This is a genomic window from Rhodococcus sp. MH15, from assembly GCF_019266045.1.
Taxonomy (GTDB): domain Bacteria; phylum Actinomycetota; class Actinomycetes; order Mycobacteriales; family Mycobacteriaceae; genus Rhodococcus_F; species Rhodococcus_F qingshengii.
The window spans coordinates 1-57,671 of the sequence record NZ_LPNP01000085.1 but is presented as its reverse complement, the minus strand read 5'-3'; the positions used below and the strand labels follow the sequence as shown (position 1 = coordinate 57,671).

General features: G+C 62.5%; 50 protein-coding genes and 2 tRNA genes. 21 read left to right on the top strand and 31 right to left on the bottom strand.

Going from position 1 to position 57,671, the window contains the following annotated elements:
• Positions 1-196: 196 nt before the first annotated feature.
• The 13 genes from ATN37_RS31880 to dnaA all read right to left on the bottom strand — a co-directional run bounded on the left by ATN37_RS31880 (position 197) and on the right by dnaA (position 16,002).
• Positions 197-269 (bottom strand) — tRNA-Ala (locus ATN37_RS31880).
• Positions 270-445: 176 nt separating this feature from the next.
• A tRNA-Ile gene (locus tag ATN37_RS31875) sits at positions 446-519 on the bottom strand.
• 75 nt (positions 520-594) lie between these two features.
• Positions 595-1,989, bottom strand: coding sequence for a DUF3566 domain-containing protein (locus ATN37_RS31870; protein WP_218696097.1), 1,395 nt, complete (start codon positions 1,987-1,989; stop codon positions 595-597).
• Entirely contained in the window at positions 1,989-4,520 is a 2,532-nt protein-coding gene (gene gyrA, locus ATN37_RS31865) for a DNA gyrase subunit A (protein ID WP_047272672.1), read from the bottom strand. The genes ATN37_RS31870 and gyrA overlap by 1 nt, the downstream gene beginning before the upstream one ends.
• Positions 4,521-4,606: 86 nt before the next feature.
• Positions 4,607-6,643, bottom strand: coding sequence for a DNA topoisomerase (ATP-hydrolyzing) subunit B (gene gyrB, locus ATN37_RS31860; protein ID WP_218696096.1), 2,037 nt, complete (start codon positions 6,641-6,643; stop codon positions 4,607-4,609).
• Positions 6,644-6,840: 197 nt separating this feature from the next.
• Positions 6,841-7,764 (bottom strand): alpha/beta fold hydrolase, encoded by a 924-nt coding sequence (locus ATN37_RS31855; RefSeq protein ID WP_063315340.1) that lies wholly within the window; start codon positions 7,762-7,764, stop codon positions 6,841-6,843.
• Between the two features lie 28 nt (positions 7,765-7,792).
• Positions 7,793-8,914 (bottom strand): PDR/VanB family oxidoreductase, encoded by a 1,122-nt coding sequence (locus ATN37_RS31850; protein ID WP_064075711.1) that lies wholly within the window; start codon positions 8,912-8,914, stop codon positions 7,793-7,795.
• On the bottom strand, positions 8,914-9,825 hold the full coding sequence (locus tag ATN37_RS31845; RefSeq protein WP_007729174.1) for a metal-dependent hydrolase: 912 nt from the start codon (positions 9,823-9,825) through the stop codon (positions 8,914-8,916). The genes ATN37_RS31850 and ATN37_RS31845 overlap by 1 nt, the downstream gene beginning before the upstream one ends.
• A gap of 124 nt (positions 9,826-9,949) precedes the next feature.
• Positions 9,950-10,495 (bottom strand): DUF721 family protein, encoded by a 546-nt coding sequence (locus ATN37_RS31840; RefSeq protein ID WP_003942471.1) that lies wholly within the window; start codon positions 10,493-10,495, stop codon positions 9,950-9,952.
• Positions 10,488-11,717 (bottom strand): DNA replication/repair protein RecF, encoded by a 1,230-nt coding sequence (gene recF, locus ATN37_RS31835; RefSeq protein WP_054828073.1) that lies wholly within the window; start codon positions 11,715-11,717, stop codon positions 10,488-10,490. Before recF ends, ATN37_RS31840 begins: the two co-directional genes overlap by 8 nt.
• A complete protein-coding gene (gnd, locus tag ATN37_RS31830; protein ID WP_030536719.1) occupies positions 11,718-12,626 on the bottom strand; it encodes a phosphogluconate dehydrogenase (NAD(+)-dependent, decarboxylating) in 909 nt (302 codons plus the stop codon).
• Positions 12,627-12,670: 44 nt separating this feature from the next.
• Positions 12,671-13,855 (bottom strand): DNA polymerase III subunit beta, encoded by a 1,185-nt coding sequence (gene dnaN, locus ATN37_RS31825; RefSeq protein WP_218696095.1) that lies wholly within the window; start codon positions 13,853-13,855, stop codon positions 12,671-12,673.
• A gap of 584 nt (positions 13,856-14,439) precedes the next feature.
• On the bottom strand, positions 14,440-16,002 hold the full coding sequence (gene dnaA / locus ATN37_RS31820; protein ID WP_003942491.1) for a chromosomal replication initiator protein DnaA: 1,563 nt from the start codon (positions 16,000-16,002) through the stop codon (positions 14,440-14,442).
• Between the two features lie 780 nt (positions 16,003-16,782).
• Here dnaA and rpmH point away from each other — a divergent pair.
• The 7 genes from rpmH to ATN37_RS31785 all read left to right on the top strand — a co-directional run bounded on the left by rpmH (position 16,783) and on the right by ATN37_RS31785 (position 20,598).
• Complete coding sequence (gene rpmH / locus ATN37_RS31815) at positions 16,783-16,926, top strand: 50S ribosomal protein L34 (RefSeq protein WP_003942540.1); 144 nt, start codon at positions 16,783-16,785, stop codon at positions 16,924-16,926.
• A gap of 26 nt (positions 16,927-16,952) precedes the next feature.
• Positions 16,953-17,333 (top strand): ribonuclease P protein component, encoded by a 381-nt coding sequence (gene rnpA, locus ATN37_RS31810; RefSeq protein WP_003942450.1) that lies wholly within the window; start codon positions 16,953-16,955, stop codon positions 17,331-17,333.
• The gene (yidD, locus tag ATN37_RS31805) at positions 17,330-17,710 is read left to right on the top strand and encodes a membrane protein insertion efficiency factor YidD (RefSeq protein WP_007729147.1); all 381 of its coding nucleotides are present in this window, start codon (positions 17,330-17,332) and stop codon (positions 17,708-17,710) included. The genes rnpA and yidD overlap by 4 nt, the downstream gene beginning before the upstream one ends.
• Positions 17,711-17,714: 4 nt before the next feature.
• Complete coding sequence (gene yidC / locus ATN37_RS31800) at positions 17,715-18,821, top strand: membrane protein insertase YidC (protein ID WP_047272669.1); 1,107 nt, start codon at positions 17,715-17,717, stop codon at positions 18,819-18,821.
• Positions 18,822-18,841: 20 nt separating this feature from the next.
• On the top strand, positions 18,842-19,405 hold the full coding sequence (locus tag ATN37_RS31795) for a protein jag (protein ID WP_003942504.1): 564 nt from the start codon (positions 18,842-18,844) through the stop codon (positions 19,403-19,405).
• 119 nt (positions 19,406-19,524) lie between these two features.
• Positions 19,525-19,851, top strand: coding sequence for a hypothetical protein (locus tag ATN37_RS31790; RefSeq protein ID WP_054781443.1), 327 nt, complete (start codon positions 19,525-19,527; stop codon positions 19,849-19,851).
• 255 nt (positions 19,852-20,106) lie between these two features.
• Complete coding sequence (locus ATN37_RS31785; protein WP_218696094.1) at positions 20,107-20,598, top strand: DUF6301 family protein; 492 nt, start codon at positions 20,107-20,109, stop codon at positions 20,596-20,598.
• Between the two features lie 70 nt (positions 20,599-20,668).
• Here the strand turns inward: ATN37_RS31785 and ATN37_RS31780 are convergent, their stop codons facing one another.
• Positions 20,669-21,031 carry a hypothetical protein gene (locus ATN37_RS31780; protein WP_218696093.1) on the bottom strand — a complete coding sequence of 121 codons (363 nt, stop codon included), beginning with the start codon at positions 21,029-21,031 and terminating at the stop codon, positions 20,669-20,671.
• A 720-nt stretch (positions 21,032-21,751) separates the two neighbouring features.
• Between ATN37_RS31780 and rsmG the strand changes: the two genes are divergently transcribed.
• From rsmG to ATN37_RS31760, 4 genes are all read left to right on the top strand, one after another.
• A complete protein-coding gene (gene rsmG, locus ATN37_RS31775; protein ID WP_039973059.1) occupies positions 21,752-22,432 on the top strand; it encodes a 16S rRNA (guanine(527)-N(7))-methyltransferase RsmG in 681 nt (226 codons plus the stop codon).
• Between the two features lie 81 nt (positions 22,433-22,513).
• Positions 22,514-23,515: a ParA family protein gene (locus ATN37_RS31770; RefSeq protein WP_003942510.1), complete on the top strand. Its 1,002-nt coding sequence runs from the start codon at positions 22,514-22,516 to the stop codon at positions 23,513-23,515.
• 1 nt (position 23,516) lies between these two features.
• Positions 23,517-24,557, top strand: a complete 1,041-nt coding sequence (locus tag ATN37_RS31765; RefSeq protein ID WP_054188731.1) for a ParB/RepB/Spo0J family partition protein — start codon at positions 23,517-23,519, stop codon at positions 24,555-24,557.
• A 255-nt stretch (positions 24,558-24,812) separates the two neighbouring features.
• The gene (locus ATN37_RS31760; protein ID WP_003942495.1) at positions 24,813-25,496 is read left to right on the top strand and encodes a hypothetical protein; all 684 of its coding nucleotides are present in this window, start codon (positions 24,813-24,815) and stop codon (positions 25,494-25,496) included.
• 20 nt (positions 25,497-25,516) lie between these two features.
• On the opposite strand, the gene ATN37_RS31755 is transcribed toward ATN37_RS31760, so the two are convergent.
• The 4 genes from ATN37_RS31755 to nox all read right to left on the bottom strand — a co-directional run bounded on the left by ATN37_RS31755 (position 25,517) and on the right by nox (position 29,548).
• Complete coding sequence (locus ATN37_RS31755; protein WP_218696092.1) at positions 25,517-26,707, bottom strand: N-acetylmuramoyl-L-alanine amidase; 1,191 nt, start codon at positions 26,705-26,707, stop codon at positions 25,517-25,519.
• A gap of 128 nt (positions 26,708-26,835) precedes the next feature.
• A complete protein-coding gene (gene trxA, locus ATN37_RS31750; protein ID WP_003942530.1) occupies positions 26,836-27,159 on the bottom strand; it encodes a thioredoxin in 324 nt (107 codons plus the stop codon).
• Positions 27,160-27,197: 38 nt separating this feature from the next.
• The gene (gene trxB, locus ATN37_RS31745; RefSeq protein WP_003942521.1) at positions 27,198-28,205 is read right to left on the bottom strand and encodes a thioredoxin-disulfide reductase; all 1,008 of its coding nucleotides are present in this window, start codon (positions 28,203-28,205) and stop codon (positions 27,198-27,200) included.
• Positions 28,206-28,336: 131 nt separating this feature from the next.
• Positions 28,337-29,548 carry a 4,4'-dithiodibutanoate disulfide reductase gene (gene nox, locus ATN37_RS31740; RefSeq protein WP_007729131.1) on the bottom strand — a complete coding sequence of 404 codons (1,212 nt, stop codon included), beginning with the start codon at positions 29,546-29,548 and terminating at the stop codon, positions 28,337-28,339.
• 98 nt (positions 29,549-29,646) lie between these two features.
• Here nox and ATN37_RS31735 point away from each other — a divergent pair, with 98 nt between their 5' ends.
• Positions 29,647-30,213 (top strand): helix-turn-helix domain-containing protein, encoded by a 567-nt coding sequence (locus tag ATN37_RS31735; protein WP_042920755.1) that lies wholly within the window; start codon positions 29,647-29,649, stop codon positions 30,211-30,213.
• Between the two features lie 9 nt (positions 30,214-30,222).
• Here ATN37_RS31735 and ATN37_RS31730 read toward each other — a convergent pair whose 3' ends face one another.
• The 5 genes from ATN37_RS31730 to ATN37_RS31710 are packed head-to-tail and all read right to left on the bottom strand — an operon-like array spanning position 30,223 to position 38,606.
• Complete coding sequence (locus ATN37_RS31730) at positions 30,223-30,939, bottom strand: hypothetical protein (protein ID WP_064075697.1); 717 nt, start codon at positions 30,937-30,939, stop codon at positions 30,223-30,225.
• A 53-nt stretch (positions 30,940-30,992) separates the two neighbouring features.
• Positions 30,993-31,619: an RNA polymerase sigma factor SigM gene (gene sigM, locus ATN37_RS31725; RefSeq protein WP_082931277.1), complete on the bottom strand. Its 627-nt coding sequence runs from the start codon at positions 31,617-31,619 to the stop codon at positions 30,993-30,995.
• 47 nt (positions 31,620-31,666) lie between these two features.
• Positions 31,667-35,686 (bottom strand): lipid II flippase MurJ, encoded by a 4,020-nt coding sequence (locus tag ATN37_RS31720; RefSeq protein WP_218696091.1) that lies wholly within the window; start codon positions 35,684-35,686, stop codon positions 31,667-31,669.
• Positions 35,683-38,037, bottom strand: coding sequence for a DUF6049 family protein (locus ATN37_RS31715; RefSeq protein WP_058037556.1), 2,355 nt, complete (start codon positions 38,035-38,037; stop codon positions 35,683-35,685). Before ATN37_RS31715 ends, ATN37_RS31720 begins: the two co-directional genes overlap by 4 nt.
• Entirely contained in the window at positions 38,034-38,606 is a 573-nt protein-coding gene (locus ATN37_RS31710; RefSeq protein ID WP_030537486.1) for an NUDIX hydrolase, read from the bottom strand. The genes ATN37_RS31715 and ATN37_RS31710 overlap by 4 nt, the downstream gene beginning before the upstream one ends.
• Before the next feature lie 111 nt (positions 38,607-38,717).
• Between ATN37_RS31710 and ATN37_RS31705 the strand changes: the two genes are divergently transcribed.
• Positions 38,718-40,169, top strand: coding sequence for a CCA tRNA nucleotidyltransferase (locus tag ATN37_RS31705; protein WP_003942535.1), 1,452 nt, complete (start codon positions 38,718-38,720; stop codon positions 40,167-40,169).
• On the opposite strand, the gene ATN37_RS31700 is transcribed toward ATN37_RS31705, so the two are convergent.
• Genes ATN37_RS31700 through ATN37_RS31685 form a run of 4 tightly spaced genes read right to left on the bottom strand, consistent with a single transcriptional unit; the run spans position 40,153 to position 44,724 of the window.
• On the bottom strand, positions 40,153-41,460 hold the full coding sequence (locus ATN37_RS31700) for an MFS transporter (RefSeq protein WP_058037557.1): 1,308 nt from the start codon (positions 41,458-41,460) through the stop codon (positions 40,153-40,155). The genes ATN37_RS31705 and ATN37_RS31700 overlap by 17 nt on opposite strands.
• A gap of 23 nt (positions 41,461-41,483) precedes the next feature.
• Positions 41,484-43,121, bottom strand: a complete 1,638-nt coding sequence (locus ATN37_RS31695; RefSeq protein ID WP_218696090.1) for an acyl-CoA dehydrogenase family protein — start codon at positions 43,119-43,121, stop codon at positions 41,484-41,486.
• A complete protein-coding gene (locus ATN37_RS31690) occupies positions 43,105-43,728 on the bottom strand; it encodes a TetR/AcrR family transcriptional regulator (RefSeq protein ID WP_042924289.1) in 624 nt (207 codons plus the stop codon). The genes ATN37_RS31695 and ATN37_RS31690 overlap by 17 nt, the downstream gene beginning before the upstream one ends.
• Positions 43,729-43,782: 54 nt before the next feature.
• Positions 43,783-44,724 carry an NAD-dependent epimerase/dehydratase family protein gene (locus ATN37_RS31685; protein WP_218696089.1) on the bottom strand — a complete coding sequence of 314 codons (942 nt, stop codon included), beginning with the start codon at positions 44,722-44,724 and terminating at the stop codon, positions 43,783-43,785.
• A gap of 134 nt (positions 44,725-44,858) precedes the next feature.
• Here ATN37_RS31685 and ATN37_RS31680 point away from each other — a divergent pair, with 134 nt between their 5' ends.
• The 3 genes from ATN37_RS31680 to ATN37_RS31670 are packed head-to-tail and all read left to right on the top strand — an operon-like array spanning position 44,859 to position 46,487.
• A complete protein-coding gene (locus ATN37_RS31680) occupies positions 44,859-45,554 on the top strand; it encodes a TetR/AcrR family transcriptional regulator (protein ID WP_020971476.1) in 696 nt (231 codons plus the stop codon).
• A gap of 53 nt (positions 45,555-45,607) precedes the next feature.
• Entirely contained in the window at positions 45,608-46,213 is a 606-nt protein-coding gene (locus ATN37_RS31675) for a YqgE/AlgH family protein (protein ID WP_003942572.1), read from the top strand.
• 55 nt (positions 46,214-46,268) lie between these two features.
• Positions 46,269-46,487 (top strand): hypothetical protein, encoded by a 219-nt coding sequence (locus ATN37_RS31670; protein WP_007729106.1) that lies wholly within the window; start codon positions 46,269-46,271, stop codon positions 46,485-46,487.
• On the opposite strand, the gene ATN37_RS31665 is transcribed toward ATN37_RS31670, so the two are convergent.
• Together ATN37_RS31665 and ATN37_RS31660 are read right to left on the bottom strand one after the other, a co-directional pair.
• Positions 46,480-47,460: a bile acid:sodium symporter family protein gene (locus ATN37_RS31665; RefSeq protein ID WP_003942582.1), complete on the bottom strand. Its 981-nt coding sequence runs from the start codon at positions 47,458-47,460 to the stop codon at positions 46,480-46,482. The two genes, ATN37_RS31670 and ATN37_RS31665, sit on opposite strands and share 8 nt — an antisense overlap.
• A gap of 4 nt (positions 47,461-47,464) precedes the next feature.
• A complete protein-coding gene (locus ATN37_RS31660; RefSeq protein ID WP_218696088.1) occupies positions 47,465-48,634 on the bottom strand; it encodes an MFS transporter in 1,170 nt (389 codons plus the stop codon).
• 162 nt (positions 48,635-48,796) lie between these two features.
• On the opposite strand from ATN37_RS31660, the gene ATN37_RS31655 reads away from it, so the two are divergent.
• Positions 48,797-49,492 carry a FadR/GntR family transcriptional regulator gene (locus ATN37_RS31655; RefSeq protein WP_042924298.1) on the top strand — a complete coding sequence of 232 codons (696 nt, stop codon included), beginning with the start codon at positions 48,797-48,799 and terminating at the stop codon, positions 49,490-49,492.
• Here the strand turns inward: ATN37_RS31655 and ATN37_RS31650 are convergent.
• Entirely contained in the window at positions 49,461-50,420 is a 960-nt protein-coding gene (locus ATN37_RS31650) for a DUF1648 domain-containing protein (protein ID WP_308125248.1), read from the bottom strand. The two genes, ATN37_RS31655 and ATN37_RS31650, sit on opposite strands and share 32 nt — an antisense overlap.
• Before the next feature lie 5 nt (positions 50,421-50,425).
• Entirely contained in the window at positions 50,426-50,920 is a 495-nt protein-coding gene (locus ATN37_RS31645) for an SdpI family protein (RefSeq protein WP_218696087.1), read from the bottom strand.
• A 101-nt stretch (positions 50,921-51,021) separates the two neighbouring features.
• Between ATN37_RS31645 and leuS the strand changes: the two genes are divergently transcribed.
• The 4 genes from leuS to ATN37_RS31625 all read left to right on the top strand — a co-directional run bounded on the left by leuS (position 51,022) and on the right by ATN37_RS31625 (position 57,644).
• Complete coding sequence (leuS, locus tag ATN37_RS31640) at positions 51,022-53,868, top strand: leucine--tRNA ligase (protein WP_218696086.1); 2,847 nt, start codon at positions 51,022-51,024, stop codon at positions 53,866-53,868.
• A 145-nt stretch (positions 53,869-54,013) separates the two neighbouring features.
• On the top strand, positions 54,014-55,117 hold the full coding sequence (locus tag ATN37_RS31635) for a DNA-binding protein (RefSeq protein ID WP_218696085.1): 1,104 nt from the start codon (positions 54,014-54,016) through the stop codon (positions 55,115-55,117).
• A 226-nt stretch (positions 55,118-55,343) separates the two neighbouring features.
• The gene (locus tag ATN37_RS31630) at positions 55,344-55,679 is read left to right on the top strand and encodes a hypothetical protein (protein WP_118605282.1); all 336 of its coding nucleotides are present in this window, start codon (positions 55,344-55,346) and stop codon (positions 55,677-55,679) included.
• 459 nt (positions 55,680-56,138) lie between these two features.
• Entirely contained in the window at positions 56,139-57,644 is a 1,506-nt protein-coding gene (locus ATN37_RS31625) for an MFS transporter (RefSeq protein ID WP_256933600.1), read from the top strand.
• Positions 57,645-57,671 lie beyond the last annotated feature (27 nt).

The window sequence follows — 57,671 nt, the reverse complement described above, 5'->3', positions numbered from 1 at the left end:
TAGTGGGCGCGGTTCCGGCCACCCCACTCCGAGCGAACGGCATGTTCATCGCCTCCAGTGCGCCGAAAGTGCCGTTCGCTCAAAAACAGGGGGCACACAAGTCGGGCAAGCCGGGCACCGGCCGGGGCGAGCAGAGATCGGGTACATCGGCATACAAAAACACCCTCCCGGATCCCGGGAGGGTGTTTTCTTACTGTGGAGCCTAGGAGATTCGAACTCCTGACATCTGCCTTGCAAAGGCAGCGCTCTACCAACTGAGCTAAGGCCCCGTTCGGTTTTCTGACCGGAGTCAGAGTACCTAGGTTCTATCCTGTTTCCAAATCGTGCCAAACCTTGTCTCCGCGCTGACTTTTGATCAGCTTGGTGACCCCGAGAGCTACCAGAATTCCGGCCCCGACAAGCAGGAAAACCTTCATTCCAGCAACCCTTCTTCGGCACATGGGAGTGGGCCTAGGAGGACTTGAACCTCCGACCTCTTCATTATCAGTAAAGCGCTCTAACCACCTGAGCTATAGGCCCCTGAACCGATTCCAAAGATTACCCCACCGGGCCGCTGACACCAAAACGGGCCCGGCGGAGCAATGTTTTCGCAGGTCAGTCGCGGTCGGCGAGAGTTACCTCGACGCCGCCAACCAGGTCGCTGCAGAGGTTGTAGATGAACGATCCGATCGTGACGAGTGCCGTGAAAAGCACCATGTTCGCGATACCGATCAGTGCGGCGTAGCCGAACACCTGGCCGGCCGTCACCAGACCGTCGGAGCCGCCGTCGGCAACGATGTCGGTGAACGCGTTGTTCAGGCGATCCCAGACGCCCATGCCGTCGAGAACGACGTAGAGCAGTCCGACGGCCACCATCCACACGAAGAACAGCGACACCGAGATCACGGATGTGATCTTGAGCGTGGACCACGGGTCGATACGACGGATCTGGACCGTTGCGCGCAGTGGCGCACCGTCCACGACCGAAGCCGATACGGCGTGAGTTTTCTCACCCTTCACCGCAGCAGGCAACGGATGCTTGGCCTCGGAGAGGTCAGGCATGTCCTTGGGTAGATCCTTGCGATCGATGTGCCGAGTCGGCCCGTCGATCGCGGCGGCTTTTGCTTTCGGATTAGCGACCGTGGGATTGGCGACCGTGGCGTTTGCAGCCTTGGGATTTGTGCCCGAGGGTGTAACAGCCTTGGCTGCTGCCGCGCCGGCGACGCCACCGGTAGCTGCGGCAGCCGCCGTTCCCGTCACGACGGGACGTGCCGACGGGTTGCCGGCAGGACGACCCGTCGGTGCACCGGCAGCGGGACGACCCGATTGCGGCTGTCCCTTCGGCGCACCACCCTGCGCGGGGTTTTTGGCCGGACCACCCTGCGCCGGACCACCCTGCGCAGGGCCTGCCGCTGCAGGACGCTGCGGACCCGCAGGCGGCTTACCCCCGGCAGGAGCTGCCGGACGACCCGCAGGAGCACCAGCGCCGGCTGGGCGCGTGATGTTGGTCTGCGGCTGACTTTGCGGCGCCTGACTTTGCGGTGGCTGAGTCTTCGACGCCGGGGCTTTGGACGCCGGGTTCTGAGCAGCCGGGTTCTGAGCTGGCTGCCCCTGCGGCTGACCCGACGGCTGGGGTCCGCGTTGCCACGGCGGCGCCTGGCTGCCACGAGCCTGATTGGCAACCGGTTGCGGCGGAGCCTGACCGTCACCCTTTGCCGGAGTTACCGGCGCAGCCGGAGCCACTGAAGGAGCGGAAGGAGCTTGACCCTTGGCCGCACCCGCGGCGTCGGAAGCCCCACCCGCCGGCTTCTGAGCCGACGGGCCGCGAGGCGGCTCCGGTGCCTTGGGCGCCGGAGCTGCCTCGGAAGCTTTGGGTCCGCCGTCCGCTGGAGCTGCAGGTTTCGAGGTCTGCGGCCCCGCCGGAGCAGTTGCCTGCTCCGGCTTCGGTGGCGTCGAACCTGAAGTGCTTTCGCTCTTCTGGTCACTGCCCGGCTGGTTGGGAGTGCTCACTAGGACTCCTTAGCTCCATCGGCATTGTCTGCGTTGTCGGTGGTCTCTGCAGCGAGCTCTTCGGGCTCGTCGGCGTTGCGCGCAATCGCGAGCAGTGTGTCGCCTTCGCCGAGGTTCATCAGACGCACGCCCTTGGTCTGGCGTCCCGCCTTACGAACCTGCTTGGCAGCCGTCCTGATGACGCCGCCGCCCGAGGTGATCGCGTACAGCTCGTCGTCGTCGTCGACGATGAGCGCACCGACCAGAGTGCCACGTTTCTTGTCGTACTGAATCGTGAGCACGCCCTTGCCGCCGCGACCCTGCACCGGGTAGTCCTCCATGCCGGTTCGCTTGGAGTAACCGCCCGACGTGGCGACCAGGAGGAATGTTCCTTCACGAACGACGTTGAGCGAGAGCAGCTCGTCGTCACCGTTGAAACGCATGCCCTGGACACCGGAAGTGGCGCGGCCCATCGGACGCAGTGCCTCATCGGTGGCCGAGAAGCGGATCGACTGGCCCTGTGCCGAGACGAGAAGCAGGTCGTCTTCGGCGGAGCAGAGGACAGCGCCGACCAGTTCGTCTTCACCGCGCAGGTTGATGGCGACGATGCCGCCGCTGCGGTTGGAGTCGAAGTCGGTGAGCTTGGACTTCTTGACCAGACCGTTGCGAGTGGCGAGCACCAGGTAGGGCGCGTCTTCGTAGGTCTTGATCTGGATGACGGACTGGATGCGCTCGTCCGGCTGGAATGCCAGCAGGTTGGCAACGTGCTGACCGCGAGCTGTACGGCTCGCCTCGGGCAACTCGTAAGCCTTCGCGCGGTAGACGCGGCCCTTCGTGGTGAAGAACAGCAGCCAGTCGTGCGTCGACGTGACGAAGAAGTGCGAGACGATGTCGTCCTGCTTGAGGCCGGCACCCTGAACACCCTTGCCGCCGCGCTTCTGCGAGCGGTACAGGTCGGTCTTGGTGCGCTTGGCGTAACCGGTCTCGGTGATCGTGACGACGACGTCTTCGCGGGCGATCAGATCCTCGTCGTTGACGTCTCCGTCGGCGGCGATGATGCGGGTACGACGGTCGTCGCCGTACTTGTCGACGATTTCCTTGAGCTCGTCACGAACGATCGCGCGCTGACGCTCCGGGCGAGCCAGAATGTCTTCGAGGTCCGCGATTTCGAGTTCGATCTCGGCCAACTCGTCGACGATCTTCTGACGCTCGAGGGCGGCCAGACGACGCAGCTGCATGCCGAGGATGGCGTCGGCCTGGATCTCGTCGACGTCGAGGAGTTCCATCAATCCGGCGCGAGCGATGTCGACGGTCTGCGACGCACGGATCAAGGCGATGACCTCGTCCAGAGCGTCGAGGGCCTTGACCAGACCGCGCAGGATGTGGGCGCGCTCCTGTGCCTTGCGAAGCAGGTACCTGGTACGACGAACGATGACCTCGAGCTGATGCGCCGTGTACAGACGGATCATCTGGTCGAGGCGCAGCGTGCGCGGCACTCCGTCGACGATGGAGAGCATGTTGCAGCCGAAGCTGGTCTGCAGCTGGGTGTGCTTGTAAAGGTTGTTCAGCACGACCTTGGCAACGGCGTCACGCTTGACGGTGACGACGATGCGCATGCCGACGCGGTCCGAGGACTCGTCGTGGATGTCGGAGATGCCACCGATCTTGGCGTCACGAACCTGCTCCGCGATGGAGGTGATCAGGTTGTCCGGGTTGACCTGGTAGGGCAGCTCGGTGATGACGATTGTGGTGCGGCCCTTGGCATCTTCTTCGATCTCGACGACGCCGCGCATACGAACGGAGCCACGGCCGGTGGTGTAGGCGTCCTGGATGCCCTGTCCACCGACGATGAGCCCGTGCGTGGGGAAGTCGGGTCCCTTGATGCGCTCCATGACGGCCGCGAGGGTGGCTTCCTCGTCCGCTTCGAAGTTGTCGAGCGCCCAGTAGATGGCCTCGGCAACTTCACGCAGGTTGTGCGGCGGAATGTTGGTGGCCATACCGACGGCGATGCCGTTGGAACCGTTGATCAGCAGGTTCGGGATACGGCTGGGCAGAACCGTCGGTTCCTGCGTCTTGCCGTCGTAGTTCGGGGTGAAATCGACTGTCTCGTGGTCGATTTCGCGCAGCATTTCCATCGCGAGCGGCGTGAGCCTGCACTCGGTGTAACGCATGGCGGCTGCGCCGTCGTTGCCGCGGGAGCCGAAGTTTCCCTGACCGTCGACTAGCGGGTAACGCAGCGACCACGGCTGGGCCATACGAACCAACGTGTCGTAGATCGAGGAGTCGCCGTGGGGGTGGTAGTTACCCATGGTCTCGGCGACCGGTCGGGCAGACTTCACGTATCCGCGGTCGGGGCGATATCCGTTGTCGTACATCGCGTAGAGCACGCGGCGGTGCACCGGCTTGAGTCCGTCGCGGACATCCGGCAGAGCGCGACCGACGATGACGCTCATGGCGTAGTCGATGTAGCTGTTCTGCATTTCCTGCTGGATGTCGACCGGTTCGATCCGGTCGTGTTGCGGACCGTCCGGTGGCAACGTGGTGTCGGTCATGAGCTCACTTTCTTAAAAGAGGGGGCAAGCCCCTGTGCGCGGAAAAGGAGTCCGGGGACTCCTCAACCGCTCACAGGGCCGCAGGCCTACACGTCGAGGAAACGAACGTCCCGGGCATTGCGGGTGATGAAGCTGCGTCGTGCTTCGACGTCTTCGCCCATCAGCACGCTGAACAGCTCGTCGGCAGCAGCCGCGTCGTCGAGCGTGACGAGACGCAGAACGCGCACCGTCGGGTCCATCGTGGTTTCCCACAGCTCCTTGGCGTTCATCTCGCCGAGGCCTTTGTAGCGCTGGATGCCGTCGTCCTTGTTGATCTTCTTGCCGGACTCGAGGCCGGCCTTGACCATCGCGTCGCGCTCGCGGTCGGAGTACGCGAATTCCGGCTGCGCACCCTTCTGCCACTTGAGCTTGTACAGCGGCGGCTGCGCGAGGTAGACCTTGCCGTGCTCGACGAGCGGCCGCATGAAGCGGAACAGCAGCGTGAGCAGCAGCGTTGCGATGTGCTGACCGTCGACGTCGGCGTCGGCCATGAGCACGATCTTGTGATAGCGCAGCTTGGCGATGTCGAACTCGTCGTGGATGCCCGTGCCGAACGCGGTGATGATCGACTGGACTTCGGTGTTCTTGAGGACGCGATCGATACGCGCCTTCTCGACGTTGATGATCTTTCCGCGAAGCGGGAGGATCGCCTGGTACATCGAGTCTCGGCCGGACTTGGCCGAGCCGCCTGCGGAGTCGCCCTCCACGATGTAGATCTCGGACTTCTCCGGATCGTTGGAGCGGCAATCGGCGAGCTTGCCTGGCAGGCCACCGAGGTCGGTCGCACTCTTACGACGGACCAGCTCACGCGCCTTACGTGCGGCGACACGGGCCTGCGCCGACGAAACAGCCTTGTTCACAATGGTTTTCGCGTCGGCGGGGTTCGCCTCGAACCAGTGCGCGAGGTGCTCGTTGCACGCCTTCTGCACGAAGGACTTGACCTCGGTATTGCCGAGCTTGGTCTTGGTCTGACCCTCGAACTGGGGTTCACCGACCTTCACCGAGATGATGGCCGCGAGTCCTTCACGGATGTCGTCACCGGTGAGCTTGGGATCTTTGTCCTTGAGCAGCTTCTTTTCGAGCGCGTACTTGTTGACCGTTGCGGTCAGTGCGGCGCGGAAGCCCTCTTCGTGGGTACCACCCTCGTGGGTGTTGATCGTGTTGGCGAAGGTGTGCACGGACTCCGAGTAGCCGGAGTTCCACTGCATTGCGACCTCGAGCTCGTGGCCGGTGCCCTTGGCGGTGAATCCGACGACCGAGTTGTGGATCGGGGTCTTGCTCTTGTTGATGTGCCGGACGTAGTCCTCGAGTCCACCGGGGTAGTGGTAGATACGGGTCTTGGACTTACGCGGCGCTGCCTGAGCAGCTTCTTCGGCTTCTTCGGCAGCAGACTTGGGAGCCTCGGCCACCTCGGCAGCTTCGTCGTCGATGACCTCGGCGCGCTCGTCGGTCAGCGTGATGGTCAGGCCCTTGTTGAGGAAGGCCATTTCCTGCAGACGACGCGCAACGGTCTCGAAGTTGTAGCGGGTGGTCTCGAAGATCTCGGGATCGGCCCAGAAACTGACGGTGGTGCCGGTCTCCGTCGTCGGGTCGCCCTGTACGAGCTCTCCCGGCTTGGAATCGGTGTACGTCTGCTGCCACCGGTAGCCGTCGACCTTGATGTCGACGTCGAGCCGGGTGGAGAGCGCGTTGACCACCGAGATACCGACGCCGTGCAGACCACCGGAGACGGCGTAGGAGTCGGAGTCGAACTTGCCGCCGGCGTGCAGCTGGGTCAGCACGACCTCGACGGTGGGAACTCCGGAGGCGTGCATGCCGACCGGGATGCCACGGCCGTCGTCGATGACGCGGATTCCGCCGTCTTCGAGGAGGGTGACCTCGACCTTGGTGGCGTGTCCGGCCATCGCCTCGTCGACCGAGTTGTCGACGACCTCCCAAATGAGGTGGTGCAGACCGCGTTCACCGGTGGAACCGATGTACATGCCTGGACGCTTACGTACCGCCTCGAGTCCTTCGAGGACGGTGATGGACGACGCGTTGTAGTCCTTGCTGGAAGTGCTTGTATCTGACTTCTGGGCAGCCACGGGTGGGTAGCTCTCCTTCTCCGTCAATACTCGAGCGCAGCCGTCAGCAAGCCCTTGCGGGTGTCGTCGGAGCGGGTTCGAGAATGTTGCCGCTAGTTACCGTTGACCATCTTACTGGTAAGCACCGACTAGAAGCGGCCAATGACACCCCTGGCTGCGCCGCAGACGAATTTTTACGATCCCCGGAAGGTGAAACGCTAGGAACTTTGCTTCTCCGAGCGACGCTCTCTCAGGCTCGCGATAAATGCCCGCGCATGTTCGGCAACCTCGCCCGGATGTGAAAACGGTGACCAGTGTCCCGCGGCAATTTCACGTCGCTGCAGGTCGGAGGCCCATTTTTCGGTGTCTTCGTATCCCACCGGACGAACGGCTTTGTCGTACTTGTTCAGAATGAGCTGAACAGGCACGTCCGTGTACCGATCCCGCGGCTTGCCGAGAGACGGCCGGATGTTAGCGCGATAAAGCTTGAGTCCGTTCACCATGTCGTCGGCGATGGTGGGCGCGGTGTTGACCACACGGGGGTCCAGACCGTCGAAGAAGCCCAGAAATGCCGGCCAGTGCTTGGAGAACCACAGACGCAACGGAAGGGTGCACAGCCCGGGAATCTGGAACAGAACGGTGTAGGCCGACGCAATTCCCTGCGCCGCCGGGCCGAGGAAACGACGCTTGGACGCGCTCGCCCGGATCCACTTGCCGAGATGATCGAGATTGGGGCCCGAGATGGACGAGAACGACGCGATCTTCTCTTCGGCACCCGGCTCGCAGACCGCTTCCCACGTTTCGACGGATCCCCAGTCGTGCGCGAGGACGTGCACCGGCTTGCCCGGGCTGACCGCGTCGATGACGGCAAAAAGATCGCCGGCCAGTGCGCTCAGTTGGTAGTCCTGCACCCTCGAGGGGATTGTGCTCTCACCGGCCCCGCGGCTGTCGTAGCTGACGACGCGGAAGTCGTCTGCCAGCAAAGGCACGATGCGGTTCCACAGTTCATGGGTGTCGGGCCAACCATGCACCAGGACGATGGTCTCGCCGTCCGCCTTGCCCTGCTCGAACACGGCCAGGCTGACGGAACCGTTGGTCACGCGACGCGCGGTCACGGCATGGACAGGAGAGTGCTTCGACATTGTCGAACCCTTCGGAGTCGGGAAATATCTAGAGATCGAGAACGAGACGTCCACCGTCGGAACGGGATACGCAGATGAGCATCTCCGTTTCCTGTTCGGTGTCGGTCAGACGCCTTTCGCGGTGATCGGGTTTACCCGCGAGCACCTTCACACGACAGGTTCCGCAGAAACCCTGCTGACACGAGTACCCGACACCGGGCAATGCCTTCTTGATGACGTCGAGCGCGGACTCGTCGGCGGGCACGGCGAGTACCTGACCCGAATTGACAAGCTGCACTTCGAATTCCTTGCCGTCGATCACCGGCGGAGCCCCGAACCGCTCGAAATGCAAAGCGGTGGAGGGTGTATCGCGGAAACCGCGGCGGACGGCATCGAGCATCGGCGTCGGGCCACAGCAGTACACGGCGCCGCCGACCGGCGCTCGTCCGAGAAGGTCTGTGGTGGTGGGCAATCCGAACTCGTCGTCCGGGCGCACGAAGACACGCTCGGGATCCCAGGTTGCGATCTCGTCGAGGAACGGCATGGATTCACGGGAGCGGCCCGAGTACACGAAGTACCAGTCCATCCCCAATTCTCTTGCCGCACGGACCATTGCGATGATCGGCGTGATACCGATGCCGCCGGCGACGAACAACGCGCTGCCTTCTCCGACAAACGGGAAGCCGTTGCGTGGTCCGCGTACCGTGACGTGCTCACCGGGCTGGAGAGCGTGCATCTCGATGGAACCGCCACCGCCGTCGGGGATCCGGCGCACCGCGACGCTGTACCCCGTGCGGTCGGCAGGGTCGCCGCACAGCGAATACTGACGCCGCAGACCCGAAGGTAGATGGAAGTCCAGGTGCGAACCCGGATGCCACGGCGGAATCGGTGAGCCGTCCGCGGATTCGAAGCGCAGGCGAACGACGTTCTCGTCGGTCGCCACCACCTCACGCGTACTGACCACCATGTTCATGGCCGTGTCGGGGTTGTGGCCAGCGATCTCGGGGTTGTAGTCGTAGGCCGTCAACACCCGAAGGTACTTGTCCGCCAATAACTCCGTGATGCGCATGGCACGGTCGGGACGGTTCTTTCCGGACAAATCGGGTGGCGCCGGAAAACGCGGCAACCCGTCGTGCCCGGAGATGACGTCCTTGACCCTCGAGAGTGAAATCACCGTGCAGCCGCCTGAGCTGCGGGTGACGACGCCAGGTACTGCACCGCCTGGGCGGTCGAGCCCTCGTTACTGGGGTGATAGGACTTGCTGAAGTAGGTCGACATCCGCTTGACCAGCTCGAACGACGTGGGAACTGTGCCGCGCTTACCGGCCGCGATGAAATCGGACAGGTGGGGGCGTCGACGGCTGGGAGCCTGAGCGGCAAGCTCGGGATCGTTGCGCATCAAGAACCGGGTACCGCGAATCCACAGCCACACGATTGCGGGCGTGACGAGGATCTGGGTACGGATCCGGCGGGTCTCACGCTTGTCGAAGTAGCGCATGACGTCGTACGCGACGGCTCGGTGTTCGACTTCTTCGGCGCCGTGCCAGCGAAGGAGATCAAGCATGGTCGGGTGCATGCCGGCTTTGTCCAGCCCCTTGGCGTTGAGCACCCAGTCGCCGAGGAAAGCAGTGATGTGTTCGATGGCCGCGATGATCGCCAAGCGCTCCACCAGGTGATTCTCGGCGCGCAGACCCGTCATCGGGCGCGGTCCGAGCAGTTTCGAGAATGCCCACTCCATCTGCTGGGTGTACGGCGTCGGATCGAGGCCGTTTTCCTTGAGATGGACGAGGACACCCGAGTGCGCGTTGGAGTGCATCGCCTCTTGGCCGATGAATCCGACGACGTCCTCACGGAGTTTCTCGTCCTCGATCAGAGGAAGAGCTTCCTTGAAGGTCTCGACAAACCATTCCTCACCGGCGGGGAGGAGAAGGTGAAGCACGTTGAGAACGTGTGTGCTGAACGGATCGCCCGGAATCCAGTGCATGGGCAGATCGGACCAGTCGAACTCGACATTGCGAGCCTGCAACAGGATGTGATCCGGCTCGGCGAACGACGAAGCGGGTGTCGATATCTTCTGCGACATCTAGCTACTCCTTCATGCCTGCCGATCGGTGGGGAACGACAGCCTTGTGACACAGTTCACTCACTAGCGAGTTTTAACTGTAACACGAAGTAATAGGTAGAACCAGGGCCTGGTTGAGTTTTCCTCAGCCGTACGTATCGCGAGGTCCGCGGCCTTTCACATGCCTTTCTCCCTTGCGCCAGCTAGGCGCACTCGGACCGGTGATCCGCAGTGTCTTCACGACGCCGTCACCGACGGCAGCAGCGATCTTGGCCAGAATCTGGGACTGCATCATGCGCAACTGGGTAGCCCACGCCGTCGACTCGGCGGAGATGCTGAGAACACCTTCTTTCAGAGAAATCGGCTCGGCGTGCGCGGAGATGTCTTCTCCGACGACCTGCGGCCACCGACCGAGGACCGTGCCCTCGGACACCTTGGGGGACCACCCACGCGATTTGGAGATAGCGCTGGTGAGAGCACCGAACGGCTGAGGGTCCCGCGCATCCGGGCCGGGGCCGGACCAACCGCTGCGTCGACGCGGTCGGCCACTTCCGTATTTGGGCGACGATCGCCCCTGCCCGACGGCCTTGCCGTTGGCCTTTGCCGTCGCGCGTGCCTCCTCGAGGGCACGGCGCGCCAGATCGATCCCTTTGAGCTCGGGCTCCGGAGCCGCGCTGCTGTCTTCAGTCATCGAACTCGACCTCCTGATCTGTCGAGCCTACGGGCACTATCCGGGATATCCGACCGTCTCCGGTATCGGAGGCTTCGACGCCGAACTTGGCCGCCTCGAGTTCGTCCGGTACGTCCTCGGGAACAGCAGCTGTGATCAGTACCTGTTCTGCGGTGGCGGCAACGGTGGCGAGCGCACGACGGCGACGACGGTCCAATTCCGCGAAGACATCGTCGAGCATCAGGACCGGGTCGCTGCCGTCCGCGCGCAACAGAGCAAAACCTGCCAGTCTCAGCGAAAGCGCAAAAGACCACGATTCACCATGGCTGGCAAAACCTTTCGCCGGACTGTCGCCGAGAATCAGCTCCAGGTCGTCCCGATGCGGACCGACCAGACACACTCCGCGATCGATTTCCTTCGACCTCATCTGCGCCAACTCGAGATGGAATCTCTCCTCGAGGTATGCAACGTCGTCGATACCGGAAATCCTTGCAGGATCGGTGAATTCGGGATCCAACGAGGACCCCAGACTGCTCTTGTATCGAATCGACGCCGGCCGGGATTCGGGTGCGATGGAACGATACGACTCCGCCAGATGCGGCGCCAGATCATGGACCAACTCGAGGCGCCCGGCCAACAATTGTGCGCCGTGAGCGGCCAGATGCCCGTCCCACACCTCGAGGGTGGAGAGGACGTTGTCGGACTCGCCACCACGAGAACCGCGACGCAAAGCCGCACCGGCAGTTTTGAGTAGGGCTGAGCGCTGACGCAGAACTTTGTCGTAATCCGCACGGACAGCAGCCATTCGGGGTATCCGGGACGTCAACAACTCGTCGAGATAGCGTCGACGATCGCCAGGATCACCGCGAACCAACGACAGGTCTTCCGGCGCGAACATCACCGACTGCAGAATCCCCAGCACTTCCCGCGGACGACGCGTCGGAGACTGATTTATCCTGGCGCGGTTGGACTTTCCCTCGATCAGTTCGACGTCGATGGTCAGTTCACGCCCGTTGTTGACCACCGTTGCACCGGCAAAAGCACTGGCGGAACCGCTGCGGATCATCGGTGCATCCGTGGACACTCGATGAGACGACAGCGTCGACAGATACCCGAGTGACTCGAGGACGTTCGTCTTACCGTGCCCGTTGGAACCGAGGAACACGGTTGTTCCCGGCGTGAGGTCAAGCGTCAGCGAATCCCAGGATCGGAAGTCACGCAGCGAAAATCTACGAACGAACACTTAGCTTCCAGAAGCCGAATTCTTGGGCGAGGCGCTCTTGACGGCGTGACCACCGAACTGATTGCGCAAGGCCGACACCGCCTTCATGGCCGGTGAATCATCCTGTCGTGAAGCAAATCTCGCGAACAGAGCAGCGGAGATGACGGGAGCGGGGACCGCGTGCTTGATAGCTTCCTCGACCGTCCAGCGGCCCTCACCGGAATCCTCGGTATAGCCCGTGATCTGCGCAAGCTCCGGATCCTCCTCGAGGGCGTCGACAAGCAGATCGAGCAACCACGAACGTACGACGGTTCCCTTCGACCAAGCTCGGAGCACGCCCGGAACGTCCGCGATCAGGCTTTCCGCCTCGAGGAGCTCGTACCCCTCGGCATACGCCTGCATCAGGCCGTATTCGATGCCGTTGTGCACCATCTTCGCGTAATGACCAGCACCGACGGGGCCGGCGTGGACAAAGCCGTCTGCAGCGTCGCCGTCGGGGCGCAGAGCGTCGAAGATCGGCATTGCCTTCGCCACGTCGGTCTCGGATCCGCCCACCATCAGGCCGTATCCGTTCTCACGGCCCCAGATGCCACCGGAGACACCGCAGTCGAGAAAACCGATCCCACGGGCGCCCAGAAGCTCGGCATGGACAGTATCGTCGGTGTAACGCGAGTTCCCACCGTCGATGACCAGATCGCCACCCTCGAGGGCATCCGCCAGCTCGGCAATGGTGCTCTGGGTGATGTCACCGGCCGGAACCATCACCCAGACGACTCGAGGTCCCTCGAGGGAAGCAGCGAGTTCGGCAAGTGACCCGACATCGGTGACTTCCGGTCGAGGGTCGTATCCGATCACCTCGAGGCCATGCGCGCGCAAGCGCTCACGCATGTTGAAGCCCATCTTGCCGAGACCTACGAGTCCGATCTTCATACTGTTCTCCCTGGTCAGGCGCGAACTGAAGTGCGGGGTTCCACTCAGCCCGGAAGGCGAACCGGCATCAGCAGGTACGTGTACTCGCTCGAGGGCGCAGCGAAGTTACCGGACTCGTCTGCCGTGGGCTCTTCCTCGGCCGCGGGGCGAAGAACAGCCGGACGGCTGGGAGTGGTGAAGCCGAACAGAACGTTTTCGCTGTGAAGCGAGTTCAACCCGTCGATCAGGTAACCGGGGTTGAACGCAATGGTGAGTGCTTCGCCCTGGAACGACGCGTTGAGCGTCTCTTCCGCGCGGCCGGCGTCGTCGCCACCCGCAGAGAGGAGCAGGCCGTCAGCGGAGAACTGCATGCGAACCTGTGCGCCACGCTCGGCGACGAGTGCTACACGCTTGATGGCTTCGATGAGAGGCGTGACCTCGACCGTTGCCATCGCGGTGTGCTGAGCAGGCAGCAACTGACGGAACTTCGGGAACTCGGCGTCGAGGAGGCGCGTCGTGGTGCGGCGTCCGTCGTTGACGATGCCGAGGAGTCCGTCGTTTCCGATGGTCGTACCGGAGCCGAGAGCCAACTCGACCGGCGAATTTGCATTGCCGGCAAGCGTTTTCGCGGACTCGGACAAAGTCTTGGCCGGGATGAGAACAGCAGCTTGGACGTCGGGATTGGCCGGAGTCCACTCGAGTTCACGTACGGCGAGACGGAAGCGGTCGGTAGCGGCGAGGACGATCGAATTCTGTTCGATCTCGACACGGATACCCGTGAGCATCGGAAGGGTGTCGTCCTTGCCGGCTGCAACAGCTACCTGGCTGATGGCTTCGGAGAACAGGTCGACGGGAATGGACCCGGACTGCTGCGGAAGCGTCGGAAGCTGGGGGTAGTCCTCGACCGGCATCGTGGGCAGGGAGAACTTGGAGCTTCCGCACGAGATGAGCACGCGAGTGCCCTCGAGGGTCACATCGACCGGCTTGTTGGGAAGCGACTTGGTGATATCTGCGAGGAGGCGACCGGAGACGAGTGCCTGACCTGCAGTTGTGACATCTGCCGAGACACGGACCTGCGCGGATACCTCGTAGTCGAACCCGGAAACGGTGAGGCCGGCTTCGGTTGCGTCGAGAAGAACTCCGCCGAGAACCGGCACGGGCGGCCTCGAGGGCAGGCTACGAGCAACCCACGCTACTGAATCAGCGAACTCTTCCCGGGAAACGCGAAACTTCAGGCTTCCAAGCTCCATCGCCGGGTTATTCCTCTCGGTAGGCATGTTCGTCTGCTGCGGATCTGCATCAGCTCACTTGAAGTCTGACACAGACCAAGCGATGCCCACCGTATGCCCTCGAGGGCGCAAGTGGAAAGCCGAAGCCGCGGCGAGCGCAGCCTGAGGCGAGGTTCTCCACAGGAGTTGTCCCCAGAACTATTTTCAAAGAGCTTTTCCTAGGAAATTCTCAGTAGTAGTAATAAGTCCTGTGCAATCTGTGGAGCAACGGTTGTCGACGCTGGTAGGTCCCCTCGAGGGCCTGTGCACTTCTCGAGGACAGACTCGAGGACCAATCGACCCCCTCTGTGCACTCTCTGAAAGTTTTCGGATTCCTCCTCGAGAACTCCACAGACTTTCGGAGTTATCAACACACTTATCCACAGATGTGAATACTTTTCACAAGAAACGAAGAGTTTGTTCTCATCGGCGTGTCTGACTCCGGCGTGTCGTCCCTCGAGGTGACCAACCGCCCTCGAGGGGACCGCACGTGGAACCCTTCGAATACACCGATGCCGCTCGAGGGAACCTCTGCCTCGAGCGGCATCGATCGAAATAAGTGCAGGTCAACGCTTGGAGCGCTGCTTGATCCTTGCGGTCAACTCCTGAACCTGGTCGTACACCTTGCGGCGTTCCGTCATTTCCTTACGGATCTTCTTGTCGGCGTACATGACCGTCGTGTGGTCACGGCCGAACGTCTGACCGATCTTCGGCAAGGACAAATCAGTGAGCTCACGGCACAAATACATCGAGATCTGGCGGGCCTGAGCGAGTGGCCGGGCCTTACCCGGCCCACACAGGTCGTCGATCGACATGTTGAAGTATTCGGCCGTCACCGCCATGATCGTCGCCGCGTTGATCTCGAGGCTCGACGAATCGGGCATCAGATCGCGCAGGACCACCTCGGCCAACGTCAGATCCAACGGCTGGCGGTTGAGCGAGGCAAAAGCGGTGACGCGGATCAACGCGCCCTCGAGTTCACGAATGTTGCGCTCGATACGGCTGGCGATCAACTCGAGGACGTCGTGCGGGACCTCGAGGCGATCCATCCTCGCCTTCTTGCTCAGAATCGCGATACGCGTCTCGAGCTCAGGCGGCTGAACGTCGGTGATCAGGCCCCATTCGAAGCGCGTCCGCAGACGCTCCTCGAGGGTTGCCAACTGTTTGGGCGGACGGTCCGAGGAAACGACGATCTGCTTGTTCGCGTTGTGCAAGGTGTTGAAGGTATGGAAGAACTCCTCCTGAATACCTTCCTTGCCTTCGATGAACTGGATGTCGTCGACCAGCAGGACATCCGTTTCCCGGTAGCGACGCTTGAACGCGACCTTGCGGTCGTCACGAAGACTGTTGATGAAGTCGTTGGTGAATTCTTCGGTCGAGACGTACTTGACCCGCATGCCGGGGAACAGTCGCTGTGCGTAGTGGCCGGCGGCGTGAAGAAGGTGCGTCTTGCCCAGGCCCGAAGCTCCCCAGATGAACAAGGGGTTGTAGGCACGCGCCGGCGCCTCCGCGATCGCGACGGCAGCGGCATGAGCGAATCGGTTGGACGATCCGATCACAAAAGTGTCGAAGGTGTACTTCGCATTGAGGCTGTTGGCGCCGGACCCCGAAGCAGAAGGAGTAGCGGGCGGCTTCGTGAAGTACGACGGCCACGATTCGTGAACGCTCGCGAGTGCTTCGCGGTCGTCGTCGACTTCTTCGGTCTCGGCAGTCTCGGAGTCCGAAGGTTCGCCGTCGCCTTCGGTGAATCTGCGCCGACGGTATGCGCCCGATGAGTTGACCGACTCGAACTGACGGCTGCCCGTGCGCTCCTCGACCGGTTCGGCGGGTGCGTCGGCATCGTCTTCGAGTGCGATGCGGACACCGAGTCCCTCGACCTGGCCGCCGAGGTGGCGTCCGAGTGCCTGCAGGATCGGCTCGCGTAGATCGCGCTCGATCGTCTCTTGAGCAAATGGCGATGGAACCGAGAGGAGTGCAAAACCCTGAGCAAGTGTAAGAGGCCTCACCAGACGGACAAATGCCTTCTGCTTGCTGCTCAAAGCCGGAAGATTACTTCCGGGGTCATCACTCGTGAGTTCTGCAACCACGTCGACCCAGACCCGTGCGAGCGCGTTGGGATCGTCGTTCACGTGGTTCCTTCCCGTGTTTCGCCGACAGTGGGTGTGCTGCAGCTGCCGAGCGTATGGCTGCGGCGTCGAATGATTCGGTGGATTACCACCCGGGGTGAGAACCCCGTAACAGGCTACGAATATGCCACCTGGGCTGTGTTTCCACACAATTATCCACAGATGTGGACAAACCTGCACTGAGTCGGTTTTTTCGTCAACCAAATTCGTCAAAGTGATCGAGAAATTGATCTACCTGCAACTTTGTCGGAACTCGAGGCGTTCGCCACTTGGTGTCGGGGATGCGTCAACACTCACAGCCCTGTGGATGAATGTGGAAACTCGGGATTCGGGGTCGCGTCCGGCGCTCGTGCCCGTATGTGCTGATGAGGCCTTGTCGAGAGCATGCGCCGGTGGAACTGTCCGGGTTGCCTTCGGGTCACCTGCAGTCCGTAGCGGAACTGTTGCCAAGGTCACACTTGCCGCCTCGCTCGAGGTCACGGCCGTATGCACACTGTGAATGGAATCTGCGGAATGATGTAAGTATCGGCGTGTCGCCGTGGTTGCCGCGGGAGGGCTCCGAATCGGGCTGGTTTGACCTTGGCAACGGTGGTAAGTAACCTCTAACGGTCACCCGCTGGTGGTGATCGCTTCGTGCTGGCTACATATGTCAGGTCGGAATGGTCTTCCAAGCCACAACGAGTGAAGCTGATTGTTCTGTACCTGTTGTATCCAAAGGCGCCGTAAGGCGTCGATCACTGAATGACGCCGGGAGGCGTCAATGAACTTCGAGGAGTGTTGACCGTGGCCAAGGGCAAGCGGACGTTCCAGCCGAATAATCGCCGCCGCGCGCGTGTTCACGGCTTCCGTCTTCGTATGCGTACCCGTGCGGGTCGTGCAATCGTTTCGGCGCGTCGCCGTAAGGGCCGCGATTCCCTCACCGCCTGATCTGATTTCGAGTTCAGGAGCTCGGGGTGTTGCCTGAGCCGTTCCGGTTGCGTCGCCACGCGGATTTCTCCGTGGCGGTGCGACGTGGACGTCGTATGGGAAGACGCGACCTTGTCGTGCACGCGTTCGATCGCGAGCAAGTAGAGGCGCTGGTAGTAACAAATCACGGTCCCCGGTTCGGGCTGATCGTGAGCAAGGCTGTCGGGCCGGCGGTGATTCGACATCGAGTCGCACGCCGGCTTCGTCATATCTGTGCAGATTTCGTCGGACAGGTTTCACCGGAGACAGACGTGGTTATCCGCGCACTTCCGGGTGCAGCTACCGCCAGTTCAGCCGAACTGGCCAAGCAGTTGCGCGGGGGCCTGACCAAAATGAACCTATTGGTGTCGGTAAGTGAAGAGCCATGAGTACTCCGCTCTCTGAGCAGATCGAGACTCCCAGAGCCTCCCGTGTCATCACGGTGTTGAAGGCTGTGCGTCGCGCTCCCGCCACTGTTCTCATCTTCTGTATCGAGTTGTACCGGACGTATGTGTCGCCCTTGAGGATGCCGACCTGCCGGTTCACCCCCACCTGCAGTGAATACGCAGTCGAAGCGCTGCGCACTCACGGGGCGATCAAAGGCCTTTTCTTGACTGTGGTGCGGTTGGCGAAGTGTGCCCCCTGGCATTCTGGAGGGTGGGACCCTGTCCCTGCCCGTCGTGACCGTGATGCGGGTAGCCGCCATAGCTGTCCGGAAGCACGCGCAGCGTGTCACAGTCCGACGGACGAACAGAGGAGTACTTAGAGCCGTGCTCAATTTCATCTACTATCCGGTATCCGCGATTCTGTGGGTCTGGCACAAGGTCTTCGGGTTCATTCTCGGCCCGGACAACGGAATAGCCTGGGCGCTTTCCGTGGTGTTCCTGGTGTTCACCTTGCGTGCGGTTCTGTATAAGCCGTTCGTGAAGCAGGTCCGCACGACGCGTCAGATGCAGGAACTGCAGCCACAGATCAAGGCATTGCAGAAGAAGTATTCGGGCGACCGTCAGCGCCAGGCCGTCGAGATGCAGAAGCTCCAGAAGGAGCACGGATTCAACCCGATCATGGGCTGTCTCCCGGTCTTGGCTCAGGCTCCGGTGTTCATCGGTCTGTTCCACGTCCTGCGCTCGTTCAACCGCACCGGCACCGGCATGGGCCAGCTGGGCATGAGCGCCGAGGACAACCTCAACACCCCGAACTACGTCTTCTCGGCCACTGACGTCCAGTCGTTCCTGGATGCTCGTCTGTTCGGCGCGCCCATCTCGGCCGCGATCACGACGCCGGTTGCGCAGCTTCAGGCCTACGTCACCGAGAACGTTCCCGAGCTTCCGTCACGGCTGAACATCATTCTCGTGGCCGCTCCGCTGATGATCATCGCCAGCATCGCGACGCACTTCAACTCACGCGCTTCTGTTGCCCGTCAGAGCGAAGCAGCTGCCGCGAACCCGCAGTCCGCGATCATGAACAAGCTCGCCCTGTACGTCTTCCCGCTCGGTGTTCTGGTCGGTGGACCGTTCCTTCCGATCGCGATCCTCCTGTACTGGGTGTCGAACAACATCTGGACCTACGGTCAGCAGCACCTCGTCTTCCGCAAGATCGACGCGGAAGAAGAAGCCAAGAAGCAGGAAGCGATCACTCGCCGCAACGACAATGCGCCCAAGCCCGGTGCCCGTCCTGATCCCAGCAAGAAGAAGGGATCTCCGGCTGCGCTGAAGACCGCGGATTCAGCCGACGACGACGGTGACGCCCCGGAAGTTTCGCTCAAGAAGCCACAGCCGAAGCCCTCGGGTTCCGGTGGTGGTTCCACGTCGAAACCCAAACAGAACCGGCCACAGAGCAACCGCGGCAACTCCCCCAAGCGCAATAAACGGCGCTGATCCAGGAAAGAGAACGACCAATGTCCAGTGAAGCTGACATCGTTGTGGATGGAGAGAACGCAGACGTGAGCACCGAGACCACTGCGCCGGTTACCGATGTGGATGTAGACATCGACGATTCCGATGACGATTTGATCGAAGAGGGCGAGATCGCCGGCGACTACCTCGAGCAGTTGCTCGACGTTCTCGATTTCGACGGAGACATCGACCTTGACGTCGAGGGCGATCGGGCGATCGTCAGCATCGACGGCGGCGACGACCTGACCAAGCTTGTGGGACGTAAGGGTGAGGTTCTGGATGCTCTCCAAGAGCTGACTCGTCTGGCTGTTCAACAGTCGACCGGCGAGCGCAGCCGCTTGATGCTCGACATCGCCGGATGGCGGGCGGGCCGCCGCGAGGCACTCAGCGCTCTCGGTGCGGAAGCTGCACAGCGTGTTCTCGAGACCGGCGAACGCGAAGAGCTTGCTCCGATGACGCCGTTCGAACGCAAGATCGTGCACGACGCCGTCGCCAAGGTCGCCGGTGTTTCCAGCGAGAGCGAAGGCGCTGAGCCGTCTCGTCGAGTGGTTGTCCTCAAGGACTGACACTCCCCCCCTGATCGAATGCGGGCCCCGGATTTTCCGGGGCCCGCTTTTGTGTCCGAGAGTGTTTCACGTGAAACCGAATCCGGCGCCACGGTGAAGGTCTGCCTATCGTTGTCGACATGTCCAACGAGCGGTCCGGATTCTCTCTCAGATTGATGACCCTTGGGGCCTTGATAGGGATGCTCGTGTGCGGCCTGAGCTATTGGCCCGTGGTCTTCGAACTACAGCAGAAGATGGAAGTCCAGTCCTTTCCGCCGGGCGGTCTGAAGTATTGGCTCTGCTGGTTGTTGCCGCTGGGAGTAGTCGCCGTCGTATTCATTCCACTTGCACTGGCATGGCGATCCGGAAGACCGGTCATGCTCAGCTTCGCGATTGCCTTCTTGTTCGTCGGGGGTGCACTGTGCATGTTCGGATATTCGATCGACAACATGCCGTACTACATGTGAGCCCCTCCCCTCCCCCAGACCGAATAGTCGGCCTTCGTTTCACGTGAAACCGGATCGATGGTTGTTGCCCGAGCCCTCGAACTCCGACTCAGATTGCCACCACAATGGATCCCCGACCTGACGTCGTCAGGCCTGCTGGCAAGGTCGCCACCTCGGCGCTGGCATCCGATGACCGACAACCCGCGAGCCCTCACTTTGACGGCCCCCGGATTGGGGCGTCGTCAACAACGATCACGAAGGAAGTAGCATCCGCACATGCACGTCGACATCGAAGGCGCCACCCGGATTGCCCGCCTCGCCGCAGAATTTGACTGGACCTGGTCCGTCGACGACCTGGAACCCTTCTGCGCACAGGCTGGATGGGAGGTCGTTGAATTGGATCAGACCGGCGCCTCGATTCGGACCGGACTCCGTGTTGGTCAGTCCGAATCGATAATGTTCGGGCGGCAACAGAGAATGAATTGGATCTCGATCTTCGTCACGGACGTGGCAGATGACGCTACGCCCATGACAGTGGTGCGCCCGCTGCTGGACGAAGGGTTCACGAACCTCGATGTGGCATTTACCGCACTCCTGGGGACAGCCACGAGCGCCGAACCCGAACCAAAGACAGCTCTCCGGTGGGACCTGCCGAAAGCGGTCATTTCACTGCACCTGGGTGTCAATGCGATCGACTTGCGTCTGACGAGTCCGGGATATCAGGCATGGGTGGATGAGCCCGAACCGGAGTACGAGGACGAGGACTAGCGATCGAGGTCGGCGAGATCGCATCCGGTGCGGGAACAGGTTTGCGCGCTCCTCACACGAATCGGACCACTCACATCGAATGGGCTTCGTCGCCACGCAAAGTCGATGATGTTGTTGCGGGCTTCGGGGTGAGATCGGCGGCGACTACTTTGCCAAGCAAACCGGAATCGACATCGCCTACACGGGCTCCGGTCCATACACTGCGGACCGCGTCGGGGTAATCATGGGACCGCCTTGAGTTCGGTTGACTCGCGGGGTGTGCGATCGGCGTCGCGCCCACACCTGCTGCTGGTCTCGTCATGAGGGCGGATCCGGACTGTTCGAGGTGGAAGGACTTCGCTGTGCCCGGATCGAACTCGTAAGCGGTGATCTTGTTGGTTCCGGGTTCGGTATGCACCAACAGGTAGTCCTTGCCGTCCAACAACTCCTGCACCAAGCGCGGATCTTAATCGCGCAGATCCTGCAGCGCTTTCGAGTCCAGGCGCAGGAATTCATCCTGCGCATCGGGCAGGTCCCCTGCTCGACTTTGATCTTCCCGCCGACACCGGTATCCACATCGAAGGCGAACTCGCCATGCGCATCCTGTGATGCGAAGCTCCTTGGATTCGCGGTTTGTGATGCCAAGCCTCCGGCGTCCCGCAACAGGAGTGTCAAGCCGACGGATATATGGCTCGCAACAACCGGCGATGAGATACCGAAGCTGTCCGAGATCTGGAATCGAAGTCTGTTTTCCGAGTCGACCTACAGAGAGGATCTGACTGACCGAGTCCGTTCTGCAGTCCGACGTCGGCGATCTTTTGCAACGACTTTTTCATCGAAAATTGGTCTTTTTGGGTCAGAATTTCATCCATGTAACTACCCATGGCAGTTTCGTCACTGTGATGATACTAAGAATTGCGCTCCTATCTGCATTCGATCGCCCGGCTATGTTTCACGTGAAACGCGTCAGAATTGGAAGATTTTTCAGCGCAATGTTTCACGTGGAACGTGAACCCCTCCCCTCCCCCGCTTGAATTTTGGGCCGAATACTTCCCAAAGAATGAACGAGTCGGCAGACTCACAGCGAGTCGGTGTGCAGAAGCGAACACATGTCGGCTCCAGAGCGGATAATGATTTCGGTCTTGATTGTTGATTTCGCGGTTTACGCGGGAGGATGTTTCACGTGGAACAGAATGGTGCGGCGTCGGTTGACTGGGACGAACAAGAGACTGCGCGCGCAGTGTTCGGTGACAGATATGAGATCGCGGAACGGTATTACCAATCCCTGGCGACGGATGGTGTCGAGCGCGGGCTCATTGGTCCCCGTGAAGTCCCTCGACTGTGGGAGCGTCACCTTCTCAATTGCGCCGTCATCGGTGAGTTGATTGCCGAAGGCGAGTCGGTTGTGGACGTTGGAAGCGGCGCCGGCCTACCCGGTATCCCTCTCGCAATCGCCCGCCCGGACTTGAAGGTGACTCTGGTCGAACCGTTGCTTCGACGCTCGGTGTACCTCGCGGAGTTCATCGAGTCCAACGGATTGGACGTATTGGTTGTCCGAGGGCGAGCCGAGGAATCGGGTGTTGTGAAGGAAGCGGGCGGCGCGGATGTAGTCACCTCGCGAGCTGTGGCGCCTCTCGAGAAGCTCGCACGTTGGTCCCTCCCACTCATTCACGAGCACGGCCGGATGTTGGCACTCAAGGGTTCGAGCGCCTCCGAGGAGATCGAGCGAGACCGTACGGCGCTCACCAAGTTGGGCGCAGGTAAGTTGGAAATACTCGAATGCGGAGCCAAGATTCTCCGCACCCCCACTGTTGTGGTGAAGGCCGAACGTCTCCCGAAGCGCCGCCAGCGTTGATGATTTACACGCATGCAATCGAGAGCAATGTACAGATGATGAGAGCACCTAGTGATCGATTCCCAATCGAAGGAGCAGTCAATGTCGGGTCGATCTGAATCCGCCGTTTCACGTGAAACACCGAAGCAGCACACGAGTGCGGGTGCGGATCAGATCGTCAACGACGACGACAATTTCACCGCCCCCTACGCGGCGATCTCCTCGGAGGAGACCCCCATCGGGGCGGCCGCGCATCGAGCGAGCCAAGTGCTTCATCCCCATTCGGTGACGCTGCCGAAGCCGGCGTTCCGCCGCGTGATCACCATCGCGAACCAGAAGGGTGGCGTCGGCAAGACGACGACCACGGTGAACCTTGCGTCGGCGCTCGCTCTTCAAGGGCTCACTGTCCTTGTGGTCGATTTGGACCCTCAGGGCAACGCCAGCACCGCTCTGGGCGTCGTCCATACCTCGGGCACCCCGTCGAGCTACGAGCTGCTCATAGGCGAAGTGAAGGCCCCGGAGGCGATCCAGACCAGCCCGCACAGTGAGCGCCTTCTCTGCATCCCGGCAACGATCGATCTGGCGGGCGCCGAGATCGAATTGGTCTCAATGGTTGCCCGCGAGAATCGACTCAAAGGCGCGCTCAACGACAAGGTGCTCGCAGAGCTTGACGTCGACTTCGTCCTCATCGACTGCCCGCCCTCGCTGGGACTGCTGACCGTCAACGCGATGGTCGCTGCCAAGGAAGTTCTGATCCCGATCCAGTGCGAGTACTACGCCCTCGAGGGGGTCGGTCAGTTGCTCCGCAATATCGAACTCGTCCAGGCTCATCTCAACCCGGATCTGCATGTCTCCACCGTCCTTCTGACGATGTACGACGGGCGCACCAAGCTGGCCGACCAGGTCGCCGAAGAAGTACGCAAGCACTTCGGTGAGGCCGTTCTGCGCGCTGTGATTCCGCGCAGCGTGAAGGTGTCCGAGGCTCCCGGATACGGGATGACAGTTCTCGACTACGACCCGGGTTCGCGTGGCGCCATGAGTTACCTCGACGCCGGCCGTGAACTTGCCGCCCGCTCTGCCACCACGACGACCCAGGAGCAGTGAGATGAGTCAAGCACGCAAAGGTGGATTGGGCCGCGGCTTGGCTGCTCTCATCCCCACTGGGCCGGCCACGGCGCCGGGTCTGGGATCGGCTGCAGCGGACGTCGTAATCGGCGTCGACAAGCGCAACCCCTCCCCTCCCCCACCGACCAAGGCGGCCCCGAAAACGCCGAAAGCCACCAAGGCGTCGGCTGCGAAGGCTCCGGTGGAAGCTGAGCCGGAGACCGAACTCGAGCCGACCGGCGCGGTCTATCTCGAGATCGAACCGAGCCTGATCGAGACGAACCCGAAGCAGCCTCGCAGCGTTTTCGACGAGGAAGCACTCGCGGAGTTGGTTCACTCGATCCGCGAGTTCGGCTTGATGCAGCCGATCGTGGTCCGTCGTCACGGTGACAAGTACCAACTTGTCATGGGTGAGCGTCGCTGGCGCGCGAGCCAGGAAGCCGGGCTGGAGAAGATTCCGGCGATCATTCGTGAAACAGATGACGACTCGATGCTGCGCGACGCGCTCCTCGAGAACATCCATCGAGTGCAGTTGAACCCCCTCGAGGAGGCAGCGGCGTATCAGCAGCTGCTCGAGGAGTTCGAAGTCACCCACGAAGAATTGGCCAATCGGATCGGACGTTCGCGTCCCGTCGTGACCAACATGATTCGTCTGCTGAAGCTGCCGGTGGCGGTTCAGCGTCGCGTTGCGGCCGGTGTACTTTCGGCCGGCCATGCTCGCGCACTGCTGTCCCTCGAGGCGGGTGCCGACGCTCAGGAGGTCATGGCGGCGCGCATCGTCGCGGAAGGAATGTCTGTTCGCGCGACGGAGGAAGCAGTCACTCTGGCCAACCGGGCGGATAATGAGATCGCTCCCCCACAGAAGCGCAAGCCCATCGTGATGCCGGGTCTGCAGGATGTGGCCGAGCGGTTGTCGGACTCGTTCGACACTCGGGTGACTGTCAGTCTGGGCAAGCGGAAGGGAAAGATTGTGGTCGAATTCGGCTCGGTCGACGACCTACAACGCATCGTCGGAATGATGGAAGCACAGAAATCCAAGTAGAGAACTCGGATGCCCGTTTGGTGACGTAATCATGATGACCGGGCACACCACCTATTTTCGTCACTGTGACAAATCTAGGTGGTCCGAGCTTCTCGAAATCTTGAACCGGGACGAAAGATGTTGAACAGCAATACATTAGGGCGATCAACTCTCGTGCCACTGCCGACTTGTCGTAGCTGGCCTATCCTGGAGAAGAGAAAAGCAGCGGGCGAGCATCAAAACCGCTTCGGGGACCTACGGAGAGTGAGTTAGTCAGTGTCGACTCACGTCATCACCTCTCTCACACTCGACAGCCTCGATCAGCTTTCCGCCCATGCGCGCCGATGCGTGTTCTGGGAGATGGACCCGGGCGCGCTTCACGACGCCCGAGGATTCTGTGATCAGGAATTCGAGAAGGAAGCCTGGCTGTCGATGGTCATGCTCGAGTGGGGTTCGTGCGGACAGGTCGCCGTCCGCGACGGAAAGCCGCTCGGCAGTGCGTTGTACGCCCCTCCCCGCATGATCCCGCGCGCGCAACTGTTTCCCACCAGCCCGGTCAGCTCGGACGCAGTGCTTCTCACAAGCCTTCGCCTCGAGCCCTCGGGCATAGAGGAAGAACTAGGGCCGAGCCTGCTGGCCGCTGTCGTGACAGATCTGGTCCGACGAGGAGTTCGTGCGCTCGAGGCATTCGGTATCCGTAGCGGCGACTTGGGGCCAGCTTCCGACGTGGCCAGTGCAACGGCAGCTCTGGAATGTTCACCCGCAGAATGCATGATCAGTGCCGAGTTCCTCGAGGACTACGGTTTCGAGGTCGTGGCACCGCACCATCGTTATCCGCGCCTTCGTCTCGAACTCAATCGAGATCACGAATGGAAAGTCGACGTCGAAGAAGCCCTCGACCGTCTACTGAAGGCCGCAGCTCTCGAAATGGTGGAGATCAGCGAACTCGCCAGAGTGTGAGCAGGTGCCGACCGCAGGACCTACGAAATGCGGTCGGCTACCGAAAGTTCTTCTGCGAGAAGCTCGGCGAAGGTGAAGGTGCCGGTCGGCTGATCGTCTTGACCCAGTAGGTACAGCCGCTTGACCGAGATCAAGATGGCTTCGGCGATGGTGTCACGCATCCGCGGATTCGTCAGTACCGCAACGTCGGACGCGTTGGACAGGTAGCCGAGATCGATCTGTACCGTCGGCATGTTGGTCAGGCGCAACAACTCCCACGTTCGACCGTGAGTTCTGCAGTCCCGCAACGGAGTTCGCGCAACGATCTCGCGCTGAACGAAACCGGTCAACACCTGCCCGATCATCGAGACCGAACCGTGCGAATTTCCGAAGTGGAAGCTCGCGACGCCGTTCGCCGACGGGCTCGAGTTGCTGTCGCAGCGCAGGGAGATCATCAGATCGGCGTCGAATGCGTTGGACGTCAGCGCGCGCTCGGCCTCGCTCGGATCGGCGTTGTGCGGGCGGGAGAGGAAGGTTTCCATCCCGGTTGCTGCCATCCGCCCCTCGAGGCGCATAGCCAGATCCCACAGGATGTCGGCTTCGGAGATGCCGTTGACGATGGTGCCGGTGGACGGACCACCGAGGCCTGGATCGATGACGATGCGCTTGCCGCCCAGTTGCGGGCCCTTGCGCCGCACCAGTTCCTCTTCGCTGATCGCATGTGGGGAACCACCGGTGACGCGGGTTCCCAGAAGTTCCAGCGAACGGAGTGTCTGCGGTCCGCAGATACCGTCGGCGGCAATCCCGATTTCACGCTGGAAAGACGAGAGAGATTCGTGGGTCTGCGGGCCGAAGAAACCGTCGACCCGACCTGCGTAGAAGCCGAGGTCCTGCAATTTGGCCTGCAGAGCTGCGACGTCGTCGCCGTACAGCGGCGCAGAAAGCTGGTAAATCAACGTACGGGCGCCCAGGCGGTACGAGGCCTCGCGAAGTGACCGATAGGTGGCCGGGCCCACGATGCCGTCGACAAGGAGCCCACGCTGCTGCTGGAAGGCGCGAACGGCGCTGTCGAGTTGATGATCGAAGATGGCGTCGGGTGCAACCCAGTGGGCACCGTCGGCGCTTTCACGTCGAATAACGGAAGTTCCGTGATGGAGGTATCCCAGCTTCGTCAATGTGCCCCGAATCTCGGCGACGGCCGGGCCGTGATCGCCGTGTCGGAGTCTGTGCATGCGTGAAAGCCTCTCGGATCGGTTAACGAATTCGATCGATGTGCCTGGTCGTAGACCCGATCAGGCACATCGATCGATTATCTCAGAAATTCTGTGGATTGCGAGAATCCACGATGCTCATCCAGCCGTCAGAGAACGTCTGCGAGGTCCTTGAGCAGTGCGGCCTTGCCCTTGGCGCCGACGATCGTCTTGATCGGCTTGCCGTCCTTGAACAGGATCATCGTCGGGATCGACATGACCTGGAAATCGCGGGCGGCCGCCGGGTTGGCGTCGATGTCGAGCTTCGCGACGGTCAGCTTCTCGCTGTTCTCGCCGGCGATCTCCTCGAGTACCGGGGCGACCATCTTGCACGGGCCGCACCAGGTTGCCCAGAAATCGACCAGAACGGGCTTGTCGCTGCCCAGGACGTCCTGCTTGAAGGAATCGTCGGTGATGGTGACGGTATTCGACACTGTTACTCCTCGAGGGTTGGGTTCGACAGCTTGATGAATCAGGGAGCGCCGACGACGTCGACCGTGTGGCCGGCTGCGTCGAGCGTGTTGGCGGTGATGTCGCCGCGGTCGGCCAGCCAGCGTTCGGCGTCGATTGCTGCGGAGCATCCGGTGCCGGCAGCGGTGATCGCCTGGCGGTACGTGTGATCGACCAGGTCACCGGCAGCGAAGACGCCGTCGACGGAGGTCGCGGTGGAACCGGGAGCGACGCGCACGTATCCGGCGTCGTCGAGATCGACCTGGCCCTTGACGAGCTCACTGCGCGGGTCATGGCCGATGGCGACGAACATGCCGGTGATCTCGAGTGTGGAGGTCTCACCCGTGACGGTGTCACGAACGACGAGCCCGGTGACGCTGTTCTCGCCGAGGACCTCGACGGGCTCCGCGTTGGTCAGGAAGCGGATCTTCTCGTTGGCCTTGGCGCGCTCGAGCATGATCCGTGAGGCGCGGAATTCCTCGCGGCGGTGCACCAGGGTGACCGAGCGAGCGAAGCGGGTCAGGAATGTTGCCTCTTCCATCGCGGAGTCGCCGCCGCCGACCACGACGATGTCCTGGTCACGGAAGAAGAAGCCGTCGCAGGTGGCGCAGGCGCTGACGCCGCGGCCGAGGAGGCGTTCTTCACCGGGAATGCCGAGGTAACGGGCTGCCGCGCCCATGGCGAGGATGATCGCGTGCGCGGCGTACGTTTCGCCGTTCGCGACGACCGTCTTGATCGGGCCGCTGAGGTCGATCTCTTCGACGTCCTCGGTGCGGATGTCGGTATCGAAGCGAAGTGCCTGCTCACGCATCTGTTCCATCAGGTCGGGGCCCATGATTCCTTCGCGGAATCCGGGGAAGTTCTCGACCTCGGTGGTGGTCATGAGGGCGCCACCGAACTGGGTTCCCTCGAACAGCAGGGGCTGGAGCTCAGCGCGCGCGGTGTAGACACCAGCGGTGTATCCGGCCGGTCCGGAACCGACAATGATGACGTCATGGACCGCGGGCGTGTTTTCCAGCTGGGTGGTCATGCGAGCCTTCCAATAGTGAGTGCAGACCCTCCGCTTCTTGGAGAGCCGTACCGATCAACACCAGGATAAGGGGTGTTGTTCCCGCACTCCGCTGGAAAGTGGCTCACAGCCGGCAGCTCACAGCGCGGGACTCACGGGGCGGGGCGCGGTGCCTCCCGAACCACAAGCGCGTCCCGAACCACACAGCGCGTGCCGGTGTAGATGGTGGGCATGCACTTGTTGCAGTGGATACACAACCCCTCGTCGACGCTCTCGGCTTGGAATTTGTTGACCAGTTGTGGGTCCCTGAGGAGCGCACGCGCCATGGCGACGAATTCGAAGCCTTCATCCAGTGCGTGCTCGATGGTGTCGACGCGGTTGATGCCGCCGAGCAGGATCAGTGGCATCCTCAGCGCCTGTCGGAACTGACGGGCGAAGGGCAGGAAGAAGCCCTCCTCGAACGGGTACGTCGGAAAGAGTTTGGGACCGTAGAACTTCAGCCCGTACCCGACGAGTTTGGGTTGGGAGGCGACAAACTCAGCCAGTGGGACCTCGCCGCGGAAGAAGTACATTCCGTTGAGAAGTGAACTACCACCGGTCAATTGCATCGCGTCCAGATGGCCGTCGGCTTCGAGGATCTGGGCGATCGGCAGGCTCTGGTCGAGCCACAGACCTTTCGGCACCCCATCGGACATGTTGAATTTCGCGGTGACCGCCACGCTGGATCCAGCGGCCCGTCGCACCGCTTCGACGACTCGACGCGGATACTCGGCGCGCTTGGCGACGCTGCCACCGTATCGATCGTGGCGCTTGTTCAGATTGGGGCTCATGAACGAACTGAGGAGGTAGTTGTGGCCGAGATGGACCTCGATGGCGTCGAATCCTGCGTCCACGGCGACGCGAGCGGTCCGTTCGAAGTCGGAGACGACACCGTCGAGTTCGGCGAGTGTCGCGCCCTTGACGAGGCCCATCGCGGGCGGACTCAGCCGGGTCGACGGCGCCAGAGTCTTCGTCTTGTTGGAGAGCGTGTTGGCGACCAGTCCCGCGTGGCCGATCTGCGCCGCAGCAAGTGCGCCTTCGGCGTGGACGGCGTCGGTCAGTCTGCGTAGTCCCGGCAGCGCGCGCTCGTCCATGACAAGGGTGTCGCGGTGGACTCGTCCACCTGGTGAGACGGCGCAGTAGGCGACAGTGGTCATCGCGGCCCCGCCGCGGGCCACCTCGGCGTGGAAGTTGATCAGATCGTCCGAGACCGCTCCCCGGGGCATGACGCCTTCGAACGTTGCAGCTTTGACGATGCGGTTGCGCAAGGTCAGAGGGCCGAGACGTGCGGGTTCGAATATCGACGGTGTGGGCGCTGTGGTCATTTTCAACTTCCTGCGGCGGCCTGATCTTTACGATGCCAGTGGACTCGTAACTACGACGATATAGCGCCTACTCCCAATCTGTCCGACAATTCGACACGATGAATGCCACAGGATCAGGTCGCCCACGAGACCCACGCATCGACGACACAGTCCTCGAGGTCACCCGAGCGATGCTCCTCGAGGTCGGTTGGGATCAACTCAGTCTCCGGGCGATCGCGGCACGGGCAGGGGTCAGCCGAGCCTCGATGTCGCGGCGATGGCCGTCGAAGGCACATCTTGTTCTCGGGTCGATCCTGGGGGCGACACCGGACCTGACACCGTTCGAGGGCACCGATCGCGACGGCTGGATCCGTTGGGTGGTGGAGGGAAGTGCTCAGCTCTTCTCCCGTCCCGAGGTTCGCGCCGCGTCGCCAGGATTGCTGGCGGCCCTGCGCGACCACGACGACCTGCGCAACGAATTGTGGCGCGGGTTCAGTGGACCGAGTACGCAACTGTTCCTTCAGAACGCCGAAGATCCTGAATCGGCACTGCTCGATGCCAAGGCCGTGCTGGTATTGGCGGCCGGGGCAGCGATGTTTTCGAGTCTGATAGCGGTCGAGGATGATACGGACGCATTGCGTGGGAGAATTCTCGAGCTCTTACTCCCGGCGGCATCGCCGCGCTGACCGTCGACGTCAGCCGATGTTCTTGACCGACAACGTATTCGGATTCCCGTCGCTGCAGTTGATGCCGACAGTCAGTGCAGTGATCTGACGCGGCTGCGATCCAGTGAAGAGTAGGACTATCGCCGGCGCCCCGTCGATGCGAATCTCGCCGGAACCGAGTAGAGGCCGGCCCTCGTCGATGCCGTTGGCGCGTAGGCATCCGGCAAGTTTGGATGGATCATCCAGTGGTCCAAGGTTTTTGGATCCGACGAGTGAGAGCAGAGACGCCGAATCCGGATCGTCGACAGCAGACGTCGCCGGTGTGCTCGGTTGAGCGACAACACTTTCGGCAGGTTCGGAATCTCGGGTTCCGACAACAACGATCACGAAGGCTACCAACACGGCTGCTGCGGCACCGAGAACCCACGCTTGTGGGCGCCGCCGGAACGGCACGACAGCTGCCTCAGCTGGCGGCTCCAGCTGTTCTGACTGTAGATCCAGTGCCGAATTGATTCGCTCGGCAAGCGAATTCGGAATCCGTTCGTGAGTGGCCTTGCTCGAGTTCAGTGTCGCGAGTGATGCCGTGACGCCGTCAAGGGCGGTGACAAATGCATGGGCGTCAGGGTCTGCGTGTACCACCGGCCACAGAGCCGCACTGGTTTCGGAATCGAGAACCCCGGCGTGAAGATCTGCGAGTAGGTCTTCCGAAAACGGAGGCGACGGAACGCGAACAGACGGATCTGTCATGAACCCTCCCTCGGCAGTCGGTGCGGACCCTTACAAGATAGGACGCGGCCGGTTCACGAATGGTTCCCGCCTTCGCGAAAGTCCTCCAACTGGGCGGCGAGACGCTTGCGCGCGCGGGCGCAGCGACTCTTCACGGTCCCTACGGGTACTCCCAACCTCTCGGCGGCCTCGGCCACCGGATACCCCTCGACATCGACGGCGACGACGGCAGCACGCTGCTCAGGGGGCAGCGATGCCAGTGCCTGTTCGACGGTCAGGCTCATGTCCACTCCTGCCGCGTAATCGCGGTGATCGCGGGGTTCCTCCGCATTCTCGGAAGACAGAGAAAACGCGGCCCGCGATTTGTTGCGTCGGATCCGGTCGAGGCAGGCATTGACCACGATGGTGTGGAGCCAGCTGCGCACCGCCGCGTCACCGCGAAACTTCGCCGCCTTGCGGTGCGCGGAGAGCAGGCCTTCCTGGAGCGCGTCGGCCGCGTCCTCGTCCGAGTAGCTCGTACGCCGGGCAACGTGCCATAGATGATCCTGATGCCGGAGCAGTAGTTCACGGAACGCGTGTCGATCGCCCGCGACATGAGCGGTCAACAATTCGAAATCCGTCGCCTCGAGATTCTTGTTCTCGAGACTTCTGGATTCGAAATTTCCGGCTCCGCCCCCGGTGCCCCCCCGATAACTGTGCACGGGCGGATATTAGCCCAGTCGGTAGGTTTCAGAAGGGCCAAGGGCGATCACTTTGCAGCAGTGAAAGCAATCTCCGAGATGGATGTCTGGTTTTGTCCGGATTCGGTGCTGAGCTGCGTAATCCAAACCAGGACATACTGACCCGAGCCATCCGAAGTGACTGGAATGTCGGTCACACCGTTCTTCAGGACACCCGATCCGATTTCCTTGGTCTGATCCAGTGAAGTATTCGCAGAAGGGGCAGAACGGATTTCAACGACGGTTCCCGGCGAATCAGACGTGATCGCAACGTTCTTCAGGTTGGCGGCATCGGCAAGACTCACCATCAGGCCGACACCGTTCTTCAGTGACGGGAACGGCTGGAAGTACGAGTCCGACGACCACGCAGTGGCCGGGTTGCCGTCGATGGCGTTCTTGGCCGTTGCCGGTTGATCCGGCGTGCCCTGGGGTGAGAACACCGTTACGGCCGAGGCAGCTACCGGCACGGTTGCCGCCGCCGGTGCGGGCGCGGGTGAATTGTTCTCGGGCGCAGTGGCTTCGGTGGTCAATCCGAAACTCTGCTCGCTGAGAGGGGTGTCGTTACTACCACCCGAGAGGAAGCTCGCTACCCACACCACAAGGAGAATCAGGACGATCACGGTGAAGACGCCGAGTGCCGTCAGTGCCGCGAGCATCCGTGTCGACTTCTTCTTCTCGGCCTCGATGGCTTCGGGGTCGTTCAGTGCATGACCGGACGCTCCCTGTTCGCGGTGGCCGAGACGAAGTGCCGGAATCATTTCCGTCTTGTCGTTCACGACGGATGCCTGATCGAGGATGTGCTGCACGGTGGCAGCAGTGCGGATTCCACTCTCCGACTGCAACGCTCGAACCGCAACGGCCGAGATGTCGAACGGAACCTCCGGACGGACGACCCGAGGCTCGACGATGTTCCCGTCGGCGCCGCGGCCGGCGGGAAGCAAACCACCGACGGGACCGGCGGACGGTTCGGCCAGCGGCCAGCGCGCCGTGATGAGCGAGTACAGCATGGCGCCGAGACCGCGGACGTCGCTGGTGGAATCGGCGTCGGCAAGCGTCGCCGGGAACGCCAGTACGGCGTCACCGTTGATGCTGATGCGAACGCGGTCCGGGTGGTCGATGGACAGCGCACCGCCGGTGCGGTGAGCAGCTTCGGCAGCCGCCGCGAGGGCGCGAATGGCGCGGGCCGCACCGATCGGCGACGGCGTCGTCTCGGCCATCTCACGCAGCGAACGGCCGGGAGTCCATTCGGCGACGACGATGCCGCCCGAGCTTCCGCGGACGACGTCGAGGACGCGAGCCAGACCGGGCGAGTTGATTCGTCCCAGGCGCAGAGTGCGTGAGAGAACTGCCTGCGGTCCGGACTGGCTGTCGTCGTCACCGCGCTGATCGGCGTCGACGAACGTCAGGGCTACTTCACGGTCGAGCTTGACGTCGAGAGCTTCCCAGAACTGCAGTCCGCGGGTTCCGCCGTGCGGCGCGAGCAGACGGTAGCGTCCGCCGGCGACAGATGCGCCCGGGATGAGCTTCGGTCCACGGGGCATCGGTCGCTGGGCCGGTCGTGATGCGGATCCGGCGGCAGGTGTGCGAGGTGCAGTGGGCGGTGTCTGAGCGGCAGCCGTCTTCTGAGATTCGGGTGCCTTCTTGTCCGGAGCAGGCGTCTTCGGCGCGGGTGTCTTCGAGACAGGTGCTGAAGGTGTCTTCGACACGGGCGCCGAAGGTGTCTTGGACACACTGACCGGAGGTACCGGCGGAGCGGCCTTCTGCACCGGCGGCTGCGGCTTCTGACCCTGCGGGCTTTGGCCCTGCTGCGGTCGCTGTGCGGGCTGCTGTGGCTTCTGACCCTGCTGTGGCTTCTGGCCGGAAGATGCGGAGGAACTCGTGGATGCAGGTGTGCCCGACGATGCCGTTGACTTCTGTTCGGACGCTTTCACGGCAGAAGTCCCGGCACTCTTGTTGCCGGAAACGTTGTCGTCGCTCACCCTCGCTCCTTCTCCATCGATAGCCCGTCCCCGAATACGCGCGGGTTGCGATCCTGTACGCCCATGACCAGGGTACGGGAGCGCACCCGGTCGTTCTTGCTCGTTTGATTCCGTTCTGATTGCAGGAATCAGCTCGGTGACGTCGTCGTCGGTGTTGTTACGTGTGTCCGGTTCGGCGCGACCTGTCAGTGAACGAATCTTGCGGGAGACCGCAACCGTTACCGACAGGACTTCCGGAACCTTCTTGAAGTAGAGAATCGTGAAGGTGATCGCGAGCATCAGGATGCCGCCGACGGCGACGCGAACCATCGAGCCAGGTCCGCCGAAACGCTCGGTGAGTTGATCGAATCCGAGGACCCGGTCGACCGCGAGCATGGTCAACGACCCGGCTAGCGAGGCGAGTACGACGGACCAGACTGTCTTGCCCACGTTGGCCATCTGCAGGTTTCCGAGGCTGCGGTGCAGGAGGTACCCGCCGATGACGGCGCCGGTGATGTATCCGAGACCGTTGGCCGCACCGAGCAGGATCACGACCTGATCGCTGTTGGATGCGAAGACCGGAGCGAGCGCCGAGAAAGCGATTTTCACTGCAGTGATGCCGAGAACGATCCACGTCGGCGTCCAGGCCTGTTCGCGGGCGTAGAACACACGAAGTTGGATCAGGACCAGCGCGTACGGAATCAACGTGAATGCCGACCAGCTCACGGCGGTGCCGAGTCGTTCGGCCTGTTCGGGTCCGAAGCGGCCGTAACCGTAGAGCGCTTCACCGACCTGCGGACCCATGAAGGTCAGGAACATGATGATCGGAACCAGCGTGATCATGGTCAGACGCGTTGCGACCGACAGATCGTCCACGACTGCCGGGGTGTCGTCAGCCGCAGCGTTGCGGCTCAGGCGCGGCATGATCGCGGTCAGAACCGTCACTCCGAGCACGCCGTACGGGAGTTGCAGGAGCAACCAGGCCTGGCTGTAGATGGCAGGGCCGGCTTCGTCGGCATGTGAGGAAATCTTGGTCGCGAAGATCATGCCCATCTGGCTGATCAGGACGTACAAGACGATGGCGACGGCCATGCCGCCGAACTGGCGCAGGCGGTCGTCGAGACCCCACAGCGGCTTGAGCGAGATCTTCTCGCGGCGAAGCGCGGGGATCAGGCTGGCTGCCTGCACGATGACGCCGATGGTGATGCCGATGCCGAGGGTGAGCAGCTTTGCATCGCCCATCGAGACCGGATCAAGCGAGATCTCACCCGGAGTCAGGCGATAGACCACGAGCACCACGAGGACGACGACATTGTTGAGTACGGGAGCCCAGGCTCCGGGCTTGAAGATCTGTCTGGTGTTCAGAAACGCTGTGAACAGCGCCGACAGCCCGTAGAACAGGATTGCCGGCAGAAGCAGATAAGACAGCGCCGTGGTCAGGTCGGTGCTGACCTTGCCGTCTTCGGACAGGAAGACGTATTTGGTGAGTACGGGTGCTGCCAGGGTCGCGAGCAGCGCGGCCATGCCGAGTAGAACGAGCGACGCCGTGAAGAGGCGTCGGACAAACGCTTCGCCGTGATCGGCGTCCTCCCGCTCGGCGCGAACCAACACGGGGACGACGATGGCGGTCAGCACGGCGCCCAGAACCAGTTCCGCGATCATGTTCGGAATCTGGCTGGCCACGGTGAATGAACTGGCGATGGCCGGGCCGAGGACCATCAGGATCATCAACTGCTTGGCGAATCCCGTGATACGGCTCGTCAGCGTCGCGATCGCGATGGAACCCGTTGCCGCGAGGAGTCGAGAGTTCGTCTCCTTGCGTTCCCCGACCTGGACATGGGCGTCGGTGTCGAACTCGTCCGACGTGGTCGTCGCCCGGTCGGCAAACTCCATCTCGGCTTCGCGGTACCGGGGGTAGTCGCGGATCACCGGGATGGTCATGGTGGGTGCGTCGTCGAAACGTGCGTCCGGGTTGACCGGCTGGATCGGGTAACCGCGCTCCCACGGTGGCATCCGAGGATGCGAGCGGGTCGTGGCACTCTTGCGGGTGATCGCCGAGCGGCGACCCTCCTCGGGTGGATTCCCGGTCATGAGCGTTCGTACCCTTCATCTGCTGGGTCCGGCTGACCCTTGAATCGATGCCACAGCCGTCGCCCTGCCAGGAACAGCAGCAACCCTCCCGCTGTCGCCGTCACGGCGGCCAGGGGACGACCGTACGCATTCGACCGTACGGTCACGCTGGTCGGCGTACCCAATTGGCGGCCATCTGTCGTGGTCAGCGAGAAGTTGACTTCCAGCTTGCGAGAATCGTTCATTTCCGCGGGCACAGTCAACTGTCGGCTACCTCGCGGCGGAAGCTGTTTGGGACCGATGTCACTGATCTGCATCTCGGGTGGGGCTTCCACACGCAGGTCGACGTTGATGGCGATGGGCAGCTCGTTGCGCGCCACCAGCAGGAGCGGACTCTGCCCCGACGCGAGGGTGTAGACGCCGCCCGGAGACACCACACTGACGGCCCGGTACATCCCGTCGACGGCTTCGGTGACGTTGTCGGCGCGGATGGTCGCGGCCCGCTCCGCCCGATTGACCGACGCGGAGTCGACGTTGCGGCGATCGGCCAAGGTCATCGAACGGAGCAGATCTTCGCGGAGCGGCGCCGTGAATCCCCGGGGGGTGAGCGAAGCCGCCGGATCGTCCACGAGCGAAGCTTCGAGCCCGTCGATACGCGGAAGTTGGGTGGTTGCGGTCTCGACGACGGACGTTTGCGGACCGTCCTGGGTAGCCCGGTCCGGGTAGTCGAGAGTGGCGGCGTCCGTCGCGCCCGGTTGCCTGCCGAGCAGTGCCGGCAGGGCCTGAGGTGAGGCGAGCCCGGACCGGATGAGGGTCGCGAGCATCGAGAGCACCGCCGTGGCGTCGTTGCTGTCGGCGGTCCACAGTTGCGGCGGCGCGAAGATCTGATTGCGCGGCAGCGACGTCGGCGTCAGCGCGGCCCAGGCCATCGCCCCCAGCGCGTCCTGACGCCGGGCGCTGCGCGATTCGATGTCGATGGTCGGCGCGGTGTCGTCGGGGATGTACGACGGGACCTGCGGCTCCGAGCCGGTGGCGGCCAGCGCCGCTGCCGCCGAGGTGTCGAAGGCAAGCGCGTCGAGTGAGCCGGTTATCCGCGACGACAGCTGCGGAGCTGCCGAGTCGACGGAAGTGTCAGCCACCATCGCTGTGGTGGGATTCACGCTCAGCACCTCTGCGGTGGCCGAGTCGAGGACACCCGAATCCGGCCAGACGAAATCTCGCAGTGAGGTCACGCCGAGGATGTTGTCGACGATGTCCGCCGGCCGTGTGAGCGCGGTAGCCGTCAACTCCGGATTGGCCACCGAGGTGACCGCGGCGAGATCGGACTGCGCGAACGGAACCGCCGTCGTGCACATCGAGGACGCGAGCGTCTTCACCCGGCCGAGCCACTGGTTGGCGGCGTCGCTGCCGCGGCCTTCGTGCGACGGCCCGGTGGGGTCGGACGAGTTGTCGGCCACGAGGTATCCGCGAGTCATGTTCTCGACGGTGATCAGAAGGTCGGGGTCGATTGCCAGGCAGAGCGCATCCGTGACGCGGCGATCGGTATCGCTCTCGGGCTTGGTGGCGTTCTCCACCGCATCGACCAACGCGTCCAGACGGCCGCCGTCGGAAAGTTCGGTGGCAAGTTCGTCGTCGATCAGGCGTACGGGCTCGTTGACCGCGCCGGGGATTCCGCCGACGAGTCGTGGCGCGTCGGCCAGCGGCCACATGAGCGTGACGCCGATCGGGGCGGACGTGTCGGGGGGAACGACGGCCGTGGCGGACGAACTGGGGGTTCCGGCTGTGGCGTTCGATTCGGCTGCGGCCGGCACACCGAGGACGGGGAGCAAGAAGCGTGCGTCGTCGAGTCGGGCGGCACCGCCGTACTCCGGGGTCCCGTTCACGTTGACGAGCATCGGGTAGACGCCGGGTTCGGTGATGTCGAGGGACAACCCGGTTGTGCTCCGGAGCGGCAGGGTGAGCGTGAACTGCTTGGACTGGCCGGTGTCGAGGGTGGTGGCGACGGTGTCGAATTCGCCGACCGTGTCGAAAACAGCCTGGTCGAAATCGAGTGCTGCGCGCACGTCCGAACTGGAGTCGATCGCGGGAGCACGTTGCAGCCTCACTCCGACGTCCTCGACGGGACGGTCACCGACGTTCTTCACCGTGCCCTTGACCACGACGTTGCGGTCGCTGGTGGTCGTCACCGTGGTCGGTGCGGTGGAGTCGATGGTCAGCTGCAGAAATTTGGCATCGTTGGTGTTTCGCGCCGGGGCGCGCTCACTGGGCTGGCTGGACGGCGCTGCCCATGCGACGGCCGTCGTTGCAGGCCCGAAACCGACAGCGGCCATCACCAGAGCGGCCACACCGGCCCGCCGCAGTGCCATTCTCATCCGGCGTCCGGTTCCTTCGGGCGCTGTTCTTGCCGTATTTCCGTTCGCGGCATCTCGGCGATCATCTGGGACGCGAGTTCTGCGAGTTTGCGCTCGTCGGCGTATGCGAGGCGCGAGTGCAATTCCGTCAGCGGCACCCAAGCGACTTCGGTGACCTCGATGTCCTCGTCGGAGAGTTCACCGCCGAGAAAGCGGAGGAGATAGTGGTGCACGGTCTTGTGGACGCGTCGACCTTCGGTCACGAACCAGTAGTCGATGCTGCCCAGCGGTGCCAGGACGGTTCCCTGGATACCGGTTTCTTCTTCGACCTCACGCATCGCGGTCTGCTCAGCGGTCTCACCTTGTTCGATATGGCCCTTCGGTAGCGACCAGAGCAGGCGTCCGCGGCGGTCGGTTCGGCCGATCAGTGCAGCGCAGAGGCGTTCCGGGGGTCCTCCCCAGCCGTCGACGACCAAGCCGCCCGCAGAAGTTTCACGGACGGTTCGCATCAAAGGTTTATCGGGGTTGCCGACGGCAGGTCGACGCCGCGGGTTGCGGCGACTCCTGTTTGTTCGTTCGGCACCAGACACCTCATCGATACTAGTTGGCGTTGCAGCGTTGCCCGGTAACCCGCGCAAAGCGGTCTATCGCGTTCGTATGCGCGTTCTGCTATTTGCGCACCTTAAGTAAGCTCCTTTCACGTGACTGTCCCTACCTCCGACGCTGATCGCCGCCTACGACTGCTTGCCGACGCCACCGCAACGCTCGGCACGTTGTCCGACGTGTTGAACCCGCTCGGTGAGCGTTTTGCTGCGGCCGGTCACGAGCTGTTCCTGGTGGGTGGCAGTGTTCGCGACGCGATCCTCGGCCGCTTCAGTGGCGATCTGGACTTCACGACGGACGCCAGGCCGGAGAAGGTTCAGGCTCTGCTCAAGGGCTGGGTGGACAAGCAGTGGGACACGGGCATCGAGTTCGGGACCATCAGCGCCATCAAGCACGGCCAGGAGATCGAGATCACGACCTTCCGGGCCGACGCTTACGATCGCGTCTCTCGTAATCCGATAGTCGAGTACGGCACGACGTTGGCCGACGATCTGGTGCGCCGCGATTTCACCGTCAACGCGATGGCGATGAAGATCGGCGCGGACGGTTCCTACACGTTTGTCGATCCGTTGAACGGCATGGACGCGCTGTTGGCCGGAGAGCTCGATACGCCGTCGGCGCCGGAAAACTCGTTCAACGACGATCCGCTGCGGATGCTGCGTGCTGCCCGGTTCGTCTCGCAGCTTGGTTTCACGTTGAACAATCGTGTTTTCGAGGCCATCAAGGAGATGGCGTCGCAGATCGAGCGAATCACCGCCGAGCGTGTGCAGGTGGAGCTGAACAAACTGATGCTGGGCATGTACCCGGTGGACGGCATCAACATGATGGTCGACTCCGGACTGGCTGCATACGTGCTGCCCGAGGTTCCGCAGATGAAGCTCGAGATCGACGAGCATCACCAGCACAAGGACGTCTACCAGCACTCCCTCACGGTGCTCCAGCAGGCGATCGATCTCGAAGAAGGCGATCCGGACCTTGTATTGCGTTGGGCAGCACTGCTTCACGACATCGGAAAGCCGGATACCAAGCGTAACGAGCCTGGCGGTGGGGTCAGCTTCCACCACCACGAGGTGGTCGGCGCCAAGCTGGTGCGCAAGCGCATGCGGGCACTGAAGTTCTCGAAGCAGATGGTCGACGACGTCTCACAGCTCGTGTTCCTGCACTTGCGTTTTCACGGCTACGGCAAGGGACAGTGGACCGACTCGGCGGTGCGGCGGTACGTCACCGACGCGGGCGAGCTGCTCCCCCGCTTGCACAAGCTCGTGCGGGCCGACTGCACCACACGCAACAAGCGTCGCGCCGCGCAGCTGCAGGCCACGTACGACGACATCGAAGAGCGGATCGCGCGCATCGCCGAGCAGGAAGACCTTGCTCGGGTGCGTCCGGACCTCGACGGCAACGCCATCATGGAACTGCTCAACATCCCGGCCGGCCCGCAGGTGGGCAAGGCATGGACGTTCCTCAAGGAACTACGTCTGGATCGCGGCCCGCTCGAGCGTGACGAGGCCGAGGCCGAACTGCTGAAGTGGTGGGCTACCCAGCAGGGCTAGTTTCTCGTTTCTTGCGGTTGATCAGCACCGCTGACAATCCGGCGGCATAGACACCCGCACCGGCAACGGCCAGGCCGACGCTCTTGCCGTCGGGTGCGATCACCGTCGACGCTGCCGCGATCGCACCGATGAACGCGACGTTGAACACGGTGTCCTGCAGGGCGAATACCTGACCTCGACGGTCGTCGTCGATGTCGATCTGCATGGCCGCGTCGCCGCTGAGTTTCACGGACTGGCCGGCGATGCCGAGCAGGAAAGCGGCGATCAGCAGCGACCCCTGAGTCAGCGTGGTCACGAAGACGAGCTGGACGAGAACCGCGCACACCAGGGCGTAGGTGATCGTCCGTGAGCGACCGATCCGCGGGATGAGGAACGGTGTGATCAATGCCGCGATCAGCATTCCGATTGCCGTGGCGCCGACGGCGACGCCGAATCCGGCCATCCCTCCGGGTAATTGGGAGCCGTTCGAGGTGTCGCGTAGGACCAGCACCATGATGAGGGTGTTGATGCCGAAGCAGATGCGGTGCGCTCCGATTCCGATCATCGCCGTGGTGACGCCGGGCGCCTCCCAGACAGCGGTTGCCCCGGTGCGCAGTCCGGCCGTCACCGAACGGACGGCACTGGCGCGGACCACTTCGTCGGCGACCGGACCAAGTGAGCGGGCCGTGAACCTGGCCGCGGCGAGGGCCGCGATCACTGATCCCAGTGCTGCGATGGCCACGGCGGCGCCTGACGCTCGATCGCCCGCGCCGATCACACCGATGATCGCCACCGCCGCCGAAGCACCCAAGGCTGCTATCACCGAACCAGCGGTTGTGAGAACGGAATTGGTTGCCACCAGCCACGATTGCCGGACGACCTTCGGCAGGGCTGCGGATACGCCTGCCCCGACGAAGCGACTGACTCCGATTGCAGCAAGCGCACAGGTCAACAACAGAGTGTCACCGCCGCCGGCGACCAGCAGCACCGCAGTGGTCAGGATGAAGAGCCCGCGGAGCACGCTCGCCCACAGGAGCACCAGGCGGCGGTCCCAACGATCCAGCAGAGCGCCGGCAAAGGGGCCGATCACCGAATAAGGAAGGAGCAGTACGGCAAAGCCGGCCGCTATCGCCACCGGATCGGTTTCGCGTTCCGGGTTGAAGAGGATAGCGCCGCCGAGCGCGGCCTGGAACATTCCGTCGCCGAACTGGCTGGAAAAGCGGACGAGCGCCAGCCTTCCGAGGCCGGGTGATTCACGCAGGGTGTGCAGTACGCGCTGCCAGGCCTCGCGGCGGTTCGAGGCTCGGTTCATAAGCGGAAACTGTAGTGGGTGGGTCAGGCGCCGATCTTGACGGTGGCCCGCTCGAGGATCGGCGCGACGTCGACGCCCCTCGGCAGCGTTCCGAACACACTCCCCCAGCTGTTTCCGAGCCGACTCGCGCAGAACGCGTCGGCCACCGCGGGGTGCCCGTAGCGGAGCAACAGCGAGGCCTGCAGCGCGAGCGCCATGTCGCCGACGATCTTTCGTGCCCGGTATTCGATGTCGTCGAAATCGCCGAAAGCCGCCTGGAGATCCCGCACGGCCTGATCGAAGTGGCCGTCCACTCCACTGGCTCGTCTCAGCTCGTCGAAGAACACCTGCAGTGTTTCGGGTTGCTTGGCCATCGCCCGCAGTGTGTCGAGCGCCGCGACGTTGCCGGAACCCTCCCACACCGAAAGCAGCGGAGCCTCGCGATAGAGGCGCGGCATCCGGGATTCCTCCACGTATCCGTTTCCGCCCAGACACTCGAGTGCCTCGGCAGCGTGGATCGGTCCGCGCTTGCAGACGAAGTACTTACTCACGGCCAACGAAATGCGTCGTAGTGCGCTGGCGTGGGCATCGCCTGCGGTTGCGCGGTCGGTCAGAGCGGCCAGCCACATCGCCACGGTGGTCGACGCTTCCGATTCCACCGCCAGATCTGCCAGAACGTTTCGCATCAAGGGTCGGTCGATCAGGTTGGCGCCGAAAGCACTTCGATGCGTCGCGTGGTGAACTGCCTGCATGGTGCCGACGCGCATGCCGGTGGCCGTGCCGATCGTGCAGTCCAACCGGGTCATGTTGACCATCTCGATGATGGTGCGCACGCCCCGGCCTTCCTCGCCCACCATCCAGGCGAGAGCGTCGCGGTACTCGACCTCGCTGCTCGCGTTGGAATGATTTCCCAACTTGTCCTTCAGACGCTGCAGGTACATGTTGTTGAGCGAGCCGTCCGGCAGGACCCGAGGAAGGAAGAAGCACGACAGACCGCCCGGCGCCTGAGCGAGGACGAGGAACACGTCCGACATCGGTGCGGAGGTGAACCACTTGTGGCCTGTCAGGAGATAGCTACCGTCGGATTGTGGCACTGCCCTTGTGGTTCCGGCACGAACATCCGAACCGCCCTGTTTTTCCGTCATCGACATACCGGCGATCAATCCGGGTTTGATGAGGGGAGCTTTCAGCGCCGAATCGTAGTGCCGCGTGGTCAGGAGGGGTTCGTACTGCGCGGCCAGATCCGCGTTGTGCCGCAGCGCGGGGATCACGGCGTACGTCATGGAGATGGGACAGCCGTGACCGGCGTCGGTTTGACCCCACACGGCCATCTTCGCGGCGCGGACGAGGTGTGCGTGTGGTTTCGGGTCAACCCACGGAGCGCCGTGCAGTCCCAATTCCACTGCGGTGCTCATGAGTTGGTGATAGGCGGGGTCGTAGCGGACCTCGTCGATACGGTTGCCGTAGCGGTCGTGGGTTCTCAGGACAGGTGGGTGCTCCTCGGCCAGATCGCCCCACTCCTGGGCCTGCGCGCTTCCGGCGCGGATTCCAACCTGATGAACCTCCTCGAGTGCGTCCGAAGCTCCTTCACGTTGCAGTGCCTCGAGAAGCGGCGCGTATTCGGCTGCGTCGTAATCGATCAGGGGCGGAACCTGATTGGTGACTTCATGCGTGGGTGTCATCGAAGCTCCCTAACGATCGAAGGGTGAAGGCGAGAATGGCGTCGATCGCAGCGGGATCGGTGGTGCCGCCGCGCAGTGGAAGGATCAGGGCCTCGCCGATTGCCCCGACGATGCACGCTGCCGTCAGAGTGGCGTCCTGTGGCGGTATCTCACCGGATTCGACTGCTGAGCGAATTGCGGTGGCCAGGCAATCGCGGAACGATTCGCGAAACATCAACCGCTGTTCGTCGACGAGAGGATCTACCGGTTCCACCAGCAGTGCATAGGCGAGAACCGGTGCGCGCATGGCACGTTCGGCGAAGGTCCGAACTGACGCTGATACAGCGGAGCGGTGGTTGCCTTCCAGATGTCGGGCGCTGTCTCCGGCGTCCCGAGCTGCGGATACCTCACGGCTGCAGACTGATTGGAACACTTCGGCGAACAATTCGCCCTTGCCGTCGAAATGTCGATACAGCGTCCCGGTGCCGACGCCGGCGTTCTTGGCCACCGCGGCGATGGAACATCCCGCATAGCCGTGGGTTGCCACTGCCGTCGTGGCGGCCTCGAGCAGCCGGGCGCGTTGTGCGTCCAATCTTTCCTGTACTGCCGGAGTGCGGCGATAGGCCATGTGAAGAAGTGAACACCCGTTCCGTTCTTGCGTCAAGAGCCCCCACCTGCAGGTTCAGGCAGCAGCGGCGCGAGCCTGTTCCTCGCGCCACCACGCGACGGTCGCTTCGGCGGCCTGATCGAGCGGCGTCGGCGAGAGTCCGAGCAGCACTTCGCTGGCGCTCGAGTCCATGACGAACGGCTTGGTGAACTGGTAGTTCATCTCAGCGAGTTCGCGGCTGTCGGTGTTGATCTTGCCGACGGCGTCGAGCACCCAGGCGGGGAGTACACCCACCTTGGCGGGGGATGCCCCGGCGGCGCGGGCGAAGGCCTCGGCGATCTTGCGCTGAGTGAGCGCGGGGCCGGTGGGTGCGTGGAGGACGGAGTTCCAAAGTTCGGGGTTGTGTGCCGCCGCGATCATCGCTGCTGCGAGATCGGGGATGTAGGTGAAGGAGTGCGGCTGATCTGCGGAACCGATGACACGAATCTTCTTACCTGCCATGACTTTCGGAACCATGCGCTCGCCCGCGTGGGCGGTGCGGACGCGGGGACCGAAGAAGTCCGAGGCCACGACGCTGACGGTGGGTGTTGCAGAGGCCTCGCGAGCGCGCAGCAGCGCGGTGCGCACGCCGCGCTTGCCACCGGTGGCGTTGCGTGGATCGGATTCGGTCATCAGGGTGTCGGAGTTGTAGGCGTAGAGGCTTTCGGGGAAGACCACGACGGCACCGATGGATGCGGCCGCGTCGAGCACAACCTTCTCGGCCGCCGGGAGTTCCCGCTCCCAATCGGCTGCGTTGTAAGCAGCGTGGATGCAGTGGTAGATGGCCGTGGCGCCCTCGCTGACCGAGCGCAGGGCCTCGGCGTCCGAGACGTCGACGCGTCGGCGGTCGATCAGCGGGTGCTCGGGCCCGCTGCCGGACCTGGTCAGGAGCCGGACGTTGATTCCCTGCTCGGCGAGCTGTAATGCGACGGCGGATCCGACGGGTCCTGCTCCGGTGACGATTTCGAGGTTCGACATGGTGTGCTCCTTCTTGTTTCGAGTGAACTGAGAGCACTGCTCTCGTTTTCAAGAATGCACCCGCGCCTCGGTGCTGTCAAGAGCAGTGCTCTCTTTTGTTGATAGTGCTCTCGGTCATGGGGCAAGATGGACTCATGGTTGGGACTCCCCGAGAGCGGGCGCGCGAACAGACGCTGCAGGACATCACCCGGATCGGGCGCGAGCATCTTGCTGCCGTCGGCGCCGCCGCGTTGTCCTTGAGGGCCGTCGCGCGTGATCTGGGAGTCGTGTCCTCAGCGGTGTACCGCTACGTCGCCAGTCGCGACGAACTGCTGACCTTGCTGGTGGTGGACGGGTACACGGAACTGGGCGCGGAAGTGGACTCCGCCGTGAATGCCGTTGCAGCAGAAGATTTTCGCGGACAGTTCATTGCTCTCGGACGTGCCGTCCGGAGTTGGGCGATCCGGGAGCCGGCTCGATACGGATTACTGTTCGGCAGCCCCGTCCCCGGTTACGACGCTCCGGGCGAGCAGACCACCGGCCCTGGCACCCTCGTCGTGACCCGGCTGATCGGGATCATCGACGCCGCCCATCGCGCGGGTGCACTCACGGTGCGAGAGGGCCCGGACCTGAGTGACACGCTGGCAACGGACCTCGAGGGAGTGCGGAAAGAACTGGGCACCGACCTGCCGCCGGATGCCGCGGTGCGCGCAACTCTCGTCTGGGTATCGCTGTTCGGTTCGGTGAACTTCGAGGTGTTCGGGCAGTACGGAAGCGATACGTTCACCGACGCGAGCGAGATTTTCGAGCGGCATTTGGCACTACTTGCCGATGTGGCGGGTCTGACCTGAACACGCTTGTGTCTCGTTCCTCCGCGCGCAGTTGTCGGTGAGATGATGTCCTTGTGGCGCACGCAGAAGAACCCGAGGATCGAATGGCCTGGATAGAACCGGAGGTTCGTCCGGGCAGTTTGTTGGTGTCGTCGACCGATCTCACGGAACCCGCATTTCGCCGCACCGTCATCTACATGATCGAGCACAACGACGCCGGGAGCCTGGGCGTCGTCGTCAATCGGCCGAGTGAGACGGCCGTGCAGAACGTGTTGCCGCAGTGGTCACCGCTGACCGCGCATCCTTCGGCCCTGTACATCGGTGGACCCGTCAAGCGTGACTCGGCGCTTTGCCTGGGCATCGCTCGCAACGGTGCGCGGATCGACGGCGTCGCCGGCCTGCGGCGGGTGGACGGCAAGGTAGTCATGGTGGATCTGGACTCGGACCCGGAGGTCATTGCTCCTCTGGTCGAAGGAATCCGCATTTTTGCCGGGTACTCGGGTTGGACTCTGGGCCAGCTGGATTCGGAGCTCGAGCGTGAAGACTGGATGGTGATCAGCTCGCTGCCGTCGGATGTGCTGACGCCGCCCCGAGTCGATGTCTGGGCACGGGTGCTACGACGCCAGCCGCTACCCGTGGCGATGCTGGCCAGCCACCCCATCGAGGTGGAACGAAACTGACTTGTCGGAGGTCGATGATATTCCTGTGTCATCGTTTTCGAGAGAGGTGGCAGTAATGCTCGCTGAGCGTCAGATCCAGTGCGCGGATTGTGTTTCGGATGTCGATCACTGCCACGATTCTTTGCTGCGGCATGCCGACGGATCACTCGAATGCACCGGCGCGAACTGCCTCGACTTGGCATCGGTCCGCCATGCGCTGTCCATCGATTGTGCTGAACTGCAGGGCGGTTGCGGTTGCGTCGACGCGACCCGAGGCGAGTTGCTCGCTAGCTGACGCTGACCGGATCCCGATTCGCGAAGCGTTGCGCCATCGCAGCACACACGATCAGTTGGATCTGATGGAAGATCATCAGCGGCAACACGATCAGGCCGACGGGCTGGCCCGCGAACAGTACAGCCGCCATCGGTAGGCCCGTTGCCAAGGACTTCTTCGACCCGCAGAAGATGATGACGATCTGATCGGGAAGATCGAACCCGAGCTTGCGCCCCGCGAGAGTGGTCACGCCGAGAACCAGCGCGAGAATCAGGCAGCACACGATTGTGAGGATCACGATCTGCCAGATCGTGATGGTGCTCCAGATCCCCTCTTTCATGCTTTCGCTGAACGCGGCGAAGACAACGAGGAGGATCGATCCGCGATCGACGTACTTGGTGGGTTCGGCGTACTTCTGCAGCCATCCGATCACCAGCGGGCGGATCAGCTGACCGACGATGAACGGGATCAGCAACTGCACGACGATGTCGAGGATCGACGAGAAGTCGACCGTCGCCTGGCCGGTGGTGTTCATCAGCAGAACCACCAGCAGCGGTGTGACGAAGACGCCGATCAGGTTGGAGAACGACGCACTGACGATCGCGCCCGCGACGTTCCCCTTGGCGATCGAGGTGAACGCGATCGAAGACTGAACCGTCGACGGAACCAGGCACATGTAGAGGATGCCGGTGTAGAGCTCGTCGCTGATCAGCGTCGGCGACAGGAATCGCAGTGCTAGGCCGATCAGTGGGAACAGCACGAACGTCGCGGCGAGGACGACGGTGTGCAGTCGCCAGTGCTTGACGCCCTTCCAGGCTTCCTGCGGCGAGAGTCGCGCGCCGTAGAGCAGGAACAAGAAGCCGATGGCGATCTTGGTGGCCCAGTTCAGAATGCTCTCCGCGGTACCCGATACCGGGAACACACTTCCGAGCACGCCGGCGATGATGATGCCGAGGATGAACCCGTCGATGTAGAACCTACTGAGAAACTTCACCTGGCTAAGGATAACGGCGAGCTTCAGCGGGCTCTCGAGCCCCACGAAGGTTGAAGCCCATCACCGCCAGGCACAGCAGCGTCCCGATGATCGACAGCTCGATGATGGCCGTCTGCATTCCCTGGAGGGTGATGGCGATACCCGCGATGATCGACGGGATCGCCAGTCCCGCGTAGCTGACGGTGAAGAACGCGGCCAGAACTCCGCCGTGGCTCTCGCGGGCGTGGGTCCGGGCGGCGGCGTTGACGCGCTTCATGCCGCCGGCAAACGCCAGACCGTGCCCGGCGCCGACCACGACGGTGATGACGCCAAGCTGTGCCAGGCTCGGGACAAGGTCGACCACGAGGAGGCCGATCATTCCCAGAGCGAGGATTCCCAGACCGACGGTGACGGACGTGCGCGGGTCCATGCGGCTTCCGCCGAGTTGCGCGACCACCGAGCAGATCATCACCAGTGCGGCTGCCCCGCCGCCGAGCAGAAGGTTGTCGATGTTCAGCAGGCTGGTCATCCACGACGGGACCACCGACTGGAAGAGCCCGACCGCGCCCCACGACAGCGCGACGGCGAGCGAGCTGAGCCAGAAAGTCTCGCGAACAGTGGCGGGAACATGTGGCATTTGGAAGAACCGCTTCGGGCGTGTGACGTCCCCGATCCGCGGAAGTAGCAGCAACACGATCAGTGCCGGGATGAACGCGACGAGGAAGATCAGATACGGCAACCGCAGCGGTTGTGGAAGGTACTGGGCGATTGCACCGGACACGAGTGGTCCGAGCGCACCGCCCAACGCGCCCGTCACCGTCGATACGAGCGCTGCTCGTCGGTGATCGAACTTCGGTTCCTGCTCCACCAATGCGGCGCTGCCCGCCGCACTGGCCGCGCCCACCGCGATTCCCTGGGCAATCCGGCCGACGAACAACCACACCGTCGCGTCGGCAAATGCCAGAACGAGCGTGCCGACGACGCTCAGAGCGAGTGCAGTAAGGAGCACGGTGCGTCGGCCGAGGGCGTCGGACAGCGGTCCGAAGAACAGCAATGCCGGAACGAGGCCGGCGACGTAGACGCCGTAGATCAGCGTCTGGATGGTGGGCGTGAATCCGAACTCGGTCCGGTACAGCCCGTAGACGGAGGTGGGCATGTTCGCGCCCAAGAGGATCACGGTGAGGACGTAGCCCACGCCGTAGAAGTGTCGATTGGTGCGGCGTGTGCGTTCTTCGGTGGCGACAGCTGTGGCGGACGTGGGAAGCCCCTCCTGAAGACAGAGTGCGAAAATACATGGGTCGTCCTACGTATCGTAGGTGAGTGGAATGATCGCCGCTAATGCTGTGAGGATGAGCTGATGACCGTTGTTCGCAAAGAGTCCGCGTACGAGCAATCCCTCGACTGGATGCGCGCGCAGATCTCCGACGGCGTCTGGACAGTGGGCAATCGTGTTCCGACCGAGCCGGAGTTGATGAGTGTTCTCGGCGTCGGCCGGAACACCGTTCGCGAAGCGATCAAGACATTGACCTCGACGGGAGTTCTCGAGATCCGTCGCGGATCAGGGACCTTCGTGCGCGCTCGGACCGACATCGGCGGACTGCTCGGCAGACACGCGTCCGTCGACGAGATGAAATACGTCTTCGAAGTGCGTCGTGCGCTCGAGATGGAAGCGGTCCGGTTGGCGTGTGAGCGTCGCAGCGACGACGACGTCCGGATACTTCGTGAACTGGCCGCCAAGCGTGATGTCCCAGCGGAGAACTTCGTCGACGTCGATCTCGCGTTTCACATTGCCGTTGTCGATGCCGCCCACAATCCCGTGCTGAAAGATCTGTTTGCCGGAATCCTCGAAACAGTTCGAGCCACGTACGAGGTGACCGAAGGGGTGCATCCGCCGTCGCTGACGTCTTCGCATCATCAGGGAGTTGCCGAAGCCATCGCCGAACGCGATGTCACCAAAGCCAGGGCTGCGGCGTGTGGGTATCTCGAGAAGACTCAGGAAGCGATCGGTTCAGGCTCGGCGGTTACCGAGTCCGGGCGTCGGCCAATCGATTGAGTGACCCGGCGATGTCTTCGGCTCCGGGTGTCGTGATCGTGAGTCGGTCGCCACAAGCGAACGTGATGACCACCGCTGGCCCGGTGCGGGTGACGACGCCGTAGTTACGACGACCCTTGGTCTTGAGTCCCCAGCCGCCGAAGTCCGCGAACGGTTTGATCTCCGCGACGTCGGCTCCGACAACTTCCTCGATGCCGTAGGTCATCGCAGCCATCCCCATGTTGATCACCCGGATTTCCCGTTCGTCGACGATCACCCGGAAGCGAACCAGGCTGACGACGAGCAGTCCGAGTGCCCCGAAGATGAACAACGGCCAGAGTGACCGCATCGCCAACGCCATGATGACTCCGGGCGCCAGAGTAATCGCAGTGAGGATCACCGACCCCTTGGTGCTGAATCCGACGTCGTCGGAGATGGGGAGAGCGCAGCGGCTTCGCGGCAACCCGGCCGAGGGTTCGATCGTGGCAAGAGTGCGGACGCGGTAGTTACGCAGGAACGAGGCGCCGATCCACCCCAGCACCCCGCCGATGACAAAGCCGACACCGATAGACCACAGCGGGAGTGACGTCGTGGATGGATCGGTGACATCGAGTTGGGTGTAGAGCAAAGCGAAGTTCACTGTCGTGATGAGCCCGACCACGCTCAGCCCGACAACCAACATGAATCGGCGCATCATCAGCATCGCGGGAGCAAGAGCAGCAATCGCACTCAGGCCGCCACCGAAGAGCAGCGTCAGAAGTGCAATGGTCCAGGCGTTGGCCGACGGGGTGGAGAATCCGTCCGGCGAGGTGGTGGTCCAGTGAGTCGCGATCTGTTCCGGGAGGCGGGGCTCCCAAATTTTTGTCAGGACGAAGCCGAAGACCGCACACAACAGCGGAACGACTAGCCCGAATACGACCCCGGCCGGGTCGACCACGCGATGTTTCACGTGAATCAATGAGCCGGCTGGCAAGCATCCTTGAGCGCGCAGGCACCGCAGGAAGCGGTGCCGCAAGCGGCAGCGTTCGCCTTGGCCTCGGAGGTCTCCGCCACCGGCTCGTCTGCGGCAGGCTCGGAGTGGCCGCCGCAGTTGCAGTCGTTACCGCATCCGCTCTGCTGCGGGAGTGCGGCGGCTGCGCGGGTGCCGATGCCTCCACCGAAACCGGCAGTGAGGACGGCGACGACGACGGCGATGATCGCGACCGCGACGCCGAAGACTCCGCCGATGGTCAGTGCTGCGACTCCGCCGATGACCAACATTCCAGCGGCCGCGAGCATGGTCGGACCGGCCACCTTGTTGGCGAGGGCGAACGACTCCTCGCTCCGCAGGGAATCCTCGGTGCGGACACCGGCCCAGCGGTTGCGCGGGAGTTTGCCGATCAGTCCGGCGACAGCAACTCCACCGACGGCGACAGCGAGCACGAATAGCACCACAGCGACAACGATCACCCATACAGGATAGGCGCGAGTGGAGTTGATGGTATGCCCGGGTCGTGCAGGCTCTACCCTGGTTATCGGTATTTCCGTCAGCCAAGTAGATAGCGACCACAGTGACCGAGTCTCCGCAGTCCCCCGATTCACCAGTCGACGCCACCCCGCAGCACCGCTACACCGCGGAGCTTGCCGGCCAGATCGAGCAGCGCTGGCAGGACCGCTGGAGCGAGGAAGGCACGTTCAACGCGCCCAATCCGGTCGGTCCGCTGTCCTCCCCCGACGGCGTGCCCGCCGACAAGCTGTTCGTTCAGGACATGTTCCCGTACCCCTCGGGTTCGGGTCTGCACGTCGGCCACCCGCTCGGCTACATCGCCACCGACGTCTTTGCGCGCTTCCATCGCATGCACGGCCGCAACGTCCTGCACACCCTCGGCTACGACGCCTTCGGGCTGCCGGCCGAGCAGTACGCCGTGCAGACGGGCACCCACCCGCGCACGACCACCGAGGCGAATATCGCCAACATGAAGCGTCAGCTCCGACGCCTGGGCCTGGGCCACGACGAGCGTCGTAGCCTGGCGACGACGGATGTCGACTTCTATCACTGGACGCAGTGGATCTTCCTGCAGATCCACGGCGCGTGGTACGACAAGGCGGCCGGCAAGGCCCGTCGTATCTCGGAGCTGGAAGCCGAGTTCGAGTCCGGTGAGCGCACTGTCGACGACGGCCGCGACTGGGCTTCGCTGACCGTGGCCGAGAAGGCCAAGGTTGTGGACTCGTACCGCCTTGTCTACCAGTCCGATTCGATGGTGAACTGGTGCCCCGGTCTGGGTACCGTGCTGGCCAACGAAGAGGTCACTGCCGACGGTCGTAGCGACCGCGGCAACTTCCCCGTCTTCCGCAAGCACCTCCAGCAGTGGATGATGCGCATCACCGCGTACTCCGACCGTCTGGTCGACGATCTCGAGTACCTGGATTGGCCGGACAAGGTCAAGGCCATGCAGCGCAACTGGATCGGCCGCTCGTACGGCGCCGAAGTTACCTTTGCGGCAGGTGAATACGGCATCGACGTATTCACGACGCGTCCCGACACGTTGTTCGGTGCCACGTACGTGACGCTGGCTCCCGAGCACGATCTGGTCGACAAGCTTGTTGCCGACGAATGGCCGGAAGGCGTCGACGCACGCTGGACCGGTGGCGCCACTACTCCTGCGGAAGCTGTTGCGGCATACCGTAAGTCGATCGCTGCCAAGACGGACCTGGAGCGTCAGGAAAACAAGGAGAAGACCGGCGTCTTCCTCGGTTCCTACGCGATCAACCCCGTCAACGGCCACAAGGTTCCGGTCTTCATCGCCGATTACGTTCTGACCGGCTACGGTACCGGCGCGATCATGGCTGTTCCGGGACACGATCACCGTGACTGGGAGTTCGCCAACGCTTTCGGTCTCGATATTCTCGAAGTTATTGCCGGCGGCGATGTTTCGGAGGCCGCGTACTCCGGTGACGGCGCTCTGGTGAATTCCGACTACCTCGACGGTCTGGACGTGGCTGAGGCCAAGGCCACCGTCATCAGCAAGCTCGAGGAGTCCGGTCACGGAAAGGGCACCATCCAGTACAAGCTGCGCGACTGGCTCTTCGCGCGTCAGCGTTACTGGGGCGAGCCTTTCCCGATCGTGTACGACGCTGCCGGAAACGCGCATGCTCTGCCGGATTCGGCTCTGCCGGTGGTTCTTCCGGAGGTCGAGGACTACGCACCCGTGTCCTTCGATCCGGACGACGCCAACTCCGAGCCCTCTCCCCCGCTGAACAAGGCAACCGACTGGGTCAACGTCGAACTCGACCTCGGCGACGGCCTGCAGACCTACCACCGCGACACCAACGTCATGCCGCAGTGGGCCGGTAGCTCGTGGTACCAGCTTCGCTACATCGACCCCACCAACCAGGACACGTTCTGCGATCCGCAGAACGAGGCCTACTGGACGGGCCCGCGTCCGGAGCTGCACGGCCCCAACGATCCCGGTGGAGTCGACCTCTACGTCGGCGGCGTCGAGCACGCGGTGCTGCACCTGCTGTACTCGCGGTTCTGGCACAAGGTGCTCTTCGACCTGGGCTACGTGTCCTCGAGCGAGCCGTACCGCCGCCTGTACAACCAGGGCTACATCCAGGCATTCGCGTACACCGATGCCCGCGGCGTCTACGTGCCGGCAGAGGAGGTCGTCGAGCGTGACGGAAAGTTCTTCTACGAAGGCGCCGAGGTCAACCGCGAGTACGGCAAGATGGGCAAGAGCCTGAAGAATGCCGTTGCGCCGGACGAGATCTGCGCCGAGTTCGGTGCAGACACCCTCCGTGTGTACGAGATGTCGATGGGTCCGCTGGACACCTCGCGTCCGTGGGCGACCAAGGACGTTGTCGGTGCTTCGCGATTCCTGCAGCGCGTGTGGCGCGTTGTCATCGACGAGGAGACCGGCAAGCCCCGCGTCACCGACGAAGCTCCTGGTGAAGAGACTCTGCGTGCGCTCAACAAGGCAATCGCCGGTGTCGTCGAGGATTACACCGCGCTGCGCGACAACACGGCCGCCGCGAAGCTGATCGAGTACAACAACCACCTCACCAAGGCGTTTCCGGGCGGTGCGCCGCGTGCTGCTGTCGAGCCGCTGGTGCTGATGCTCGCTCCCCTGGCGCCGCACCTCGCGGAAGAGCTGTGGTCGCGTCTGGGTCACACGGAATCCCTTGCGCACGGACCCTTCCCGGCAGTCGAGGAGAAGTGGCTCGTCGAGGATACCGTCGAGTACCCGATCCAGGTCAACGGCAAGGTTCGTAGCCGCATCAGCGTCCCGGCGGACGCCGATCGCAAGGCTGTCGAAGAGATCGCGCTGGCCGACGAGAAGATCGTCGCTCTGCTCGAGGGCAACGCACCGCGCAAGGTGATCGTTGTGCCGGGCAAGATGGTGAACATAGTTCTGTAGGGCCTTCGGCCCCTGTGCGCCGTTTCGGTAGTTACCGCTACCGAAACGGCGCACAGGTGTATCTGGGGGACGATCCCCGATAGATTGCGAGATATATTGTCCAGCAGAGAAGTTACATTCAGTCGGTATCAGAAATGGATCAAGTGTGCTCAATGCTGCGAGGGTCTTTCGCATCGATGGCCAGAACGCCCTCCCATTCGGCCAGTCCACGCTCAAGCGACACAATCTGGTGGAGTCTGACTTGGAGCGTTGGGTAGTCGCCAACCCCGACGTTCTCGGTACAGGCGTGCAGATAGTGGCGACTCAATATGACAAGTGGGCATTACCGTCGGGCGATCGCGAAAAGTCCCGCCTCGATGTGTTGGCCCTTGACCCATCTGGCCAACTGATCGTCGTAGAGTTAAAGCGCGGCTCCGACAGCAAGATACATCTGCAGGCACTGACGTACGCCGCAATGGTTGCATCATTCACCATGGACACGCTGGCCGAAGCGCATGCGGACTGGTGCAATCAGCAGAAACTTGACGATATGCCGACGATTACCAGCGCTGAAGCTCTGAACAGGTTGCGTTCGGTGGTGGCTGGAGAAGGAGAATGGACTCCTGATCTCCTCACGCGCCCCAAAATCGTACTCATCGCCGAGAGTTTCCACCCGCAGGTTTACACGACCGTCAAATGGCTTACAGAACTTGCCCCGACAGCACTCGACATCGAAATCCACACGGCAACGCTCTTTGTGATCGACGATTCGGAACCCGAAGTGCCACAGCAGTTGTGCTTGACATTTCACTGCGAGTTCCCAGCTGAGGGAATTGAGACCAGAATCCTTACGGCGGGGATCCCGCACGAAGCCGTGGACCAGGTAACGATGGAAATCGTTGAACGTAGACGCAACAAGAAATCTGTCCACATCATTCAGCAATACGGGCTCATCGAACCTGGCGAACTTCTCACTCTTGAGTTAGGCACAGCAGTCAATTCTGCCGTTCGTGCGGATGTCGAACGATGGATTTCGGAAGACAATAACCGTGGGCGTGCCGAATGGGTTGGCGGTACAACCAAAGTGCTGCGTTGGTGCGCAGAACCGGACGGTACATCGTGGTCTCTTACGGGCCTTGGAAAGCACATCATCGAACGGGCAACGCAATCGAAGCCGCACGTCCTGTCGGGGCCGGGTGTGTGGCTGCGAGGCGGCCGGACTCTTTACGACATTGCAAGCAACTTCCAGGAAACGGATGAGGACAGCTGAGTTCAAGAATGTGATCGGCGCGGTTTGCGTGGAGCATCCTGTATGTAGAGCTTATATCTCGAGTCGCGTGCAGGGGTTCGACAGCATTGGTGGGGGCGTGGATATCTGAGGTCTGTACCAATGCTGTTCGGTCACGTGCGCAGAATCTCATGTTCATTCGTTTGCAAATCAATCTGATCGGTATCCCGGCTTCCGGCGACCTCCCTGTATTGAATACCGAATCGCAATGATCGATGTCACCGGAACGATCTCGATGCCTACGCGTTGTGTGGCTGCGATATTCGAGGTGCTGATTGCGCTGGCAGGATGCGCGAAGGAAGCTGACGTAGAAGGTGAATCCGTGGTTCGGGGCGCATCAGTAAACAGAAATTTGACCGAATCTCTTGCGTGTCAATCTGTTATCCGAGATTCGGCCGATACTTTGGCTCAGGCTCCGAGCGATGCCGCGTTGTCCCGTCAGCATCCGCAAGCTCCCAGCGGATTGTTTGGCAATGGGACTGTTCTGCCTTGCGTCGACGACGACACAGTCGGGAACCGGTCGCTTGACGTCATCGTCAAGTAATGGGGGGTCGATATTCCCCCGGGCAAGTCCGCTGAATACTTCGACACCTTCGTCCAGGTGTGGAAGGGCTTCGGATGGAAGGTGTTGGTGGCCGAAGGCGGGCTCAAATCGTCGACTGCGCGCGGATCCGACGGCTATGCGTTCGATCTCTCTGCGAATACCAACGGAGACCTGATTGTCAGTGCGTCGTCTCCCTACGTTCAAGTTCGAACCGAAAATCATTGCCGTTGCTCACAATCCAGGGACTTCGGCTTCGTGTGGCCAATCAGTCGTTGTCCTGATTGTCCCGCTCCGCGGAACATTCCGTAGCGCGCGTTCGAAGCGAGGGCTGTGATGCAGGTAACACGTTACCGAGATCGGTAGCTGTCGTTCCATTGCACTTCCCGGCAAGGCCCCCGTCGACGGTATTCGACAGGGGGTCAATCGAATTCGTAGGTATCCCGAAAGGATCTTCCAGCCATGGCGTCTCATGTCCACAGCGACGGTTCGTCTCCCAGTTTGCCCGAACCGACATCGATACCCGAGCGGTGGACTCCGCGACTGGTGTTCTCCCTGGCGTCGATCGTTCTACTTCTCGAGATGCTTGCAGTGAGCTACATGATGATCTCCACTGCTCTCCCTGCCATCTCGGTGCACTATCAAACGACGCAGGGAGCCTGGTTGCTCACCTCGTTCCTGCTGCTGGGCGCGGTCGCGTCTCCTCTGCTCGGCAAGCTCGCCGACATGTACGGCAAACGAAAAGTCCTGCTCTTTGCTGTCGCCGGCGCAGCGGTCGGATCCTTCATTTCGGCGATAGCGCCGAGCTACGCGATCCTGATTCTGGGCCGGTCGCTGACGGGTCTGCTCGTTCCCTGCCTGTTCCTGAGTTACTCCCTCATTCGAGATGTTTTTCCGCCGAAAACTGTTGCCTTGGCCGTCAGTATCGCGACTTCCGGTATGGGTTTGATTGCGATCCCGGCGCCGTTCCTGACCGGTTGGCTGATCGATAATCACGGTTTCCGGAGCATCTTCTGGTTCTTCGTCATCGGGTTGGTTCTCCTCGGCGGTATGATCTTTGCTTCTACCGCGGAATCAGCTGTGCGACTGCGCTCTTCACTGGACCTGATCGGTGCGGTACTGCTCGGATCGGGCATCGCCGGAATTCTGATCGGCGTCAGCTTCGGACCTACCTGGGGCTGGAAGAACGGTTCGACACTGGCCTATCTGATCGGCGGCGTCGCACTGCTGGCGGCTTGGGTTGCCTCTGCTCGAGCCATCCGTGAGCCCTTGATCGACCTGCGCTACTTCGGCAAGCGTTCGGTGATGCTCACCGCCGTCGGTGCCGGGTTCTGCTACGGCGCATCGGGAGTCTTCACGATTTTGCTGCCGATGATGGTGATGACCCCCGCAGTTCTCGGCCTGGGATACGGATTCGGCGTCACGGCAGAGGGATTCGCGATCTTCCAGGCACCGCTTGGAGGCATGGTTGTGGTCGGTGGCTTGATTGTGGGCTTCCTCGTGGGACGCAACATTCGACCGCGTCTGCTGATGATCACCGGAATGATCCTCATGGCAGTCGGATTCACCTTGACGGCCACCATTCACGACAACAAGCCGCTGCTCATCATCTTTGCCGGAATCTTCGGTGTCGGTATGGGTATGGGCTACGCCTCCATCCCGAACCTGCTCATTGAAGCAGTGCCGCCGCAGTTGCAGGCAACCACAGCGAGCATGGTTGCGGTCTTCCAGAGCATATTCCCCGCAGTGCTTCCCGTCATCGCCTTCACAGTCTTGAACTCGCACATCGCGATGGCGATGGAGGGCGCTGTGTTCTACACCGACGAGGGCATGCGCATCGCGTTCCTGATCGGTGCTGCTGCAGCGGTTCTCGGTGCGATCGCAGCCGTTTTCCTGCCGCGAAACATCGTCCAGATCGGCGCTGAGGACGGCGCGGCGCAGGAGACGTCCCTCCTACCTGCTCACTGATCGGAAAGGCTGCGCGTGTAAATCCGC

Coding starts and splice junctions, on each gene's coding strand:
- ATN37_RS31720 (WP_218696091.1), bottom strand. CDS start 35,686: ATGACCGGGAATCCACCCGAGGAGGGTCGCCGCTCGGCGATCACCCGC.
- yidD (WP_007729147.1), top strand. CDS start 17,330: ATGAGTACTCCGCTCTCTGAGCAGATCGAGACTCCCAGAGCCTCCCGT.
- ATN37_RS31765 (WP_054188731.1), top strand. CDS start 23,517: ATGAGTCAAGCACGCAAAGGTGGATTGGGCCGCGGCTTGGCTGCTCTC.
- ATN37_RS31630 (WP_118605282.1), top strand. CDS start 55,344: ATGATCGATGTCACCGGAACGATCTCGATGCCTACGCGTTGTGTGGCT.
- ATN37_RS31700 (WP_058037557.1), bottom strand. CDS start 41,460: ATGAACCGAGCCTCGAACCGCCGCGAGGCCTGGCAGCGCGTACTGCAC.
- gyrA (WP_047272672.1), bottom strand. CDS start 4,520: ATGACCGACACCACGTTGCCACCGGACGGTCCGCAACACGACCGGATC.
- ATN37_RS31680 (WP_020971476.1), top strand. CDS start 44,859: ATGGTTGGGACTCCCCGAGAGCGGGCGCGCGAACAGACGCTGCAGGAC.
- gnd (WP_030536719.1), bottom strand. CDS start 12,626: ATGAAGATCGGACTCGTAGGTCTCGGCAAGATGGGCTTCAACATGCGT.
- ATN37_RS31855 (WP_063315340.1), bottom strand. CDS start 7,764: ATGTCGAAGCACTCTCCTGTCCATGCCGTGACCGCGCGTCGCGTGACC.
- ATN37_RS31785 (WP_218696094.1), top strand. CDS start 20,107: ATGCACGTCGACATCGAAGGCGCCACCCGGATTGCCCGCCTCGCCGCA.
- nox (WP_007729131.1), bottom strand. CDS start 29,548: ATGACCACAGCGCCCACACCGTCGATATTCGAACCCGCACGTCTCGGC.
- ATN37_RS31755 (WP_218696092.1), bottom strand. CDS start 26,707: ATGCACAGACTCCGACACGGCGATCACGGCCCGGCCGTCGCCGAGATT.
- ATN37_RS31655 (WP_042924298.1), top strand. CDS start 48,797: ATGACCGTTGTTCGCAAAGAGTCCGCGTACGAGCAATCCCTCGACTGG.
- ATN37_RS31670 (WP_007729106.1), top strand. CDS start 46,269: ATGCTCGCTGAGCGTCAGATCCAGTGCGCGGATTGTGTTTCGGATGTC.
- ATN37_RS31735 (WP_042920755.1), top strand. CDS start 29,647: ATGAATGCCACAGGATCAGGTCGCCCACGAGACCCACGCATCGACGAC.
- ATN37_RS31770 (WP_003942510.1), top strand. CDS start 22,514: ATGTCGGGTCGATCTGAATCCGCCGTTTCACGTGAAACACCGAAGCAG.
- ATN37_RS31840 (WP_003942471.1), bottom strand. CDS start 10,495: ATGACTGAAGACAGCAGCGCGGCTCCGGAGCCCGAGCTCAAAGGGATC.
- ATN37_RS31790 (WP_054781443.1), top strand. CDS start 19,525: ATGTCCAACGAGCGGTCCGGATTCTCTCTCAGATTGATGACCCTTGGG.
- ATN37_RS31685 (WP_218696089.1), bottom strand. CDS start 44,724: ATGTCGAACCTCGAAATCGTCACCGGAGCAGGACCCGTCGGATCCGCC.
- ATN37_RS31795 (WP_003942504.1), top strand. CDS start 18,842: ATGTCCAGTGAAGCTGACATCGTTGTGGATGGAGAGAACGCAGACGTG.
- ATN37_RS31690 (WP_042924289.1), bottom strand. CDS start 43,728: ATGGCCTATCGCCGCACTCCGGCAGTACAGGAAAGATTGGACGCACAA.
- trxB (WP_003942521.1), bottom strand. CDS start 28,205: ATGACCACCCAGCTGGAAAACACGCCCGCGGTCCATGACGTCATCATT.
- dnaN (WP_218696095.1), bottom strand. CDS start 13,855: ATGGAGCTTGGAAGCCTGAAGTTTCGCGTTTCCCGGGAAGAGTTCGCT.
- ATN37_RS31695 (WP_218696090.1), bottom strand. CDS start 43,121: ATGACACCCACGCATGAAGTCACCAATCAGGTTCCGCCCCTGATCGAT.
- ATN37_RS31715 (WP_058037556.1), bottom strand. CDS start 38,037: ATGAGAATGGCACTGCGGCGGGCCGGTGTGGCCGCTCTGGTGATGGCC.
- ATN37_RS31625 (WP_256933600.1), top strand. CDS start 56,139: ATGGCGTCTCATGTCCACAGCGACGGTTCGTCTCCCAGTTTGCCCGAA.
- ATN37_RS31730 (WP_064075697.1), bottom strand. CDS start 30,939: ATGACAGATCCGTCTGTTCGCGTTCCGTCGCCTCCGTTTTCGGAAGAC.
- rsmG (WP_039973059.1), top strand. CDS start 21,752: ATGTTTCACGTGGAACAGAATGGTGCGGCGTCGGTTGACTGGGACGAA.
- ATN37_RS31845 (WP_007729174.1), bottom strand. CDS start 9,825: ATGTCGCAGAAGATATCGACACCCGCTTCGTCGTTCGCCGAGCCGGAT.